This window comes from Pseudomonas sp. NFX71 (assembly GCF_048079215.1).
Taxonomy (GTDB): domain Bacteria; phylum Pseudomonadota; class Gammaproteobacteria; order Pseudomonadales; family Pseudomonadaceae; genus Aquipseudomonas; species Aquipseudomonas fluorescens_B.
The window spans coordinates 877393-935063 of record NZ_CP182230.1; the positions used below are offsets into that span (position 1 = coordinate 877393).

General features: G+C 58.9%; 49 protein-coding genes, 2 tRNA genes, 3 rRNA genes and 2 pseudogenes (2 of these 56 only partly in view). 23 read left to right on the top strand and 33 right to left on the bottom strand.

All coding sequences use genetic code 11. The annotated features are described in order from the left end of the window. Positions 1–1004, bottom strand: partial view of a D-alanine--D-alanine ligase gene (ddlA, locus tag ACM1ZW_RS04030; RefSeq protein WP_416740200.1) — the 5' portion only. 91 nt of this gene lie to the left of the window's left edge; only the first 1004 of its 1095 coding nucleotides appear in the window; it begins with the start codon at positions 1002–1004; its stop codon lies beyond the left edge, outside the window. 10 nt (positions 1005–1014) lie between these two features. After that, complete coding sequence (locus ACM1ZW_RS04035; RefSeq protein ID WP_416740201.1) at positions 1015–1656, bottom strand: LysE family translocator; 642 nt, start codon at positions 1654–1656, stop codon at positions 1015–1017. Between the two features lie 154 nt (positions 1657–1810). On the opposite strand from ACM1ZW_RS04035, the gene ACM1ZW_RS04040 reads away from it, so the two are divergent. Then, entirely contained in the window at positions 1811–2620 is an 810-nt protein-coding gene (locus ACM1ZW_RS04040) for an AraC family transcriptional regulator (RefSeq protein ID WP_031319120.1), read from the top strand. Positions 2621–2696: 76 nt separating this feature from the next. Next, a complete protein-coding gene (locus ACM1ZW_RS04045) occupies positions 2697–3065 on the top strand; it encodes a cupin domain-containing protein (RefSeq protein ID WP_017340768.1) in 369 nt (122 codons plus the stop codon). Between the two features lie 4 nt (positions 3066–3069). On the opposite strand, the gene ACM1ZW_RS04050 is transcribed toward ACM1ZW_RS04045, so the two are convergent. The 4 genes and pseudogenes from ACM1ZW_RS04050 to ACM1ZW_RS04065 form a co-directional block, all read right to left on the bottom strand. Continuing rightward, on the bottom strand, positions 3070–3669 hold the full coding sequence (locus ACM1ZW_RS04050) for a flavin reductase family protein (RefSeq protein ID WP_416740202.1): 600 nt from the start codon (positions 3667–3669) through the stop codon (positions 3070–3072). Positions 3670–3824: 155 nt separating this feature from the next. Further along, on the bottom strand, positions 3825–4433 hold the full coding sequence (locus tag ACM1ZW_RS04055; protein ID WP_416740799.1) for a methyl-accepting chemotaxis protein: 609 nt from the start codon (positions 4431–4433) through the stop codon (positions 3825–3827). Beyond that, positions 4419–5177: pseudogene (locus ACM1ZW_RS04060) on the bottom strand (PAS domain-containing protein); the annotation flags it as partial. The pseudogene ACM1ZW_RS04060 and the gene ACM1ZW_RS04055, both read right to left, overlap by 15 nt. A gap of 93 nt (positions 5178–5270) precedes the next feature. Further along, positions 5271–6584: an MFS transporter gene (locus ACM1ZW_RS04065; RefSeq protein WP_416740203.1), complete on the bottom strand. Its 1314-nt coding sequence runs from the start codon at positions 6582–6584 to the stop codon at positions 5271–5273. Between the two features lie 200 nt (positions 6585–6784). Between ACM1ZW_RS04065 and ACM1ZW_RS04070 the strand changes: the two genes are divergently transcribed. Beyond that, entirely contained in the window at positions 6785–8203 is a 1419-nt protein-coding gene (locus ACM1ZW_RS04070) for a short-chain fatty acid transporter (RefSeq protein WP_008037184.1), read from the top strand. Between the two features lie 91 nt (positions 8204–8294). Here ACM1ZW_RS04070 and ACM1ZW_RS04075 read toward each other — a convergent pair. Continuing rightward, positions 8295–8621 (bottom strand): annotated as a pseudogene (locus tag ACM1ZW_RS04075) (nucleotidyltransferase family protein). A 143-nt stretch (positions 8622–8764) separates the two neighbouring features. Here ACM1ZW_RS04075 and ACM1ZW_RS04080 point away from each other — a divergent pair. Further along, complete coding sequence (locus tag ACM1ZW_RS04080) at positions 8765–9937, top strand: hypothetical protein (RefSeq protein WP_017340773.1); 1173 nt, start codon at positions 8765–8767, stop codon at positions 9935–9937. A 181-nt stretch (positions 9938–10118) separates the two neighbouring features. Further along, positions 10119–10631 (top strand): lysine methyltransferase, encoded by a 513-nt coding sequence (locus ACM1ZW_RS04085; protein ID WP_416740204.1) that lies wholly within the window; start codon positions 10119–10121, stop codon positions 10629–10631. 18 nt (positions 10632–10649) lie between these two features. On the opposite strand, the gene can is transcribed toward ACM1ZW_RS04085, so the two are convergent. Further along, positions 10650–11294, bottom strand: a complete 645-nt coding sequence (gene can, locus ACM1ZW_RS04090; RefSeq protein ID WP_017340775.1) for a carbonate dehydratase — start codon at positions 11292–11294, stop codon at positions 10650–10652. A 168-nt stretch (positions 11295–11462) separates the two neighbouring features. On the opposite strand from can, the gene ACM1ZW_RS04095 reads away from it, so the two are divergent. Further along, positions 11463–11867 carry a serine kinase/phosphatase gene (locus tag ACM1ZW_RS04095; protein WP_416740205.1) on the top strand — a complete coding sequence of 135 codons (405 nt, stop codon included), beginning with the start codon at positions 11463–11465 and terminating at the stop codon, positions 11865–11867. 140 nt (positions 11868–12007) lie between these two features. Here the strand turns inward: ACM1ZW_RS04095 and rimI are convergent, their stop codons facing one another. Both rimI and ACM1ZW_RS04105 read right to left on the bottom strand, forming a co-directional pair. Beyond that, positions 12008–12460 (bottom strand): ribosomal protein S18-alanine N-acetyltransferase, encoded by a 453-nt coding sequence (gene rimI / locus ACM1ZW_RS04100; RefSeq protein WP_017340778.1) that lies wholly within the window; start codon positions 12458–12460, stop codon positions 12008–12010. Next, positions 12453–13193, bottom strand: a complete 741-nt coding sequence (locus tag ACM1ZW_RS04105) for a hypothetical protein (RefSeq protein ID WP_031319121.1) — start codon at positions 13191–13193, stop codon at positions 12453–12455. The genes rimI and ACM1ZW_RS04105 overlap by 8 nt, the downstream gene beginning before the upstream one ends. A gap of 206 nt (positions 13194–13399) precedes the next feature. Here ACM1ZW_RS04105 and mksB point away from each other — a divergent pair, with 206 nt between their 5' ends. Genes mksB through mksF form a run of 3 tightly spaced genes read left to right on the top strand, consistent with a single transcriptional unit; the run spans position 13400 to position 18205 of the window. Continuing rightward, positions 13400–14677, top strand: a complete 1278-nt coding sequence (gene mksB / locus ACM1ZW_RS04110) for an Mks condensin complex protein MksB (protein ID WP_178118345.1) — start codon at positions 13400–13402, stop codon at positions 14675–14677. Next, on the top strand, positions 14667–15368 hold the full coding sequence (gene mksE, locus ACM1ZW_RS04115; RefSeq protein ID WP_017340781.1) for an Mks condensin complex protein MksE: 702 nt from the start codon (positions 14667–14669) through the stop codon (positions 15366–15368). Before mksB ends, mksE begins: the two co-directional genes overlap by 11 nt. Then, the gene (gene mksF, locus ACM1ZW_RS04120; RefSeq protein ID WP_414880514.1) at positions 15365–18205 is read left to right on the top strand and encodes an Mks condensin complex protein MksF; all 2841 of its coding nucleotides are present in this window, start codon (positions 15365–15367) and stop codon (positions 18203–18205) included. Before mksE ends, mksF begins: the two co-directional genes overlap by 4 nt. Positions 18206–18348: 143 nt before the next feature. Here mksF and ACM1ZW_RS04125 read toward each other — a convergent pair whose 3' ends face one another. The 14 genes from ACM1ZW_RS04125 to ACM1ZW_RS04190 form a co-directional block, all read right to left on the bottom strand. Next, entirely contained in the window at positions 18349–20652 is a 2304-nt protein-coding gene (locus ACM1ZW_RS04125; RefSeq protein ID WP_017340783.1) for an intermembrane transport protein PqiB, read from the bottom strand. Next, the gene (locus ACM1ZW_RS04130) at positions 20645–21268 is read right to left on the bottom strand and encodes a paraquat-inducible protein A (RefSeq protein ID WP_017340784.1); all 624 of its coding nucleotides are present in this window, start codon (positions 21266–21268) and stop codon (positions 20645–20647) included. The genes ACM1ZW_RS04125 and ACM1ZW_RS04130 overlap by 8 nt, the downstream gene beginning before the upstream one ends. Further along, positions 21255–21914 carry a paraquat-inducible protein A gene (locus tag ACM1ZW_RS04135; RefSeq protein ID WP_017340785.1) on the bottom strand — a complete coding sequence of 220 codons (660 nt, stop codon included), beginning with the start codon at positions 21912–21914 and terminating at the stop codon, positions 21255–21257. Before ACM1ZW_RS04135 ends, ACM1ZW_RS04130 begins: the two co-directional genes overlap by 14 nt. A 146-nt stretch (positions 21915–22060) precedes the next feature. Beyond that, a 5S ribosomal RNA gene (gene rrf, locus ACM1ZW_RS04140) occupies positions 22061–22176 on the bottom strand. A 156-nt stretch (positions 22177–22332) separates the two neighbouring features. Beyond that, positions 22333–25226 (bottom strand): 23S ribosomal RNA (locus ACM1ZW_RS04145). A 236-nt stretch (positions 25227–25462) separates the two neighbouring features. After that, positions 25463–25538: transfer RNA gene (locus tag ACM1ZW_RS04150), tRNA-Ala, on the bottom strand. A gap of 28 nt (positions 25539–25566) precedes the next feature. Further along, a tRNA-Ile gene (locus ACM1ZW_RS04155) sits at positions 25567–25643 on the bottom strand. 82 nt (positions 25644–25725) lie between these two features. Then, a 16S ribosomal RNA gene (locus tag ACM1ZW_RS04160) occupies positions 25726–27262 on the bottom strand. The 16S, 23S and 5S rRNA genes sit together here with 2 tRNA genes alongside, the layout of an rRNA operon. Before the next feature lie 544 nt (positions 27263–27806). Further along, complete coding sequence (gene msrQ / locus ACM1ZW_RS04165; protein WP_414878286.1) at positions 27807–28427, bottom strand: protein-methionine-sulfoxide reductase heme-binding subunit MsrQ; 621 nt, start codon at positions 28425–28427, stop codon at positions 27807–27809. Next, positions 28427–29440: a protein-methionine-sulfoxide reductase catalytic subunit MsrP gene (gene msrP / locus ACM1ZW_RS04170; RefSeq protein ID WP_017340787.1), complete on the bottom strand. Its 1014-nt coding sequence runs from the start codon at positions 29438–29440 to the stop codon at positions 28427–28429. Before msrP ends, msrQ begins: the two co-directional genes overlap by 1 nt. A gap of 58 nt (positions 29441–29498) precedes the next feature. Beyond that, complete coding sequence (gene pssA / locus ACM1ZW_RS04175) at positions 29499–30353, bottom strand: CDP-diacylglycerol--serine O-phosphatidyltransferase (RefSeq protein ID WP_017340788.1); 855 nt, start codon at positions 30351–30353, stop codon at positions 29499–29501. A gap of 144 nt (positions 30354–30497) precedes the next feature. Further along, a complete protein-coding gene (ilvC, locus tag ACM1ZW_RS04180) occupies positions 30498–31514 on the bottom strand; it encodes a ketol-acid reductoisomerase (RefSeq protein ID WP_007948647.1) in 1017 nt (338 codons plus the stop codon). Positions 31515–31562: 48 nt separating this feature from the next. After that, complete coding sequence (ilvN, locus tag ACM1ZW_RS04185; protein ID WP_003176102.1) at positions 31563–32054, bottom strand: acetolactate synthase small subunit; 492 nt, start codon at positions 32052–32054, stop codon at positions 31563–31565. A gap of 2 nt (positions 32055–32056) precedes the next feature. After that, on the bottom strand, positions 32057–33781 hold the full coding sequence (locus ACM1ZW_RS04190; protein ID WP_031319122.1) for an acetolactate synthase 3 large subunit: 1725 nt from the start codon (positions 33779–33781) through the stop codon (positions 32057–32059). 401 nt (positions 33782–34182) lie between these two features. On the opposite strand from ACM1ZW_RS04190, the gene ACM1ZW_RS04195 reads away from it, so the two are divergent. Continuing rightward, positions 34183–34605 (top strand): DUF4124 domain-containing protein, encoded by a 423-nt coding sequence (locus ACM1ZW_RS04195; protein ID WP_416740206.1) that lies wholly within the window; start codon positions 34183–34185, stop codon positions 34603–34605. A gap of 39 nt (positions 34606–34644) precedes the next feature. On the opposite strand, the gene ACM1ZW_RS04200 is transcribed toward ACM1ZW_RS04195, so the two are convergent. The 3 genes from ACM1ZW_RS04200 to mrcB are packed head-to-tail and all read right to left on the bottom strand — an operon-like array spanning position 34645 to position 38055. Beyond that, positions 34645–34980, bottom strand: a complete 336-nt coding sequence (locus ACM1ZW_RS04200; protein WP_017340791.1) for a YqcC family protein — start codon at positions 34978–34980, stop codon at positions 34645–34647. Then, positions 34980–35714: a tetratricopeptide repeat protein gene (locus ACM1ZW_RS04205; protein WP_017340792.1), complete on the bottom strand. Its 735-nt coding sequence runs from the start codon at positions 35712–35714 to the stop codon at positions 34980–34982. Before ACM1ZW_RS04205 ends, ACM1ZW_RS04200 begins: the two co-directional genes overlap by 1 nt. Before the next feature lie 16 nt (positions 35715–35730). Continuing rightward, positions 35731–38055: a penicillin-binding protein 1B gene (gene mrcB / locus ACM1ZW_RS04210; protein ID WP_414878290.1), complete on the bottom strand. Its 2325-nt coding sequence runs from the start codon at positions 38053–38055 to the stop codon at positions 35731–35733. Positions 38056–38172: 117 nt separating this feature from the next. Between mrcB and ACM1ZW_RS04215 the strand changes: the two genes are divergently transcribed. The 3 genes from ACM1ZW_RS04215 (at position 38173) to ACM1ZW_RS04225 (ending at position 40682) form a co-directional block, all read left to right on the top strand. Beyond that, the gene (locus ACM1ZW_RS04215) at positions 38173–39729 is read left to right on the top strand and encodes an AAA family ATPase (protein ID WP_414878291.1); all 1557 of its coding nucleotides are present in this window, start codon (positions 38173–38175) and stop codon (positions 39727–39729) included. A 91-nt stretch (positions 39730–39820) separates the two neighbouring features. Continuing rightward, a complete protein-coding gene (locus tag ACM1ZW_RS04220) occupies positions 39821–40165 on the top strand; it encodes a pentapeptide repeat-containing protein (protein WP_414878292.1) in 345 nt (114 codons plus the stop codon). A 244-nt stretch (positions 40166–40409) separates the two neighbouring features. After that, positions 40410–40682 carry a TfoX/Sxy family protein gene (locus tag ACM1ZW_RS04225; protein WP_007971093.1) on the top strand — a complete coding sequence of 91 codons (273 nt, stop codon included), beginning with the start codon at positions 40410–40412 and terminating at the stop codon, positions 40680–40682. A 287-nt stretch (positions 40683–40969) separates the two neighbouring features. Here the strand turns inward: ACM1ZW_RS04225 and ACM1ZW_RS04230 are convergent, their stop codons facing one another. From ACM1ZW_RS04230 to ACM1ZW_RS04245, 4 genes are read right to left on the bottom strand one after another with little or no spacing between them, the layout of a single operon-like run. Continuing rightward, complete coding sequence (locus tag ACM1ZW_RS04230; RefSeq protein WP_414878293.1) at positions 40970–41821, bottom strand: ChaN family lipoprotein; 852 nt, start codon at positions 41819–41821, stop codon at positions 40970–40972. A gap of 20 nt (positions 41822–41841) precedes the next feature. Further along, positions 41842–42609, bottom strand: a complete 768-nt coding sequence (locus ACM1ZW_RS04235) for a heme ABC transporter ATP-binding protein (RefSeq protein WP_416740207.1) — start codon at positions 42607–42609, stop codon at positions 41842–41844. Then, positions 42609–43592, bottom strand: coding sequence for a FecCD family ABC transporter permease (locus tag ACM1ZW_RS04240; protein ID WP_416740800.1), 984 nt, complete (start codon positions 43590–43592; stop codon positions 42609–42611). The genes ACM1ZW_RS04235 and ACM1ZW_RS04240 overlap by 1 nt, the downstream gene beginning before the upstream one ends. A 50-nt stretch (positions 43593–43642) precedes the next feature. Next, positions 43643–44515, bottom strand: coding sequence for a heme/hemin ABC transporter substrate-binding protein (locus ACM1ZW_RS04245; RefSeq protein WP_416740208.1), 873 nt, complete (start codon positions 44513–44515; stop codon positions 43643–43645). Positions 44516–44680: 165 nt separating this feature from the next. On the opposite strand from ACM1ZW_RS04245, the gene ACM1ZW_RS04250 reads away from it, so the two are divergent. Beyond that, positions 44681–44998 (top strand): Rieske (2Fe-2S) protein, encoded by a 318-nt coding sequence (locus ACM1ZW_RS04250; RefSeq protein WP_017340800.1) that lies wholly within the window; start codon positions 44681–44683, stop codon positions 44996–44998. On the opposite strand, the gene sfsA is transcribed toward ACM1ZW_RS04250, so the two are convergent. Next, positions 44995–45708, bottom strand: coding sequence for a DNA/RNA nuclease SfsA (gene sfsA / locus ACM1ZW_RS04255; protein ID WP_017340801.1), 714 nt, complete (start codon positions 45706–45708; stop codon positions 44995–44997). The two genes, ACM1ZW_RS04250 and sfsA, sit on opposite strands and share 4 nt — an antisense overlap. Next, positions 45708–46880, bottom strand: a complete 1173-nt coding sequence (locus ACM1ZW_RS04260; protein WP_416740209.1) for a pyridoxal phosphate-dependent aminotransferase — start codon at positions 46878–46880, stop codon at positions 45708–45710. Before ACM1ZW_RS04260 ends, sfsA begins: the two co-directional genes overlap by 1 nt. 334 nt (positions 46881–47214) lie before the next feature. Here ACM1ZW_RS04260 and dksA point away from each other — a divergent pair, with 334 nt between their 5' ends. The 9 genes from dksA to panC form a co-directional block, all read left to right on the top strand. Further along, positions 47215–47655, top strand: a complete 441-nt coding sequence (gene dksA, locus ACM1ZW_RS04265) for an RNA polymerase-binding protein DksA (protein WP_007902025.1) — start codon at positions 47215–47217, stop codon at positions 47653–47655. A gap of 271 nt (positions 47656–47926) precedes the next feature. Further along, positions 47927–48814, top strand: coding sequence for a tRNA glutamyl-Q(34) synthetase GluQRS (gluQRS, locus tag ACM1ZW_RS04270; RefSeq protein WP_416740210.1), 888 nt, complete (start codon positions 47927–47929; stop codon positions 48812–48814). Between the two features lie 77 nt (positions 48815–48891). Then, positions 48892–49068, top strand: a complete 177-nt coding sequence (locus ACM1ZW_RS04275) for a hypothetical protein (protein ID WP_003176118.1) — start codon at positions 48892–48894, stop codon at positions 49066–49068. Beyond that, positions 49052–52006 carry a sensor histidine kinase gene (locus ACM1ZW_RS04280; RefSeq protein ID WP_031319123.1) on the top strand — a complete coding sequence of 985 codons (2955 nt, stop codon included), beginning with the start codon at positions 49052–49054 and terminating at the stop codon, positions 52004–52006. Before ACM1ZW_RS04275 ends, ACM1ZW_RS04280 begins: the two co-directional genes overlap by 17 nt. Before the next feature lie 22 nt (positions 52007–52028). Beyond that, positions 52029–53465: a sigma-54-dependent transcriptional regulator gene (locus ACM1ZW_RS04285; protein WP_017340804.1), complete on the top strand. Its 1437-nt coding sequence runs from the start codon at positions 52029–52031 to the stop codon at positions 53463–53465. Between the two features lie 691 nt (positions 53466–54156). Continuing rightward, positions 54157–55560, top strand: a complete 1404-nt coding sequence (locus ACM1ZW_RS04290; protein ID WP_017340805.1) for a polynucleotide adenylyltransferase PcnB — start codon at positions 54157–54159, stop codon at positions 55558–55560. A gap of 2 nt (positions 55561–55562) precedes the next feature. Next, positions 55563–56048 (top strand): 2-amino-4-hydroxy-6-hydroxymethyldihydropteridine diphosphokinase, encoded by a 486-nt coding sequence (gene folK, locus ACM1ZW_RS04295; protein WP_017340806.1) that lies wholly within the window; start codon positions 55563–55565, stop codon positions 56046–56048. A 354-nt stretch (positions 56049–56402) separates the two neighbouring features. Next, on the top strand, positions 56403–57203 hold the full coding sequence (gene panB / locus ACM1ZW_RS04300) for a 3-methyl-2-oxobutanoate hydroxymethyltransferase (RefSeq protein WP_017340807.1): 801 nt from the start codon (positions 56403–56405) through the stop codon (positions 57201–57203). After that, a protein-coding gene (gene panC / locus ACM1ZW_RS04305; protein ID WP_416740211.1) for a pantoate--beta-alanine ligase crosses the window boundary here: on the top strand, positions 57200–57671 show its 5' portion. Its footprint extends 389 nt past the window's final position; 472 of the gene's 861 nt are visible here — the first part of the coding sequence; the start codon lies at positions 57200–57202; its stop codon lies off the right edge, out of view. Before panB ends, panC begins: the two co-directional genes overlap by 4 nt.

A 57671-nucleotide genomic window follows, 5' to 3' on the forward strand; every position in this document is an offset into this window, starting at 1 on the left:
GCGGCCTGCCACAGCTTGGGGTACATGCTGATGCGGGTGAAACCGGGGAGCGAGTTGATCTCGTTGATCAGCACTTCGCCGCTGTCGGTCAGGAACACATCGACCCGCGCCAGACCGGAACAGCCCAACACCTGAAACGCCTCGACGGCCAGGGCTCGAATGCGCTCGCTGGCTTCGCGGCTGATGTCGGCCGGGACCACCACTTCAGCGGCCTGTGCGTCGATGTACTTGCTGTCGTAGGAATAGAACCCGCTGCGCACGACGATTTCGCCGCAACCGCTGGCGATGGCGTCTTCGTTGCCGAGCACCGCGCATTCGATTTCGCGGCCGCTGACGGCCGACTCGACCAGCACTTTCTCATCGAAACCCAGGGCCAGTTCGACTGCTGCCGTGTACTCGGCTTCGTCGTTGACCTTGCTCACGCCCACCGAAGAGCCCTGGTTCGCCGGTTTGACGAACAGCGGCAGGCCGAGCTTGCCCTGGACCTCGGCGAACCCGGTGCGCCTCGCTGTGGCGCGGGTCAAGGTCACGAACGGCGTGACGGCCAACCCGGCATCACGCAGCAGGCGTTTGCTGATGTCCTTGTCCATGCACACCGCCGACCCGAGCACATCGGAGCCGACAAACGGCAGATCGGCCATGCGCAGCAACCCTTGCAGGCAACCGTCTTCACCCAGGGTGCCGTGGACGATCGGGAAGATCACGTCGACGTGGCCCAGCAGCTCCTGACTTGAGGTTTCCAGCAGTTGCTGACTGGCCTTGCCCGGCACCACGGCAAGTTCGCGGTTGGACTGGTTGAGGGCGATCAGCGCCGGGTTTTCCTGGTTGAGCAGGAAGTTCGACGGATCATTGAGGTGCCAGTGGCCCTGCTTGTCGATGCCGATCAGCACCGGTTCGAAGCGCGACCGGTCCAGCGCGTCGACGATGTTTTTCGCCGATTGCAGCGACACCTCGTGCTCCGCCGAACGGCCGCCAAAAATAATGCCTACCCGCAGTTTGCTCATTCAGGATTCCTCAACGATTGGCCACCAGATGCGCACCGAACAGCAAGTAGCAACTGCCGGCAAAGCGATCCAGCCATTTACGCGAACGGTCGTAAGCCCCCGCCATCCGACGACTGGAAAACAGCAGCGCAACGCCGCTGTACCAACTGAAGGACAAGGTCGCCATGGTCAGCACGGCCAGCGCCAGTAACATCGGCGGCACGGACGCGGGCATGGCCGTCGCAAAGATGGTCGCGACGAACAAGGCAGATTTTGGGTTGGTCATGTTGCCCAGAAAACCTTGGCCATACACCGACAGTAACGTGCGCCCCGCTCCGTCAATCGAACCGGACTTGCCCGCCACCACGGGCGGTTTACGCCTGAACTGCTTCAAGCCCAGATAGATCAGATAACAGCCACCGGCAATCTTGAAGCTCAGGTAGAGCGTCGGCGCGGCACTGAACAACGACTTGATGCCCAGCCCGCCCGCCAGCCCCCACAACACTGTGCCAGTGGCCACGCCCAGTGCGGCCACCACCCCGTGCCGTTTGGATTGGCTGGCGGCCAGTTGCGCGATGTTGAAAAAATTCGGCCCCGGCGTCACCACTGCAACCGTCCACAACAGCGCCAGCGACAACAACGGAGCGGCATAGCTCAGGTGGGACATTTCCATGATGTGGGTCGCCTGCTTGGCTAAAGAGGATGAGCCACACAGTGCAACATTTGCCTTCGATTTTCTACTCGTGCGCGGGCTTACATCGGCCAGAAGACAGACAACCGCTCACTGGGTTAACGTGACCGGCATTGAGTTCCAGGCAACGATCAGCATGACCAGGCACCCACCGCACAATGACTGGTTCCACCGCGCGCCCGATGTGGCGGGGCTGCAGCGCTTCGAGGCGTTTTTTGCCGGACATGGCTACGACCTGCACCGTCATGACACTTACGCCATCGGTCACACCCTCGCCGGCGTGCAGCGCTTTCAGTACCGCGGCGGTTGGCGCCACAGCCTGCCCGGTGGGACGATCGTGCTGCACCCGGACGAAATCCACGATGGCGAAGCCGGGACCGAGCTCGGATTCCAGTACCGGATGATGTACATAGAACCGGCACTTATCCAGCAGATGCTCGGCGGTCAGCCACTGCCGTTCATCAAGAACGGTTTGTCGACCGATCCATGCCTGTTCGCCGCCACCGAGGTTCTGCTGCGCAGCCTCGATACCCCCCTCGAACCGCTGGAAGCGCAAGACGCACTGTTCGATCTGGCGCAAGCCTTGAACAGCGCTGGCGGAGTCACTGCCAGGCATGCAAGCTTCGACTACAGGGCTGCGGAACGCGCGCGGGAATACATGCACAGCGCACTGGATCGCACCGTGACGCTGGAAGAACTGGCGCACCACAGCGGCCGGGATCGCTGGAGCCTGTCGCGGGATTTTCGCCTGTTGTTCGGCACCAGCCCTTACCGTTACTTGACCATGCGCCGCCTCGACCTGGTTCGTTCGCTGCTGATTCAGGGCCAGTCGCTGGTCAGCGCCGCGCTGATCGCCGGCTTCACCGATCAAAGCCACATGACCCGCCAGTTCAGCAAAACCTACGGTTTGTCGCCAGCGCGCTGGATGAAAATGCACCGCCGCTGAGCCACGCACAATCGTACAAGAAGCACGCTGCTGCGGTGGCTATCGTGGTTTCACGATCAACCACGAGAGCTGCTCCATGAAAGCCTACGAAAGCCTGAATTTCGCTGCAAAAATCTCCCGGATCGACGCCCACTGGACACCGCGGGTCATCGCCGAAATGAACGACTACCAGTTCAAGGTGGTGAAGCTGCTGGGGGATTTCATCTGGCATGACCACCTTGATACCGACGAAGCCTTCATCGTTCTCGAAGGCCAGTTGCGCATCGATTTTCGCGATGGCCACGTGCTGGTGAATGCCGGCGAAATGTATGTGGTGCCCAAGGGGGTCGAGCACAAACCGTTCGCCGGGCAGGAGGTGAAACTCCTGCTGATCGAACCCCGGGGCGTGCTGAACACCGGCAGCAATGGCGGCGAGCGCACGGCTGAAAATGACGTTTGGGTGTGACGTCTTACGGCTGTAGGGTTTTGCCGTCCACCGGATCACCGATTGTCAGGAAATGCCCGCCTGCCACGTGGTGCAAGGTGCGCAACGCATCGTACCCCTCGAAATGCCAGCGACCATCGCTGAATACGCGGTCGTCCGCCTGAGCGGCAATCACTTCGGCCAGGAACAGATCGTACTGTTGGTGATTGCCGGGCTCCGGCAGCAGCCGGCATTCCAGCCAGGCCACGCAACCTTCGAGCATCGGCGCATCAATCAGTTCGCCGCTGAAGGTCTGCAAGCCATAGGTCTGGAATTTGTCCCGGCCCTGGCCCTGAGTCAGCTCCAGGCCAGACGTCGAGCCAACGGTTTGCACGATATCGGCCTGGGCGGCGCAGGGTACGTTCAGCACGAATGTGCCCGACGCTTCCAGCAGTTGCCGGGTCCAGGTGGACTTGTCCAGCACCACGGCAATTTTCGGCGGTTCGAAATCCAGGGGCATGGCCCAGGCCGCCGCCATGATGTTGCGCCGCCCGTCATGGGCCGCGCTGACCAATACGGTCGGCCCATGATTGAGCAGGCGATAAGCCTTGGACAAGGGAACCGGGCGGCGGTGGGAAGCGCTCATGGCATCTGCTCCTGGGAAAAGAGCCGATTGTAGCGAACTCCCGAGATAGGGAGTTCGAGCAGTCGAAAAGATCGCACCCTGCGCCAGCTCCTGCAGGGCGTACGTCATTCCAATGTTGGAGCAGCCGCAGGCTGCGATCTTTTAAAGGCTAACCATCAACTCGACAGCTGATTGGCGAACTGTCCGACCGCATTCACCACCTTCTGCGCGCCGTCCTGAATCTCGACAATGACCGTCCCCGCCTCTGCCGCCAGCGCCAGGCCTTGTTCGGCCTGGAGTTTGCCGTCGGTCATCAGGGACACGGCGTTACGCGCCATGTCCTGGTTCTGACGGACCACCAGGACAATTTCATCGGTGGCCTGGCTGGTGCGCGAAGCCAGTTGCCGGACCTCGTCCGCCACCACGGCAAAACCGCGGCCCTGTTCACCGGCCCGGGCGGCTTCGATGGCCGCGTTGAGCGCCAGCAGATTGGTCTGTTCGGCAATGCCACTGATGGTTTTGACGATGGTGCCGATCACCAGCGATTGCTCGTTTAAGGCCTCGATGCCTTCGCCGGCGGTTTGCATGTGCTTGGCCAGGTCGCGCATCACGTTCACCGCTTGCGTCACCACGGCGGTGCCGCGCTGGGCGCTTTGATCGGTATGCTGCGAGGTGCCGTAGGCAATGTTCGCCGCTTCAGCGACGGCCAGTTCCTGATTGACCTGATCGGTAATCACCGTGGCGAACTTCACCACTTTGTAGAGCTTGTTGTTGGCGTCGACCACCGGGTTGTAGGACGCCTCCAGCCAGACCGTACGCCCGTGGCTATCCACGCGCTTGAAGCGGCCGGCGACATATTCGCCGGCATTCAGGCGTCGCCAGAAGTCCTGATACTCGGCGCTGTTGTATTCCTGCGCATCACAGAAGGTACGGTGATGTTTGCCCTTGATCTGCGCCAGGCTGTAACCCATGCCGTTGAGGAACCGTTCATTGGCTGTGAGCACATTGCCCGCGAGGTCGAATTCGATCACCGCCGTCGAGCGCACCAACGCACCGATCAGGTTTTCGTGCTCACGGGAGGCCTCGATGGTGCGGGTCAGGTCACTGGAAAAAATCGAGAAATGCTTGACCCGCCCGTCCGAGGAACGCACCGGCTGCAGGATCGAGCGCAACCAGGCCTCCTGGCCATCGCCACGCAGCAGGCGCACCGCACCGGCGAAATGCTCGCCACGGGTCAGCGCAGCCTTGAAACGGTGGTGGAATTCATCGGACTTCACGTGGGGAGGCACAATGTCTTCGATCGGACGATCGATCAGGTCATGGCTCTTGTAGAGCATCTCGCTGAGAAAGTTCTGATTCACCGATTGAATTCGCCCATCGGGATCAAGGGTCAGGACCAGCATCTCGCTTTCCAGACTTTCCTTCACTTGCTGAAGGCTGGAGAGTTCTTCGCGAAGAGCCGACAACTCTTGCTTCAAGCGTTTGTTGAACATGGGAAAGCACCGATGGGCAGAGATAGAAAGCGGCATGCAGCCTAGCCATCGGCCTTGGGAATATTTTCTGAAGAGTGTTTCAGGCTTGTCCTACAAAAATAGTTGTCATATCCGCCGCGCCACTTTCGATCAGATGGCGCCCGCCGCCGGGCAACTGCCTGTACTGGGCATGCGCGCACCGAAATACAACGCGCTGCTCACGCCCACCGCGCCCATCACGGCGCAGAAAATCACGCAGATCCAAGGGCTCCAAGGCATCAGGCCAATCAGCAACAGCGGTGTGATACTCGCCCACGCGGCGTAGGCAATGTTGTACGTGAAGGAAATCCCTGAAACGCGAATCCGCGCCGGAAACAGGCTGACCATGACCGACGGCACCGCACCGACCACGCCGCAACCGAGGCCGGCAATCGCGTACGCCAGACCGATCCAGTTGCTGCCAATGATCAGGCTGGTATAGAGCACGCCAATGCCCAGTGGCAGCAACAGGCTGTATAGCATCACGGTGCGCCAGGCGCCGATGCGGTCGACCAGCAACCCGGCGAGCACGCAGCCGACGTTAAGGAACACGATGCCCAACGCACTCAGGGCGAAGGTGTGGCTGGCGGTCATGCCGAAGGTTTTCTGCATCATGGTCGGGGTGATGACCACGAACACCACCACCGCCGAGGTCAGCACGCAGGTAAGAATCATCGCCGGTAAAATGGCCAGGCGATGCTCACGCAGAACCGTGCGCAATGGCAGTTCGACGGCGGCATCACGCTTGGCCTGCATCGCCATGAACACCGGGGTTTCGCTGAGCCAGCGGCGAAGCCAGACGCCTATCACGCCAAATACGCCACCCAGCAGGAACGGGTAACGCCATGCGTAATCGAGGATTTCCGCCGGGGTGAACGCCTGTGCCAGAAAGGTCGCCGTCAGCGCGCCGATCAAGTAACCAAAGGTCAGTCCCGCCTGCAGGAAACCGAGTGCATAACCACGGTGCGCGACCGGTGCGTGTTCGGCGACGAAGACCCAGGCACTCGGCACTTCACCGCCCACCGCCGCGCCTTGCAGAATGCGCAGGGCCAACAGCAGCAGCGGCGCGAAATAGCCGATCTGAGCGTAGGTCGGCATGATGCCGATCAGCAGGCACGGCAGCGCCATCATCAGAATGCTCAGGCTGAAGACTTTCTTGCGCCCCAGCCGGTCAGCGAAATGCGCCATCAGGATCCCGCCCAACGGCCGCGCCAGATAACCGGTCACGAAAATCCCGAAACTTTGCAGCAGGCGCAGCCATTCGGGCATTTCCGGCGGAAAGAACAGCTGGCTGAGGGTCAGGGCGAAAAACACGAAAATGATGAAATCGTAGATTTCCAGCGCACCACCGAGGGCCGCGAGGCCGAGGGTCTTGTAGTCCGAGCGGCTGAACGGTGCCGGGCGCGAATCGTTATGGGCTGTCATCAAAAAAACTCTGGTGTAGGCAAAAAACCAAGGCGCCCATGGTCTACGCAAACGCGCCAGTGGACAACCCGTTAGACCAAAGTCTCAGCCAGGTAAAACTTCGTCACAAAACATGACCGTTTGATTTACTGTTGGCACCTGTCCAGACGGGCCTCTGCGGCCTGGAAGACCACAACAAACATAAAAATAGAGGTACTCCCGTGGCTGCTGATATCGAAGATACCCGCTCTGCCCGCTTTGCCCTGCGCTGTTCAAGTTTTGCCGAACGCTGGTTTCCCGATTCCTGGGTGTTCGCCGCGCTGGCGGTGATTATCGTCGCCGTCGCCACCCTGTTCATGGGCGCCAAGCCCACCGACGCGGCGATGGCGTTCGGTGACGGGTTCTGGAGCCTGATCCCGTTCACCATGCAAATGGCGTTCGTGGTGATCGGCGGCTATGTGGTCGCCAGCTCGCCGCCTGCCGTGAAGCTGATCGACCGTCTGGCGCGAATCCCGAAGAACGGTCGTTCCGCCGTGGCGTGGGTGGCGCTGATTTCCATGGTCGCGTCGCTGCTGAACTGGGGTTTGTCGCTGGTGTTCGGCGGCTTGCTGGTGCGCGCCCTCGCCCGCCGTGTCGATCTGAAAATGGATTACCGCGCGGCCGGCGCCGCAGCGTATTTGGGCCTTGGCGCCGTGTGGGCCTTGGGCCTGTCGTCGTCCGCCGCCCAATTGCAGGCCAACCCGGCCAGCCTGCCGCCGTCGATTCTGTCGATCACCGGGGTGATTCCTTTCACACAGACGATCTTTCTCTGGCAGTCCGGCGTGATGTTGCTGGCGCTGATCGTGATTTCGCTGATCATTGCCTACGCCACCGCCCCCGGCCCGAACTCGGCCCGTGATGCCAAAGCCTGCGGCATCGATCCAAGCTTCAACCTGCCGCCACTGCAACCGCGCACTCGTCCCGGCGAATGGCTGGAACACAGCCCGTTGCTGACGATTCTGCTGGTGTTGCTGGCAGCCGGGTGGCTGTTCCACGAGTTCTCGACCAAACCGGCGATCAGCGCGATTTCCGGGCTGAACACCTACAACTTCCTGTTCATCATGCTCGGCGCCCTGCTGCACTGGCGCCCGCGCAGTTTCCTCGACGCGGTGTCCCGCGCGGTTCCGACCACCACCGGCGTACTGATCCAGTTCCCGTTGTACGGCTCGATCGCCGCGCTGATGACCACGGTCAAAGGCACTGACGCGCAAACCCTGGCTCACCACATCTCGACCTTTTTCGTACAAATTGCCTCCCACGACACTTACGCGCTGCTGATGGGCGTGTACTCGGCGATCCTCGGATTCTTCATTCCGTCGGGCGGCGGCAAGTGGATCATCGAAGCGCCGTACGTGATGCAAGTGGCCACCGACCTGAACTACCACCTGGGCTGGGCCGTGCAGATCTACAACGCCGCCGAAGCCCTGCCGAACCTGATCAACCCGTTCTACATGCTGCCATTGCTGGGCGTGCTGGGGTTGAAGGCGCGGGACTTGATCGGGTTTTCGTTCGTGCAACTGCTGGTGCACACGCCGCTGGTGCTGTTTCTGCTGTGGGCGTTGGGGACGACGCTGACGTATACGGCGCCGGTGATGCCGTAAACGGAGTTGATTGCACCTGTTGTGAGGCAGGTGCAATCAGCCTTGATCGGTGGGTAACACCTTCAGAAGTTCAAGCAAAGCGGCTTGGACTTTATTCCACACCACTAGTAGCCGTGAGCAATGCGATTGCGCATGGACGAGCCTGCTCAAGCACTTGCTGGCGAAACTTCACTGGAAGATCGCCGGGCGTCAGCAGATCTACACTACCCCCCAACAAATCCTCGAGTTCGACCTGAAGACCGCCAAGATCAAAAAGCGTGGCGCCTGGCAGTGCATCTACCAGCAAATCAAGGTCACTCCGCTCTTTATCCGTTCAGAGCAGTGCTGAACCAAACACGCGAGGATTGGCTGTACGAAAGCGGCCTACAACCTCGCGAACGGCTGCTCGTTGCAGATCAAGAGCGGTGGAGGGCTTCATTTTTCACCTTTACCCAGTGCAGTATTGCGCCAGTCCAGCAGTGCTTGAGAGAGGTAAACACTGCGCCACTTGTAACCTGACCTGTCACATCCCACTGTACCCGCCTCCGCTTCAGAGGCCCACACGCTGAAAAGGATCTGAGCATGTTCAAACTCGCAGGACTCACTCTCGCCGCCCTCACCCTGAGTGCCGCCGCCCATGCGGACGCCGATCTGAAGCTGGGCAGCACCGAGCGCGTCACCCGGCTGTTTGCTTACCCCAACAACTGCAACGTGATCTGCTTTCGCAACTGGACGCTGGAGCAAACCGTCGAGCATTACCTGACGCAAAGCGTGCAGCGCGATGGTTACAGTGATGCGAAGGTGCAGGTCAAAACCGATAACGATCAACTCTATGCCGCCATCACCGGGGTGCCCCGGGGCTATGAAAAGCCGTTGGCGGCGCTGCTCGATGCAGGCGACCTGGCCTACACCGGCGCCAGCAAGCTGAATGCCGACGGCAAATGGGCTTACAGCTGGTATTTGTTCCTGCCGCTGGGCATGGCGCTGGAGAACCGCAGAAGCGTCGAGTTGCTGCACTTCCCGCCGGATTACTCTCTGACCCAGGCGCAGGATTACCTGAAGTCGGCCACCACTGATCGGTGGGCCACGTTGCTGACGGTCAACGGGATCGCTGCCGATCAGACGCCGGCATTCCAGACCATCATCGACATCGCCCCGATTGCCGCGCCCTCCAACGCCGGCAAGGATCTGGAAGGCGTCTACGACTACTTCAAGGACTACCAGACCACCATGGTCAAGGAAGTCAGCCAGAACGCCAGCGGTACCACGCTGCCGATGGTCGCGTTCGGTGCGCCGGTACGCAACTGGATCAAGCAGCAATATGGGCCGACCGTAAACGTGCTGGGCCTGGCAACCATCAGTCCGAAGGACGGGGTAAAAGTGCCGGTGCTGGGTTCCAACCACCCGAGCTACATCTGGTACGCCGCCGACCCGGACAGCTATTCCGGTAAGGATGCCCAGGCCCAGGCCGACGCGGCGGGCCTGAAAGTCATGGGCCAGGATTTGAGTGCCGCGTGCTGGCAGGCCGCCATGGGCCGAGACCCGGACAGCAATCCAGACATTGAACTGAGAAGTTGCACCCAGACCTGGCAGGTGGCCCAGGCCGATAAAACCTGCGAGCTGTTCTACACCTCGATCCGCAACCTGACGCCAGGACAAGCCACGGCCAAATGCTCGACGGCGCCGATCAAGACTCAGCTCAAACAGCTCAAGGTCCCGGCGCCTGCGACCGCGGTACCTGCTCCACATTTGTAAAAAGCTGAACCACGTTCCTGCGTGAGCCTTGGCTGACGTGGGAACGCGCGTTTTTCCTCTGTCAGTTATGACAGTAGACCGGTTGTTTCTTTTGCGAGAGTCTTGGGAGGTCCCCATTCGCTGCAGGGCTGACAGGATGTCAGCTGACGGAAGTCGCAGCGCCCCGCCGACAAGGATTGTTATGAAAGCCCACGCTGAACAAGCATTACCCCCACCGCCGTCCAAAGGCATCTACCCGTTTGTTGAGCTGCCGTTGAGCCTTGGATTCCCCTCCCTGGAAGATTTTCAGATCGTCTATAGCCCTCAGGCAAAGGCAAAAGCCGTCTGCGCTCTGCGGGAGTTTCCACGCCTGAGTCGAGTCTGCCGGGTTTCCGGACATCTATTGCCGTATCGCTGTCGACATACCCGGCAAATGGCGCCGGGCATCCACGTGTACGACCCACGGTTCTGTGGATTGCTCAGCCACGCCTGCGACCCCAACACCTTTCTCGACATGAGCGAGCTATGGTTATGGGCGCTGAAAGACATCAGGAAAGGCGATCGGCTGACGATTGATTTAGCCATGACCGAAGACAAGCTGCAGCGGCAATTCGCCTGCCGCTGCGCCTGTCCTTGCTGCCGAGGCTGGATCACTGGCTACGACGAAACACCGAATGTCGATGGCCAGTCGTTCTTCCAGCATTGGCGTCGATGAAGCCTTTGCTGATGTTATTTACAGCGGCTCGAACGGACGCAGGCGGTACTGTGGCGGCAACTGCTCAAAACCACTGATGGTTGCGTTCAGGCTCTTCCACCGACCGTCCTTGATGCCATAGATGCAGCCGTGAATCGACAGTTTCTGCCCGCGGTGCCAGGCATTTTGAACAATGCTGGTGTGCCCGACGTTGGCCACTTGCTGGATCACGTTGAGTTCGCAGAGGCGATCAACCTGCTCCTCCTCGGTAGGCAGTTTGGAGAGTTCTTCACGCTTTTCGTAATAAAGATCGCGAATAGAACGCAGCCAGCCGTCGATCAAGCCAAATTGGCGATCCTGCATCGAGGCGCGCACCCCCCCGCAGCCATAATGGCCGGTAACAAGGATGTGTTTGACCTTGAGCACGTCAACCGCGTACTGAATTACCGACAGGCAATTGAGGTCGGTGTGCAGCACCACGTTGGCTACGTTGCGGTGGACGAACAGGTCGCCGGGCAGCATGCCGACAATCTCGTTCGCCGGCACGCGGGCGTCGGAGCAGCCGATCCAGAGGAACTCCGGTGTTTGCTGACGAGCCAGTTTGGCGAAGAAGTCAGGATCTTCTTTAGTGATCGCGTCAGCCCAGCGCTCGTTGTTATCAATCAGATCTTGTAATTCGTTCATGCAATGAAGCCTCGATAATGATGCGCAGCTTTGACAGACAACCGTCCGTCGGGGTCACGCGCGAGATGCAGATTGCCGCTGATGCATATTACCTGAATGCCATGGCGGTTGAATTCTGAGGGACCCTGTGGGTCCACCGTAGTAAGGCCCACAGTATGAGGAATTGCCATGACTGATTCACGACGTCCGTTCGATGCGGTGCAACCCGAGCCCATCGACGACAACGAAGACCGCATGGGCTCGATGCATGAGCTGGATTTCGATGAGGAAGAACCTAGTGCCAAAATCGGCGATGAACTGCCGGAAAACGAGCGCGAGCAACTCATGCCGCGCGAGCGCGTGCGCGAAGCCGGCATGACTGGCGCCTCGACCGCCGACCATGAGTCTACCGATGATGACATGAGCCCGGAAACACTGATCCGTGAAGACGGTGCGCGGGATGCCCATGAGGCGGGTGAAGGAGGCCAGGCCGATTGGGATTTGAGCATTGTCGATGAAGATGACATCGGCGGGGGTAATGGTCTGGATGAGGAGGAATTGGCGAAGCGGGAACCGATGGATGGGAATCGGTGAGTCTGTAATTCTTTGACTCTGTGGCGAGGGAGCTTGCTCCCGTTCGGTTGCGAAGCAGTCGCATAGATTATGACCTGCTCACGATCAGGCCCGCTTCGCGGCCCAGCGGGAGCAAGCTCCCTCGCCACAATGATTATGCGTCAGTCAACCAGGGTGCAGGCCATGACCACCGCGTCTTCGCGCCCGCCCACCGCCGGATAATAATCCCGACGCCGGCCAATCTCGTTAAACCCATACCGCTCATACAGCCGAAACGCCGGCCGATTGCTGTCGCGCACTTCCAGAAAACATTCCCGCGCCTCAGCCTTGCAGGCAATCGCCATCAGGTGCTCCAGCAGCGTCAAACCCAGCCCACGCCCCTGACTTTCCGGTTTGACGGTGATGTTCAGCAGGTGCGCTTCATCAAGAATGATCTGCACCACGCCGTGCCCGACCTGTTGCGAACCTTCAAACATAAGCCAGATCTGGTACTTGCCCAGCCCATCGAGAAAAATCCCGCGGGTCCACGGATGGCTGTACGCCGCGTATTCGATTTTCAGCACAGCGTCCAGGTCCGCCTCGGTCATCGGGCGAAACGATACAGCGTCACTCATTCGATTCTTTCCAGCGCGCCATCAGCCGACGCATGGCTTGCCAGACATCAGCCTTACGCTGTGGCTCTTCCATTAATAATTCCAGACCCGGCAGGGCCCAGACCGTACCCAGGCCGTCGACCTGGAGTTCACGGTTGAAGGATTCGGCATTTGCCTCTGCGGCGAAACGTACCGCCGGCAGGCCGATCAGCCACACACAGACGCAGGGTGCGTCTTCCAGGCGGGCCGAGAGAAAACCTTGCACAAAATCACGAGCGGCTTCCGGGCCTTGATCCATCGTACCTCGGGCCAGCAGCGGCCAGCGCACCGGTTCGCCGACGATCTGCGGGCTGTCCGGCAGACCGGCGGCGCGCAGCATGTCCTTGAGCAGCAGATACGCGGGGTCGCGGGTCTGGAAGGTTTCGCCTGTGGGTAACTCCACCAGCAGCAGGCAGCGACCGGCGCGCAATAATTGCAGGGCGAATCGCGGCGGTGGCACGACGGGCGCCTTGACCGCGACCGGTGCCTCCTCTTCTTCAACCTTGGCGTTGTCACGCGTGCTGGCCAATGATGGCCGCGGCACCTCTATTTTTACCCGTTCGGCCGGTTTGACCACCGGTTCCGCGGGCGCATCGACCACTGGCGCCAGCGCCACCGGTGCGACGACCAATGGCTCGGGCATCTCCAGTAGCTCTGGCCGCGAAGGCGCGGCAAAGGGCAATTCGGTGCGCGGCAGCCAGTTGACCACCTGCATGGCGGTCAAATAAGCGCGACGACGGGACTCGATTAGCAAAGGTCGGCCACTTGTGGATAACTAAAGTGCGCTGATTCTACCGCCCTTCGCTCAAGATCGCCCGCGCTGTTGGTCGATAGACTTCACCGACAGTCTTTCCACCTAATCGCATCGCCCCCGATGCAGTACAATCGCGGCTTTTAATCGCCAACCAGCCGGCCATTCCGATGATCGAACCCAAGCGCGTCTTGCGCGCCCTCGCTGAACACTGGGCACTTCTGGAGCCACTGTGCGAGCACTTCGACCAAGGCACACTGAGCCTCAACGAACTGCGCACGCAATTGGCCGCCCAGCAACTCGACAGTACGCCGCAGGACATCACCAGTCTGCTGGACGTGTGGATCCGCCTCGACATTCTGGTTCCCGTGGCGAAAAGCCCGAACCGTTTCGAGCTCAACGCGCAAATCCACGACTTCCTCGCTTACCTGCGCCGAGAGCACCGTCTGGGCCTGTGCCTGGAAATCGAAGCCTATTTGCGCCACCTCGAACGCCTGGCCGGTTACATCCAGGACGCCTTCGACATCCGCGACGGCCACGACCTGGCGCGTCAGTTGCGCCTGCTCGACATGCGCGTGCGAGACGTATTGAAGAAACTCGCCAACGACGAACAGGCCCTGGTGGCGGTTGCCGAACGCGCCAAGACCAGTGACCGGCAGATTCCGCTGCGTCAGCGTTACGCTGAAGTGCTGGCGACCTGGGACGAATACGTCGAACCGATGATTCAGTTGGTGAATGCCGATGGCGCCTTCGAGCAAGGCGTGCGCAAGGTCGAAAATGTCCTGCTGAAGATGCTCACCGAGCAGCAGCGCCTCGGCCATCTGGTCGATGACGACATGCTGCTGCGCACCCACGCGCGCATCCTCGAGATGCAGACCAGCGCCCAATTGACCCTGCGTCATGCCCGCGAACTGCTGCTGCCGCTGCGTGAAGAAGCCCGTCGGCACAACGCCGTGACCCGGGGCGCGGCGCTGGCCTTGTCGGCCATTCGTCGCAAAGGCATCGATGCGGTACCACAAGCGGCAATGCCGATGTTCACCCGGCCGCAAAGCACCTTCCTCGGCAGCGCCAGTCAGGTCGAAGCCTACGTTTACGCATTGGCCCGTTTCGAGCCAAAGCCGGCACGCTTCCCCAAGGCCCACAAGACCCAGAAAGGCGAAGCACCGCGTGCGCCACGCACCGTTCGGGAAATGCTCGAACGCTGCGAAGATGCCCTGCCGATGCCGGACCTGATGACCTGGTTGCTGGAGCAGGAGCCGGACGGCGCCACCGACGAACTGCTTTATTGGTTCTCTCGCCTGTCACGGGAAAAACGTTTCAAACGCGAGCGTCTGGAACGCCGCGATTACCACACTCACGAGCACCAGGTCAGCCTGCGCTCCTTCGCCCTGCTCTCGGCCCGCGATACCGCCGCCGAGGATTCTGCGAGCATCCCACATGCATCTTGATCTATCCGAACTGTCCCAGCTGGCGCCGATCTTTCGCGAGCTGTTCAAGGGCTACCACGTCAGCCGCCGCGATCCGGAGCTGTACGCACAACTGTCGAACTTCCAGGATCAGTACCGCACGCTGTTCAAGGCGTTGGGTTTTGAACTGGTCTGCGATACAAGGGGTTTCTACTACTTCGTGCCGGACCTCGCCGCCGCTGCGGTGAACAAGACTGCACAACGTCTGGCGCTGTTCACCTTCATCCTCGTCGAGCATCTGGCCGATCAGGGCCGTGACCCGATTGCCGTGCTCGACGGTGGCAGCCTCGGTCGCGACGAACTGCCGTCGTTGCTGGAAAAGTACCGAGACCTGTTCATTCAGGCTGAAGTGCAGACTGTCGAAGAACTCGAAGAAAAAATCATGCGCCGCATGACGCAGCTCGGTTTCGCCGGCGAAGAAAACGGCGTTTACCGTTTCCTGCCGCCGATGCACCGTTTCCTCGATGTTTGCCTGTCGGTCCAGCAGGACCGTGACCTGGCCGCCAGCCTGCACAGCGTATTGCCGCTGCCGGTTCCGGTGCTGATCGACGACGACAGCGACGAAAAACTGTTGCAGACCGATGATCCGCTGGACCTCAGCGATTTCGCTGAAGAAAGCGAAGAAGACGCCATGGCCCGCGCCATTGCCGAAGAACAGGAGACCGACGCATGAGCAAGGAACGCTACGGCATCCGCCGCTTTGCCCTTTTGAACACCGCCGGTTACAGCCTCGGTCTGTTCCCGCTGGAAGAACCGCTGTCGGTCTACGGCGCGAACAACCTCGGTAAATCCGCCTCGATCAACGCGCTGCAATTCCCGATTCTGGCGCGCATGTCGGACATGAGTTTCGGCAAGTACAGCCTGGAACAATCCCGGCGCTTCTACTTCGCCTCGGACACCAGTTACATCCTCGTTGAAGTCTCGCTGCCCCACGGTCCGCACGTGATCGGTGTGGTCGGTCGCGGCCCGGGCGGTGGTTTCGGCCATCAGTTCTTTGCCTACGCCGGCAAACTGGATCTGGCGCATTATCAGAAAAACGACACCTGCCTGCGTCAGAAAGAGCTGTTTACCAACCTTGAACGCGAGGGCCTGAAGGCCTACGAACTCAAGCCGGATGAACTGCGTCGCTTGCTGGTCGGCGGCCACACGTCGATCCCGCTGGATTTGACCCTGATCCCGCTGCGCTCCACCAGCGAACAGAGCCTGAAGACCTTCCGCGCTCTGTTCATCAACCTGCTGCACATGCGCGAAATCACCGCTGCCAAGCTCAAGCAGCTGTTCCTCGATGCCTTCGAACACAGCCTGCGTTCCGGCAGCGTCGATTACATCGCCGCGTGCGAAGAAGCGTTCCGCGATGTACGACGCATGGAGCAGGACTACAACTCCCTGGTCACTGCTGGTCCATTGGTTGAAGCCCTCGCGGCAGGCGTGACCCAGCGCAATATCCTGCGCGGCAAACTGCACCGGATCTCGCCGCTGCTCGATTCGTTGCTCGGCACCTGGTCGGACTACGCCAGTGCGCGCAAGGAAGAGCTGACGATTCAGGCCGAGCATTACCGTAACGAGCAGGACGCACTGCAAAACGATCAGCGTGGCGGCACTCAGGAGCTGATGCGCCTGGAGCGGGAAATCACCGGCATCCAGCGTTGGCTCGGCGAACTCTCGGCGCTGAAGAATCGCTTCGCACTGGTCGATGACGTGAAAGTGCTGGAACAGCAGTTGCTCGCGGCCAAGGACGCTCACGATGAACTGGCCGGCGCATTGGCGCAGTCGCGGCAATTCTCTGCCGAAGACCTGGAAGAACGTCTGCGGGATCTGGAAAAACGCCTGAAGTCGGTCAAGCAGCAACTCGATCATGCCGACAACAACAGCTACGCCCGCCTGCGCGAAGAGTTCTCGCAACAGGATGTCGAGCGCCTGATGCGCCTGTTCAACAGCGCATTGTTCAGCCTGCCGCTGGGCGAGCACGGTATCGCGCTGGACGAAGACGGTCAGTGGGTCAAATCCATGGAGCTGATCCTCGACGGTTTCAAAGGCGAACGCTTCGAAGTGCCGGGCCTGTCCATCGACCTCTCGCACATCGAACCTCCGGCGTTGCAGGCGCTGGCTGACCGTGCAGCATTGCGCGATCAGAAAGAGCGTCTGGACAAAGAACTCAAGCAACTGAAAACCCAGCAAGCCGTGGCCGCCGACCGCGCCGCGAGCAAGACCCAGACCGAAGCGCTGTACCAGCAAGTGCTGGACGCGCAAAAAGCCCTGGAAGATTTCCGTCGCGCGCAAACCCTGAGCGCCGAAGAAGGCGACAAGCTTGAGCAACTGGCACAGATGGAAGCGGCACAGGACGAGTTGAAGCGTTCCAGCGACGCCTTCACCGAACGCGTCCAGCAACTGTCGGCCAAGCTGCAACTGGTCGGCCGACAGATCGGCGACATGGAAGCCAAGCAGCGCACCCTCGACGACGCCCTGCGCCGCCGCCAACTGCTGCCGGCAGACCTGCCGTTCGGCACGCCGTTCATGGACCCGATCGACGATTCCATGGACAACCTGCTGCCGCTGCTCAACGACTATCAGGACAGCTGGCAGGGTTTGCTGCGCAGCGATGGCCAGATCGACGCGCTATACGCTCAGGTGCGCCTCAAGGGCGTGGCCAAGTTCGACAGCGAAGACGATATGGAGCGTCGCCTGCAACTGCTGATCAACGCCTATGCGCATCGCACGGACGAAGCCCTGACCCTCGGCAAGGCACGTCGCGCGGCGGTCACCGACATCGCCCGGACCCTGCGCAATATCCGCAGCGACTACGACAGCCTCGAGCATCAACTGGCGCTGTTCAACCGCGAGATCAACAAGCGTCAGGTCTCCAACCTGCAGAGCTTCCGTATCGTCCTCGCGCCGAACAAGGAAGCGTTGAAGCACATCGACCAGATCATCCACAGCGCCGGCCAGTACGAAGAAGGCGAAACCCTCTCCGTGTTCGACCTGAGCCAGAGCGCCGATCAGGACAACAAGAACGAAGAAGCCAAGGAATACCTGGCGCGCCTGGTGGCCGCGAACCACAACCAGCTCGGTCTCAAGGACTTGTTCGAACTGGCGTTCGAGATCACCAAGGTCAACGGTCAGCCGGTGATTCATACCGACATCGATGGCGCCGCGTCCAACGGCACCACGATGACCATCAAGGCGTTGACCAACATGTACTTGTTGCTGCACTTGATGGACCGCGACCAGGCCGGCCGCGTGCGCCTGCCGTACTACCTCGACGAGGCAGCGGACATCGACGAGAAGAACCAGGCAGCGCTGCTGGAAACCAGTCTGCAACTGGGCTTCGTGCCGATTCTGGCGAGCGTGAAACCTCAGGTCTGTGCCAGTGTTGCGATTGACCTGGAAGGCGGGAGCGGGCCGAACGGCATCTACATTGATGAGGCGGACTGGAAGTACATTCGTCGTCACGATGAGGTGAAGGCTGCCGTTAACGTTGAAGCAGACGAGCCGGAGCTGGATGCGGTCTGATTTGGGTTAATTGAAGTCAATAAAAAGGCCGCGATCCAAATGGATCGCGGCCTTTTTATTGCGTGGGATTTTTAGTGAACTTTAGGGCCGCATCGCGGGCAAGCCCGTGAAAGCGTCCTCACAAACGCCCACTCAGGTACTTGCTATTTGCCGAGGGAAATCTTCGGCGCCCAGGTCAGCCATTCATCTTCAAACTTGTCGAACAACGGGAACGTCTGCTCAGGCCGTGCCGGGCTGCCCATGCGATCACCGTCCGGGGTGGCGAAGGCAATGCCGCCCTGAATCAACGTCTCCAGCGACTCGGTGCGCACCGTCGCCCCCTTGAACAAACCGTAGTCGAAACCAAAACCGCTGGTGTTCCAGAAACGTGTGCCGCTGCGCACCAACGGTGCGTATTTCGGTTCGATCAGAATGTGCACCAGAACACGGTCAGCGGTCTGGCCGAGTTCATAACCCGTCACCTTGCCCACCGTGACCTCGCGATAGGTCACCGGCACACCGGTTTTCAACGAGCCACGGCGAGCGGCGCTCAGGACCAGGCTTAAACCGGGTTCCTGTTTGGCGGTTTCCGGTGCATTCGCCAGGGCGACGAAGTTTTTCTGTGGGCCAAGGTTCTTCGCTGCAGGCTGCACTTCGATGTACTGGCCAGTCACCAGGGTTTCCAGGTTCGAGGTCTTGATCAGACCCAGCTCGGGTTTGACCACCCAGAACTGACTGCCGACGCGGGCAATGCGCTCCGGCACTTCGGTGATCCGCGCGGTCAGCAGCACCGATTGCAAATCATCACTGAGGTCGACGTCTTCAATCTTGCCCACATCCAGGCCTTTGAATCTCACAGGAGTGCCGCTGCGCAAACCATCGGCACGATCGACCTTGATCGTAACCACGGTGCCTTTCTGGTTGGCTTCGTCATGGCTGGCGAACAGACGGAAACGTGGAATGCGTTTTTGCAATGGCGCTTTGGCTTGCGGTGTTTCGAAGGCGATACCGCCGGCCATCAGGCTTTGCAGCGACTCACTTTTGACCTGGATTCCTCCGGTCAATCCACCCGTGAGCGTAATACCGCTGGCGTTCCAGAAACGCGTTGAGGCGTTAACCAGCCCTTCGTATTCCTTCTCGATGTGCACGCCAATCACCAACTGTTTCTTGGTGCGCGAGAACTGATAGCTCTGGACCGAACCGACCTTGACCTGCTTGTAGAGAATCGGGCTGCCGACTTCCAGTGAGCCGAGGTTCTCGGTGAACAGCACCAGGTGCAGGCCCGGTGCACGCAAGTCGAGCGGCGGCGCTTTCGGCCTCGCCACGAATTCGCGCTGCGGAGCTGCCCCCTTGTCCCCTGGGCGCACGGCAATGTAGTTACCTTTGACCAGCGCTTCGAGACCGGTAATGCCCGCGAGGGAGATCGAGGGTTTGACCACCCAGAACTGGGTGCCATCAACGAGGTAATCCTCAGCCAGCGGATCAAGGGTCAATTCCGCGGTGGCACTGGACAGATCAGGATCGATCTTGAGCGCTTTGAGCGTGCCGACCTGAATGCCTTTGTACATCACCGGCGTCCGGCCAGCCTGCATGCCTTCGAAGTCACTGAGTTTGACCTTGACCCGGATACCGGCTGCGGCGGCATCGAAATCTTCGTAGAGACGAAATGGCAGGCTCGGATCGGTGGGCGGGCTGTCCTTGCGGTTCTCCGGCGTGGCGAAGGCGATACCGCCGGCGACGATGCTCGCCAGGGATTCGCTGCGCACTTTCACACCGGACAGGTTAGCGTCGATGCTGATGCCGCTGGCATTCCAGAAACGCGTGTGTTTGCGCACCAGCTTGGCGTAGGTGGGCTCGATGAACACCTTGAGCTCAACGGTACTTTGGTCTTCGGACAACAGGTAGCTTTTGATCTGGCCGACCCTGATCTGCTTGTAGAACACCGGGCTGCCACGGTTCAGCGAGCCAAGGCGATCAGCCTTGATGGTCAGGTGCAGACCGGGTTGGGCGTCAGACAGCGGCGGCTCTTCGGCCAGCGCCTTGAACTTGCGCGTAGGTTCCCCTTCGCCCGGACTGATCGCCACATAGTTACCGGAGACCAGGGTTTCCAGCCCTGTGATACCGGCCAGGGTCACGCTCGGCTTGACGAGCCAGAAGCGTGTACTGGTGCGCAGGTATGGCTCCACGTCCTTGTTCATCTCGACGGTGGCGATCACCCCTTTTGAGGCGCCTTCATCGTCGAGCGTGAGGGTTTTCACCTTGCCGACCGACATGCCTTTGTAAACGACTTCAGTCTTGTTGGCCTGAATGCCTTCACCACTTTCGAAACGCACCTGAATCTCAATGCCGGTTTCGCTGTAGGCACGCCAGCCGAGCCAACCGCCAATGATCAGAGCGATCAGGGGCAACACCCAAATGGCGGACCAGTTCGAGGCCGGTCGGGTTTTCGCTGTAGGCAAATCAGTCATGGTCGTCGTCCGACTCCGTGTTATCCCAAATCAGTCGGGGATCGAAAGTTACTGCGGCAAGCATCGTCAAAATCACCACACTGGCGAAAGCGATGGCGCCAAGATTGGCTTCGACACTGGCAAGCCGTCCAAAATTCACGACGGCCACCAGGATAGCGATCACAAAAATATCGAGCATCGACCAGCGGCCGATGAACTCGATAAAGCGGTACATCCAGATGCGTTGGCGTGCAGAAAGTGGCTGGCGGCGCTGCACGGAAAACAGCAGCAAGGCGATGCCCACCAGTTTGAACGTCGGTACCAGAATACTGGCGATGAAAACCACGGCGGCGATGGGAATCATGCCGTGCTGAACCAGTTGGATCACACCGGACATGATGGTGCTCGGATCGCCCTGACCCAGAGAGCTGACCGTCATGATCGGAAGCACGTTGGCTGGGATGTAGAGCACCGCGGCCGTCACCAGCAGCGCCCATGTGCGCATCACACTGTTCGGGCGACGCGCGTGAACCAGCGCACCACAACGTGTGCAGACCTGCTCGTCGGTGTCAGCGTCCTGCTTGTTCAACTCATGGCATTCGGTACAAATCAGAATGCCTGCATCAATCGCCCGCATGGGCATCCTCTCCTGATAAAGCCTGCCAGATCTGATGAGGCGACATCACAACTTCCAGCCAAACCTGAACCAACAACAAACCGATAAAGCACGCCAGGCCAAGACCGACAGTGATTGCTGCCATATCTGCCAGTTTGACGATCGCCACCAGAACGCCCATGAGGTAAACCTCGAGCATCCCCCAGTCTCGTAAATGGTGATAAATCCGATAGAGCAGCAAACCGTAACTACGGCCGACATCAAAACGAATACTCAGCAGCACGGCCAGTTGGCAGAGCAGCTTGAGTAGCGGAATTCCCATGCTGCACAGAAACACGATGACCGACACACCTTGCATCCCGGTATCGAACAGACCGACAACGCCGGTCCAGACAGTGTCTTGTGACGACTGCCCGAGTAGATTGAGCTGCATGATGGGTAAAAAGTTCGCAGGGATGTACAACAACAGTGCGGCGAGGACCAAGGCGAGACTGCGTTGCACAACATTGTGCCGATGGGCGTAGAGCTCGTAGCCGCAGCGCGGACACAGGGCTTTCTCGCCATGGGCGAGCTCGGGCTTGCGCATCAGCAAGTCGCACTCATGACACGCCACCAAGTCGTCCAGCGGTAATTCTGACAGCCCGGAGGCGTCAACCGGATCTGGCATAAAGGCTATGACTCCGAAAAAGTTGGATCTATTCTAGTGTCATGAGTCGAAAATAACTGTGCAAATTTGTGCAGGTCCGAATCGTGCTTTTATTCCGGGCAAAACAAAACCCCAACTGCTTTCGCAATTGGGGTTTCGGAATTTAATCTTGACGATGACCTACTCTCACATGGGGAAACCCCACACTACCATCGGCGATGCATCGTTTCACTGCTGAGTTCGGGATGGGATCAGGTGGTTCCAATGCTCTATGGTCGTCAAGAAATTCGGTAGCCAGGTCGTGGGCCTTTACAGGTTCACGCTCCAGCGAATGGGTATGCGATAGTTTGTGTGTTTGTTTCTCGAACTTTCGGTTCGTTTCGTCTTCACACACCGCAATCTGGTGCTCTTTCGAGTCAGCAAATTGCTTGGGTGTTATATGGTCAAGCCTCACGGGCAATTAGTATTGGTTAGCTCAACGCCTCACAGCGCTTACACACCCAACCTATCAACGTCGTAGTCTTCGACGGCCCTTCAGGGGACTCAAGGTCCCAGTGAGATCTCATCTTGAGGCTAGTTTCCCGCTTAGATGCTTTCAGCGGTTATCTATTCCGAACATAGCTACCCGGCAATGCCACTGGCGTGACAACCGGAACACCAGAGGTTCGTCCACTCCGGTCCTCTCGTACTAGGAGCAGCCCCTCTCAAATCTCAAACGTCCACGGCAGATAGGGACCGAACTGTCTCACGACGTTCTAAACCCAGCTCGCGTACCACTTTAAATGGCGAACAGCCATACCCTTGGGACCGGCTTCAGCCCCAGGATGTGATGAGCCGACATCGAGGTGCCAAACACCGCCGTCGATATGAACTCTTGGGCGGTATCAGCCTGTTATCCCCGGAGTACCTTTTATCCGTTGAGCGATGGCCCTTCCATACAGAACCACCGGATCACTAAGACCTACTTTCGTACCTGCTCGACGTGTCTGTCTCGCAGTCAAGCGCGCTTTTGCCTTTATACTCTACGACCGATTTCCGACCGGTCTGAGCGCACCTTCGTACTCCTCCGTTACTCTTTAGGAGGAGACCGCCCCAGTCAAACTACCCACCATACACTGTCCTCGATCCGGATAACGGACCTGAGTTAGAACCTCAAAGTTGCCAGGGTGGTATTTCAAGGTTGGCTCCACGCGAACTGGCGTCCACGCTTCAAAGCCTCCCACCTATCCTACACAAGCAAATTCAAAGTCCAGTGCAAAGCTATAGTAAAGGTTCACGGGGTCTTTCCGTCTAGCCGCGGATACACTGCATCTTCACAGCGATTTCAATTTCACTGAGTCTCGGGTGGAGACAGCGCCGCCATCGTTACGCCATTCGTGCAGGTCGGAACTTACCCGACAAGGAATTTCGCTACCTTAGGACCGTTATAGTTACGGCCGCCGTTTACCGGGGCTTCGATCAAGAGCTTCGCGTTAGCTAACCCCATCAATTAACCTTCCGGCACCGGGCAGGCGTCACACCCTATACGTCCACTTTCGTGTTTGCAGAGTGCTGTGTTTTTAATAAACAGTCGCAGCGGCCTGGTATCTTCGACCGGCATGGGCTTACGGAGCAAGTCCTTCACCCTCACCGGCGCACCTTCTCCCGAAGTTACGGTGCCATTTTGCCTAGTTCCTTCACCCGAGTTCTCTCAAGCGCCTTGGTATTCTCTACCCAACCACCTGTGTCGGTTTGGGGTACGGTTCCTGGTTACCTGAAGCTTAGAAGCTTTTCTTGGAAGCATGGCATCAACCACTTCGTGTTCTAAAAGAACACTCGTCATCAGCTCTCGGCCTTAGAATCCCGGATTTACCTAAGATTCCAGCCTACCACCTTAAACTTGGACAACCAACGCCAAGCTGGCCTAGCCTTCTCCGTCCCTCCATCGCAATAACCAGAAGTACAGGAATATTAACCTGTTTTCCATCGACTACGCTTTTCAGCCTCGCCTTAGGGACCGACTAACCCTGCGTCGATTAACGTTGCGCAGGAAACCTTGGTCTTTCGGCGTGGGTGTTTTTCACACCCATTGTCGTTACTCATGTCAGCATTCGCACTTCTGATACCTCCAGCAAGCTTCTCAACTCACCTTCACAGGCTTACAGAACGCTCCTCTACCGCATCATCCTAAGATGATACCCGTAGCTTCGGTGTATGGTTTGAGCCCCGTTACATCTTCCGCGCAGGCCGACTCGACTAGTGAGCTATTACGCTTTCTTTAAAGGGTGGCTGCTTCTAAGCCAACCTCCTAGCTGTCTAAGCCTTCCCACATCGTTTCCCACTTAACCATAACTTTGGGACCTTAGCTGACGGTCTGGGTTGTTTCCCTTTTCACGACGGACGTTAGCACCCGCCGTGTGTCTCCCATGCTCGGCACTTGTAGGTATTCGGAGTTTGCATCGGTTTGGTAAGTCGGGATGACCCCCTAGCCGAAACAGTGCTCTACCCCCTACAGTGATACATGAGGCGCTACCTAAATAGCTTTCGAGGAGAACCAGCTATCTCCGAGCTTGATTAGCCTTTCACTCCGATCCACAGGTCATCCGCTAACTTTTCAACGGTAGTCGGTTCGGTCCTCCAGTTAGTGTTACCCAACCTTCAACCTGCCCATGGATAGATCGCCCGGTTTCGGGTCTATTCCCAGCGACTAGACGCCCTATTAAGACTCGCTTTCGCTACGCCTCCCCTATTCGGTTAAGCTCGCCACTGAAAATAAGTCGCTGACCCATTATACAAAAGGTACGCAGTCACCCAACAAAGTGGGCTCCCACTGCTTGTACGCATACGGTTTCAGGATCTATTTCACTCCCCTCTCCGGGGTTCTTTTCGCCTTTCCCTCACGGTACTAGTTCACTATCGGTCAGTCAGTAGTATTTAGCCTTGGAGGATGGTCCCCCCATATTCAGACAAAGTTTCTCGTGCTCCGTCCTACTCGATTTCATGACTAAGAGATTTTCGCGTACAGGGCTATCACCCACTATGGCCGCACTTTCCAGAGCGTTCCGCTAATCTCAAAGCCACTTAAGGGCTAGTCCCCGTTCGCTCGCCACTACTAAGGGAATCTCGGTTGATTTCTTTTCCTCAGGGTACTTAGATGTTTCAGTTCCCCTGGTTCGCTTCTTAAGCCTATGTATTCAGCTTAAGATACCTAACTTATGTTAGGTGGGTTCCCCCATTCAGACATCTCCGGATCAAAGTCTGTTTGCCGACTCCCCGAAGCTTTTCGCAGGCTACCACGTCTTTCATCGCCTCTGACTGCCAAGGCATCCACCGTATGCGCTTCTTCACTTGACCATATAACCCCAAGCAATCTGGTTATACTGTGAAGACGACATTCGCCGAAAATTCGCGATTAAACTCACAAATTTTACCTTAGCCTGATCCGTTACCAGTGAAAGTAACGTTCAGTCTATCTTTCTATCACATACCCAAATTTTTAAAGAACGATCTAGCCAAAGACTAGAAATCAACATTCACCACCATCACGATGGAATGCTCATTTCTAAGCTTTATACAATCAGAAGCAGTAGTGGTGGAGCCAAACGGGATCGAACCGTTGACCTCCTGCGTGCAAGGCAGGCGCTCTCCCAGCTGAGCTATGGCCCCGTATTGCTACAGGATCCCACACAAAAATTGGTGGGTCTGGGCAGATTCGAACTGCCGACCTCACCCTTATCAGGGGTGCGCTCTAACCAACTGAGCTACAGACCCAATTTCGGGCTGCTTCTTATCGTCTTCTTCAATGAATCAAGCAATTCGTGTGGGAACTTATGGAGCAGCTGATGTCGTCGATTAAGGAGGTGATCCAGCCGCAGGTTCCCCTACGGCTACCTTGTTACGACTTCACCCCAGTCATGAATCACACCGTGGTAACCGTCCTCCCGAAGGTTAGACTAGCTACTTCTGGTGCAACCCACTCCCATGGTGTGACGGGCGGTGTGTACAAGGCCCGGGAACGTATTCACCGCGACATTCTGATTCGCGATTACTAGCGATTCCGACTTCACGCAGTCGAGTTGCAGACTGCGATCCGGACTACGATCGGTTTTATGGGATTAGCTCCACCTCGCGGCTTGGCAACCCTCTGTACCGACCATTGTAGCACGTGTGTAGCCCAGGCCGTAAGGGCCATGATGACTTGACGTCATCCCCACCTTCCTCCGGTTTGTCACCGGCAGTCTCCTTAGAGTGCCCACCATAACGTGCTGGTAACTAAGGACAAGGGTTGCGCTCGTTACGGGACTTAACCCAACATCTCACGACACGAGCTGACGACAGCCATGCAGCACCTGTCTCAATGTTCCCGAAGGCACCAATCCATCTCTGGAAAGTTCATTGGATGTCAAGGCCTGGTAAGGTTCTTCGCGTTGCTTCGAATTAAACCACATGCTCCACCGCTTGTGCGGGCCCCCGTCAATTCATTTGAGTTTTAACCTTGCGGCCGTACTCCCCAGGCGGTCAACTTAATGCGTTAGCTGCGCCACTAAGAGCTCAAGGCTCCCAACGGCTAGTTGACATCGTTTACGGCGTGGACTACCAGGGTATCTAATCCTGTTTGCTCCCCACGCTTTCGCACCTCAGTGTCAGTATCAGTCCAGGTGGTCGCCTTCGCCACTGGTGTTCCTTCCTATATCTACGCATTTCACCGCTACACAGGAAATTCCACCACCCTCTACCATACTCTAGCTCGTCAGTTTTGAATGCAGTTCCCAGGTTGAGCCCGGGGATTTCACATCCAACTTAACGAACCACCTACGCGCGCTTTACGCCCAGTAATTCCGATTAACGCTTGCACCCTCTGTATTACCGCGGCTGCTGGCACAGAGTTAGCCGGTGCTTATTCTGTCGGTAACGTCAAGACACCAACGTATTAGGTTAATGCCCTTCCTCCCAACTTAAAGTGCTTTACAATCCGAAGACCTTCTTCACACACGCGGCATGGCTGGATCAGGCTTTCGCCCATTGTCCAATATTCCCCACTGCTGCCTCCCGTAGGAGTCTGGACCGTGTCTCAGTTCCAGTGTGACTGATCATCCTCTCAGACCAGTTACGGATCGTCGCCTTGGTGAGCCATTACCTCACCAACTAGCTAATCCGACCTAGGCTCATCTGATAGCGCAAGGCCCGAAGGTCCCCTGCTTTCTCCCGTAGGACGTATGCGGTATTAGCGTCCGTTTCCGAGCGTTATCCCCCACTACCAGGCAGATTCCTAGGCATTACTCACCCGTCCGCCGCTCTCAAGAGAAGCAAGCTTCTCTCTACCGCTCGACTTGCATGTGTTAGGCCTGCCGCCAGCGTTCAATCTGAGCCATGATCAAACTCTTCAGTTCAAACATCTTTGGGTTTTTAAGAAACCCTAAACTTGGCTCAGCAATCGTTGGTTACATCTTTGATTTCTCGCGGAGTAACTTGTGATGCTGATAATCTTGTTGACTATCAGTCTGACTCCACAAGCACCCACACGAATTGCTTGATTCAGTTGTTAAAGAGCGGTTGGTTAAGATCTTTCGTCTCAACCGAGGCGCGCATTCTACAGCGTCCTCTGTATCTGTCAAGCGGTTATTTTCAGAAGTTTTCAAAGTTTCCTTTGCAACTTCAACCACTTGCGCTTCCGATCTCTCGTTAGCGGGAGGCGAATTCTACAGCGTTGTCCGCTGCTGTCAACACCTCTTTTTCTCCGCTTTCGACCGAGAAGATCGAACCGTCAATCAAGCGACAACACACTGCCTGACCAACTCCTTCTGGGCTTCGATGAAATGAAGCAACTCGCTGTCGAAAACTGCATAACTCTTTGTTTACCAAGGAGTTTTCCGTTTCGACTGCGCCGGAAGTGGGGCGAATTATAGACTTCCAGAATCTGCCGTCAACTCTTAATTACGCTTTTCTTGCAGAAGATGGCTTTTTAGCGATTAGACGTGGAATTCGGCGGGTTACCGGGGGCAGGCGCAGAACTAACAGCAACCCCCCTATTGAGGCATAAACCGCCCACTCCTTTAGATCGGCACGCACAATCCACAACATATGCAGCAATCCGAGTCCGAGAACCACATAAACCAGCCGATGCAACTTCTTCCAGCGAGATCCCAAACGCCGCTGACTGTAGCGATTAGAGGTCAACGCCAACGCCAACAAACAAAGGAAGCCAAGCGCCCCGACAATAATGTAGGGACGTTTGCGCAATTCGACACCCATCTGGGACCAATCGAAACCGAGAATGAACGCCGTGTAACCGCTCAAATGCAGAACCACATAAGCGAAACACCACAAACCCAGTTGCCGACGGACAGCAATCCACCCCGCCCAACCGCTAAGTTTCTGCAAAGGCGTCATGCTCAACGTAATAAGCAGTAGCACAAGCGCCCCCAGCCCTAACCGATCAACCAGCACCTTACCCGGATCAGGCCCCAGCACATCCGCCCAGGCCTGGTAAAGCCAAAGCAACGGCCATATCGCCGCCGCGATGAAGACCGCCACTCGCCATAACGGATATCGCATCAGTAATTCTTCCGCAGATCGAGCCCTGCATATAAAGAAGCGACTTCATCCGAGTAGCCGTTGAACATTTGCGTGTCGCGCACGTTGGGCTTGAACAGACCACTCGGCAAACGCCGCTCCCGGGCCTGGGTCCAGCGCGGATGATCGACAGTCGGGTTCACGTTCGCATAAAAGCCATACTCATCTGCGGCAATGCTTTGCCAGGTGGTTTTCGGCTGTTCGCTGACGAGGCTGATCCGCACGATGGATTTGATGCTCTTGAAGCCGTATTTCCATGGCACCACCAGGCGCAAAGGCGCGCCATTCTGGTTAGGCAACTCGCGCCCATACATGCCCACCGCAAGAATCGCCAACGGGTTCATTGCCTCATCCAGACGCAGCCCTTCTACATAGGGCCAGTCGATCAAGGCAAAACCAGAGCGCTGACCCGGCATGGTCTTCGGATCCTGCAGGGTTTCGAAGCGTATGAATCTGGCTTTGGAGGTCGGCTCCACTTCCTTGAGCAGAGCCGATAGGGGAAAACCGATCCACGGGATAACCATCGACCAGGCCTCCACGCAACGAAGACGATAAATGCGCTCCTCCAGCTGGTACGGCTTCATGAAGTCTTCCAGCGCATATCGACCCGGCTTGCCGACCTCCCCATCCACCACAACGCTCCAGGGTTCGGTTTTCAGCGCGCCCGCGTTCGTCGCCGGATCACCTTTATCGGTGCCGAACTCATAGAAATTGTTGTAGTGGGTTGCATCCTTGAATGGCGTGATCGCTTCATCCTTGACGTTGACCGCCCCCCACCGGGTAGAAGGAAGTTTCTCGGCAAACCAGGAAGGCGCCTTGCCAGGCTCGACATCCGGATAGCGCACGGCATCGTCCGCGCTGACCCAGCTCGGCAAGCTGCTCACTGCCAAACCGGCGACGGCAGCACCCAGCACATTTCGACGAGATAGATAGAGGGATTCAGGCGTAACGTCCGACTCGTGGCAGTCGGACGTCTTTGGGACTTTGATCAGCATGGCAACTCCGCAGAATTGGAGAACAGATACACCAATAGACTGCGGAGTATGAGGGAAATTACGTGTTTTTGTGCCGACGAAGACGTAACAGATATTGAACCGGACCCGATGCTGCGTAGGCGAGGAAAACCAGCAGCAGGATGCGCGGCGGATCACTGAATACGACGGCGAACACCAGCACGACCGCAAGGATCGCCACAAAAGGTACGCGCCCTTTCAGGTCCAGCTCCTTGAAGCTGTTGTACTTGATGTTACTGACCATCAACATGCCGGCGGCGGCGACCATTAGCGCCACCAGGAAAGACATCTTCGAGCCCTGAATGCCGTAATCGCTGAACGCCCAGACAATCCCTGCAACCACACCCGCGGCAGCCGGACTGGCCAGGCCGATGAAGTAGCGTTTGTCCGCAGTGCCCACTTGGGTATTGAAACGCGCCAGACGCAGTGCGGCGCCAGCGACATAAATGAAGGCGACCATCCAGCCGACCTTGCCCATATCGCCCAAGGCCCAGCCAAAGGCCAGCAATGCCGGTGCGACACCGAAGGCGACCATATCGGAGAGCGAGTCGTACTCGGCACCGAAGGCACTCTGGGTATTGGTCATACGGGCAACGCGACCGTCGAGACCGTCGAGCACCATGGCGACAAAAATGGCGATCGCGGCAAACGCAAAATACTTGCTCGCACCGATTGCATCACCGGCACTCAACGCGCTCTGGGCACTCATCGAGCTGATGATGGAGTAGAACCCTGCGAACAGGTTCGCAGTGGTAAACAGATTCGGCAGAAGATAGATACCACGATGCCGGACTTTACGACCTTCAGCGTCATGCCCTTCTTCGATGTGTTCATCGATGGGCAGCAGGCTTTCGGCGTCAGAAGCCTGGTTTGGCTCTTCGGGACGTTCGCTCATGGACATTACCTTGCAACGGGGTGGAAAGTTTCGACAGGTGTCTGGGACGAGGGTTCGGCCGCAAACGATGCAGCTTTATACCAGAACAGGCCGCGCAAACGAAAAAACGCGGCCTAGGCCGCGTTTTCCGTACAAGTGCGCGACTTAGTTTTTGGCTTTGTCGACGATCTTGTTGGCACCGATCCACGGCATCATGGAGCGCAGTTGCTCGCCGATGATTTCGATACCGTGAGCGGCGTTGTTACGACGCTTGGCGGTCATCGAAGGATAGCCGGTTGCGCCTTCGCTGATGAACATCTTGGCGTATTCGCCGTCCTGAATACGTTTCAGGGCGTTGCGCATGGCCTGACGGGATTCGGCGTTGATCACTTCCGGGCCGGTCACGTATTCGCCGTATTCAGCGTTGTTGGAGATCGAGTAGTTCATGTTGGCGATACCGCCTTCGTACATGAGGTCAACGATCAGTTTCAGTTCGTGCAGGCACTCGAAGTAGGCCATTTCCGGCGCGTAGCCAGCTTCAACCAGGGTTTCGAAACCGGCCTTGACCAGTTCAACGGTACCGCCGCACAGAACGGCTTGCTCGCCGAACAGGTCGGTTTCGGTCTCGTCTTTGAAGGTAGTTTCGATGATGCCGGTGCGACCACCACCCACGCCAGCAGCGTAGGACAGTGCAACGTTTTTGGCGTTGCCGGAAGCATCCTGGTAGATAGCGATCAGGTCAGGAATACCGCCGCCTTTGACGAACTCGGAACGCACGGTGTGACCCGGTGCCTTCGGCGCGATCATGATCACGTCGAGGTCAGCGCGCGGCACAACCTGGTTGTAGTGGATCGCGAAACCGTGGGAGAAGGCCAGGGTGGCGCCTTTCTTGATGTTCGGCTCGATTTCGTTCTTGTACAGGGCAGACTGGAACTCGTCCGGGGTCAGAATCATGACCAGGTCGGCAGCTGCAACTGCGGAAGCAACGTCGGTCACTTTCAGGCCGTGGGCTTCTGCCTTGGCAACAGTCGCCGAGCCTTTACGCAGGCCGACAGTGACGTCAACGCCGGAGTCTTTCAGGTTGCACGCTTGAGCGTGGCCTTGGGAACCGTAACCGATGATGGCAACTTTCTTGCCCTGGATGATCGACAGGTCGCAGTCTTTTTCGTAATAAACTTTCATGAAATTCCCCTATATATCCAGGCCGTTCAGGCCGTTCGCTAATTTGGTTTAGATGCTGAGTACTTTGTCGCCGCGAGCAATACCGGTTACGCCGCTGCGGACGGTTTCCAGAATCGACGCGGTGCCGATGGACTGAATGAAGCTGTCGAGCTTGTCGCTGGTACCGGTCAATTGAACGGTATACACGCTAGCGCTGACATCGACGATCTGCCCACGGTAAATATCGGTGGTGCGCTTGATCTCGGCGCGCTGGGCGCCGGTGGCCTTGACCTTGACCAGCATCAGTTCGCGCTCGATGTGAGCACTTTCCGACAGGTCGACCAGTTTGACCACTTCAATCAGCTTGTTCAGGTTCTTGGTGATCTGCTCGATGACCTCATCGTGGCCCACCGTGGTCAGCGTCAGACGCGACAGAGTCGGGTCTTCGGTTGGCGCCACAGTCAGGCTTTCGATGTTGTAGTTGCGCTGCGAGAACAGGCCGACTACACGAGACAAAGCGCCGGGTTCGTTTTCCAGAAGCAAGGAAATAATATGCCGCATGATTAAGTACGCTCCGTCTTGCTCAGCCACATATCGCGCATGGAGCCGTCTTTGATCTGCATCGGGTAGACGTGCTCGCTGGTATCGACCGAAATATCGAGCACCACCAGGCGATCCTTCATGGCGAACGCTTCTTCCATCTTCGACTTCAAATCTTTCGATTCGGTGATGCGCACGCCGACGTGACCATAAGCCTCGGCCAGCTTGACGAAATCAGGTAGCGATTCCATATAGGAGTGCGAGTGACGGCTGCCGTAACTCATGTCTTGCCATTGGCGAACCATACCCAGAACACCGTTGTTCAGGATGACGATCTTGACCGGCAAACCGTACTGCAGGCAGGTCGACAACTCCTGAATGTTCATCTGGATACTGCCCTCGCCTGTCACGCAGACGACGTCGGCATCCGGGAAGCTCAACTTGATACCCATGGCCGCCGGAAAACCGAAGCCCATGGTGCCCAGGCCACCGGAGTTGATCCAGCGGTTCGGCTTGTTGAACTTGTAATACTGCGCCGCGAACATTTGGTGCTGACCCACGTCGGAGGCCACAAAGGCATCCCCCTTGGTCACTTCGCACAGGGTTTCGATCACAGTCTGCGGCTTGATGATGCTGCCGTCGCCCTTGTCGTAAGGGAACAGGCCGCGATCACCGCGCCATTCATCAACCTGCTTCCACCAGCTCGCAACGGACTCCTTGTTCGGGGTCTCGCCGATTTCCTTGAGGATCGCGACCATTTCGGTCAGGACGCTCTCGACCGGACCGACGATAGGTACGTCGGCCTTGATGGTCTTGGAGATCGAAGCCGGATCGATGTCGATGTGAATGATCTTGGCGTTCGGACAGAACTTCGACGCGCCGTTGATCACGCGATCGTCGAAACGTGCGCCGACTGCGAGGATCACGTCAGCATGGTGCATCGCCAGGTTAGCGGTGTAGCTGCCGTGCATGCCGAGCATGCCGATGAACTGACGGTCGGTGCCAGGGTAGGCACCCAGCCCCATCAGGGTATTGGTCACTGGCAGGTTGAGCATCTTCGCCAATTCGGTCAGCGGCGCGGAGCCACCACCGAGAATCACGCCACCGCCGGCGTACATCACCGGACGCTTGGCCGCCAGGAGCATTTCGGCTGCCTTGCGGATTTGCCCGGAGTGACCGCGAACGGCCGGGCTGTAGGAACGCAGCTTGGCTTTTTTCGGGAAGATGTATTCGTACTTCTCGGCCGGGTTGGTCATGTCTTTCGGGATATCGACAACGACCGGACCAGGACGACCGGATTGCGCCAGGTAGAACGCCTTCTTCATGACTTCCGGGATTTCCGAGGCGTGCTTGATCATGAAGCTGTGCTTCACGATCGGCCGGGAGATACCGATCATGTCGGTTTCCTGGAACGCATCGGTGCCTACCATGGTGCTAGGCACCTGGCCGGAAATGACCACCATCGGAATGGAGTCCATGTACGCGGTGGCAATACCGGTGATGGCGTTTGTTGCGCCCGGGCCGGAGGTCACCAGTACCACGCCGGCTTTACCGGTGGCACGGGCATAGCCGTCAGCCATATGGGTCGCAGCCTGCTCGTGACGAACCAGGATGTGTGTCACTTCCGGTTCTTTGAACAGGGCATCGTAGACATGAAGAAGAGCACCACCCGGGTACCCGTAGATATATTTGACGCCTTCGTCACGCAAAAAGCGGACGAGCATCTCACCGCCAGATAAAAGCTCCACGTTGTTCACCTCTAAAACGCCAGAATACCGTCCACATCAAAGGCGGACGGGTCTTAATAGGTTTACTTCTCGGCAGAGCATGAGCGACGGTGGTCGCCGACTACGTCAGCACTGACTGAGCAAGTATTGGGATCGTCCCAAGTGTTGCGGGCCTTTCCCACCCAGCGCGAGGTAACGCGTTGCGGGTGTAACAGGTCGGCGCGGGTGTGCGCCTCATGATCTGCCGAGTGGGTCTGCTTCTGGCAGTCCCTCTACAGCGGACTTTGGATTCTTCTGTTTCGTCCCCTGCAAGTCAAGTCGTCAATGTGCTTTATTGAACTAAGCACATGAGAAAGCAAGAAAAAACCGCGAAACAGCAACTGTGTTAGCTTCGATTGCGCAACTCAATACAAGGAAATGGCATGCGAACGTTTTTCCTGGCCGCCAGCCTGCTGATCGGCATCTGCCCTGTGTCCATGGCCGCCCAGATATACAAATGGGTCGATGAGCAGGGCGTTACCCACTTCGATGCGCAACCGCCCCAGGGCCGGGAAGCCGCGACCGTGGTCACGCCCTCATCCTCTGCGGGCAAGCCGGCTACGCTGCCACGCAGTAACGCCATCGGTGATCAACAAGCCATCGACAAGACAGTGAAAAAACAGGTCGCCGAGCAGCAAGCCCAACTGAAGGTGTTCTGTGAGCAGGCTCGTACGAACCTGGCGCAACTGCAGAACAATCCGCGACTGCGGGAGGATGTCGACGGTGAGATGCGCCGCCTGACTGACGAACAACGTCAGGAGCGCACCGCAGAAGCGCAGAGACAGATCGCCGAGAACTGCCAGTAACGCCTGTAGGAGCAGAAGCTCGTCCCTACAAAGAACGGGTCAGCGAGAGGCGGTAATCAACAGGTCGAACTCTTTGAGCAGTACCTGCAACTGCCGATCCCTGCCCTGAACATTGCGCGCGGCGAAGACCATTTCGGCCATCTCCTGAATGCCAGAAGCATTGGGCAGCGGTAAATCCTGCTCCAGGATTGTTTTCATGCGAGGCAGGAAAATCCATTGCAGCCACTGCTCGAAATCCAACGTATCGACCGAGAACGGCTCGACGCTGGACAGCGCCTCAGCGGAAGGCGAGACATCGCCCCACCACCCCTGAACGCGCAGCTCGCGCTCGATCAATAGCAACTGCTCGGCAATCTTGGGAAAGCGTGCGTCCATCACGACGAAACCTTGGCCTTTTGACGGGCCAGTGATGCGCCTGCGGAATCACCCTGTTTCTCACGAGCCTGCGCAATCAGTTCCCACAGGCTGGCCTGAAGCGCCGGACGACCATTGGCGAACGTCAGACCGCGACGGGCGAACTGTTCGGCTTGTGCCGCATCGCCTTGCGCCATGCGGACCTGAGCCAGACGATAAAGCACTTGCGGCTCACGCGGCGCGACACGCTGGGCGCGTTCGAGACTGGAAGAGGCACCGTTGAGGTCGCCACCGGCCTGTTGCTGCTGAGCGGTGGTCAGCAATGCCAGCACCGGGCCATCCAGCTGTTCGTCGGCAGACAGGCCACCGGCGCTCGACGAAGGAATCCCGCTCGGTGTCGACGGCATGCTGTAGCTGCCCTGATTGATCGGCGCCGACTGAACCGGCGAGGTGTCGATCGGACCCGAGGTCATCGGGCCAGGCGTAATCGGTGAGGTGCTGATCGGTGCCGACGCCACTGCTCCGCCACCCGGCACCATGACCACGACGCCAGTGTCGCCTTGCGGAATCGCTTGCGTCTGGGCTTGCACAGGACGCTTGGTCGTCGTCTGACGAAATCCGCCATTTGCCGAAACCCGTTCACTGTTGGAAACGGCGCTGCCGGCATCCACAACCGGAATCGAACCGCGCTGTACGCTTGAGCAACCGCTGAGCAAAGCCACGGCGGTCACCGCTGGAATCAACCACTTGTTCACTTGAAACCCTCTTTGCTTAATTCATCCAGCCCTTGACCCAATCCATCACCGTTTCACCGTTAACAGGGCTTTCGCCACCGCACGCGGCGCCGGGAGGCGGTTCGCTGCCGCGAATATACGGCATCTGCACGGCGCCTGGGCAGTTGGCATCAGAGCCTTGCCCGGTATGTGAATCGACCCAGGCCTGAACCACATTATCCGGCTGCGGCATATCCAGCGGCAACGGATCGGCCTTGCGCATGAAACTGGTCCAGACCTGCAACGCACCGGTGGCACCGGTAAACGGTGTCTTGCCGTTGTCGTCGCGACCCAGCCACACCACCGCCAGCAAGTCCTGACTGAAACCGGCGAACCAGCTGTCTCGCGAATCGTTACTGGTACCGGTCTTGCCGGCCAGCGTCAGGGTTTTCGGCAACACGTTGTAAACCGAACTGCCGGTGCCTTCACGCATGACCCGCTGCATGGCGCTCTGGATCAGGTATATAGAAGCCGGATCGAAACGCTGCTGAATCTGGAACGGATACCGCTTGAGCGGCTCGCCTTCGGCCGTCAGTACGCTACGGATCCCGCGCATCGGCGTATTGAACCCACCGTTGGCGAGGGTTTGGTACATGGTCGCCACTTCGATCGGCGTCATGCCGCCAGCGCCCAGCAGCATCGACGGAAATGCCGGAAACTCGCGACTCACACCCAGGCGAGCCACCGTCTTCAAGACATTCGGCACGCCCACCGCCAACCCCAGACGCGCGGTAGACAAGTTGTAGGAATGTGCCAGGCCTTGATAAAGGAAAACCGTGCCATGGGAGCGGCGGTCATAGTTCTGCGGTTTCCAGACCTGACCGTCCGCGCCTTTGACCGAGAAGGATTCGTCCGACAGCCAGCTGGTCAACGTGTACTGGGTCGGTTTCTCAAGGGCTGTCAGATAGACCGCCGGCTTGATCAGCGAGCCGATCGGTCGGACAGCATCCAGCGCCCGGTTGAAACCGGCGAAGCTCGCCTGACGACTGCCGATCATGGCCTGGACTTCGCCGGTCTCCGGGTTGGTCACGACCATCGCCGCTTCAACGTCATCGGAGCCTTTACGCCCGGACAAGCGCTTGAACGTATCGTTGACCGACGCTTCGGCTTTCATCTGCAAAATAGGATCGAAACTGGTGAAGATCCGCAGGCCTTCTTCGGTCAAGTCTTCATCGCGATAGTCTTCGCGCAGCTGACGTTTAACCAGATCGATAAAACCGGGGAACGAACTGTCGGCCAGTTTGCCGCGTGTCGTCACGCCCAACGGCATTTTCTTCGCCGCAGCGACCTGTTCGGCGGTGGCGACGCCTTGCTGCTCAAGTACGTCGAGCACCAGGTTGCGCCGCTCGAGCGCCCGCTCCGGATTGCGACGCGGGTTGTAATAGGACGGCCCCTTGACCATGCCTACCAGCATCGCAACTTGATGCAGTTTCAACTCGGACAACGGCTGCCCGAAGAAGAACTGGCTGGCCAGACCGAAACCGTGCACCGCGCGCTGACCATCCTGACCGACGAACACTTCATTGAGGTAAGCCTCAAGAATTTCCCGTTTGTCGTAATGCAGCTCAAGCAGCATTGCCATCATGGCTTCGGTGAGTTTGCGGGTCAGGCTGCGTTCGCTGGTCAGGTAGAAGTTCTTGACCAACTGTTGCGTCAGGGTACTGCCGCCCTGGGTCATCTTGCCGCCCGAGGTGTTGACCCAGATGGCGCGGGCAATTGACTTCGGCGACACGCCCCAATGGCTATAGAAGTCCCGATCCTCCACGGCAATCAGGGTTTCCAGCAAATACGGCGGCACCTGATCGATCTTGATCAGAATGCGGTCTTCGAGATTCTTCGGGTAAATCCCGCCGATCAGCAGCGGTTCCAGCCGCACGACAGAAAGCTTCGAACCGTTGGTCGCCGAGAGTTCGGCCACGTAGTCGCCGGAGAATCGCACGCGCACGGGCTGCGCTTTCTCCAGACCTTCATAGAACTGGAAACCACGGGTATTCAAGTCGACGGTGTTGCCGTTGACTGACGCAGCGCCGGGGCCGTTGCTCACACTTTCGCGGCGATAGCCCAAGGCGTCGAGTTCGGTGAGGAAGTCTTCCTTGCTCAGCTTCTGGCCGGTGAACAGCTCAAGCGGGCGCGCATACACCTTGGCCGGGATGGTCCAGCGCTTGCCGGAGAACTTCTCCTGGACAATAGCGTCGAGGTAAACCGCGAATCCGGCGAGCACCACGAGGCCGACCAGACTGAGTTTAAGGGCCCAGCCCAGCCAAGGGCTCAGGCCCCTGGAAGGTGGTTTTTTGGGGGTGCGGGGGGATCGAGTACGAGTCATGGCGCCGGATTATACGCACTTTATTCATACTCAACAGGAGCCCTCCGAGGTTTGCGTCGGGCGGACTTGCGGCCATAATGGCGACCGTGAATTTTCCCAGACTCTGAAGGAACACCTGTGAGCCAGTCCCTGATCGCCGCCCTGCAAAACCCGGCCCTTTACCCGCATCCGGTAGACGGGTTCCAGGTCATCGAAACCCACATCTCCTGGGTAATTCTCACAGGCCCGTTTGCCTATAAAGTGAAGAAGCCGGTCAATTTCGGCTTCCTCGACTTCACCAGCCTTGAGGCTCGCGAGCATTTCTGCGGCGAAGAGCTGCGTCTGAATCAGCGTCTGACCAATGATTTGTACCTCGAAGTGTTGCCGATTACCGGCAGTGCCGAAGCACCACAACTGGGCGGCGAAGGCCCGGTCATCGAATATGCGCTGAAGATGCGTCAGTTCCCACAGAGCCAACTGCTCAGCACCCTGCAAGCCAATGGCGAATTGACCACCGCGCACATCGACGAGATGGCCGCACAGATTGCGCAATTCCACCTCACCGCACCAAAAGTACCTGCGGAACACGAAGCCGGCACGCCAGACAGCGTCATGGCGCCGGTGCGGCAGAACTTCGAACAGATCCGCCCGTTCCTGAGCGACAAGGCCGACCTGCTGCAACTCGACGCCCTGCAAGCCTGGGCCGAAAGCAGCTTCGAACGCCTCAAGCCGCTGTTCGCCCAACGCAAGGCCGAAGGTTTCATCCGCGAGTGCCACGGCGACATCCACCTGGGTAACGCCACCGTGATCGATGGCAAGGTCGTGATCTTCGACTGCATCGAATTCAACGAACCGTTCCGTTTCACCGACGTCTATGCCGACACCGGTTTCCTGGCGATGGACCTTGAAGACCGCGGCCTGAAAAGCCTGGCCCGTCGCTTCATCAGCCAATACCTGGAGCTGACCGGCGATTACCAGGGCCTGGAGCTGCTGAACTTCTATAAAGCCTACCGCGCACTGGTTCGCGCCAAGGTCAGCCTGTTCAGCATGCCGGCCGAAGCCGACCCGGTGCAGCGCGCCACCACCCTGCGCCAGTACCGCAATTACGCCAACCTGGCGGAAAGCTACAGCACCATTCCTTCGCGCTTCATGGCCATTACGCACGGCGTTTCGGCTGTCGGCAAAAGCCATGTGGCCATGCGACTGGTGGAAGCGCTGGGCGCGATCCGCCTGCGCTCCGATGTAGAACGCAAACGCCTGTTCGGCGAGCAAACCGTCGCGAACGATCCGCAGGCCGGCATTTATAGCGCAGACGCCAGCGCCGCGACCTACACCCGTCTGCATGAAATCGCCGCCGTGATCCTGCGAGCCGGCTTCCCGGTGGTGGTCGATGCCACTTACCTCAAGCGCGATCAGCGTGATGGCGCGGCCAGAATTGCCGAAGCCACCGGGGCGCCGTTCCTGATCCTTGACTGCAACGCGCCACAGGCGGTGATCGAAAGCTGGCTGGCCCTGCGTCAGGCAGACAAAAAGGATCCGTCCGACGCCAACCTGGCTGTGATCGCAGCCCAGCAAGCCAGTCGTGAAGCCCTGACGCCAGAAGAAATCCTCTGCAGCAAGCGCGTTCAGACCAATGAAGCCGGAACCCTCGACACCGTCGTTGCGCAAATTCGCCAACGCTTGCCAGGGCTGTAAGAAAGTATTTCAGCCGTGGAGCCTTCGCCGGCTTCACGGCTGTCAAATAGTGGCACTATACTGGCGTCATAAAACCAACAGGTGATGTGACATGAACCAGCCCAAACTTCTCGACACCCCGCTTTATGCCTTGCTGCACAAAGACGACATCACAGGTTTCAACAACGAACGTCCAAAAGACGGGCCTATCGACATGGTCGGTGGTGATTTCCGAGGCCTGGACCTGCGAGAGCTGAACGCCGACGGCATCGACTTTACCGATGCCTATTTCCGCTCCGCCGACTTGCGCGGCATCGACTTCACTCACTCCAAGCTGGAAGGGGCCAGCCTGGCCCATGCACAGATTTCCGGCGCCTACTTTCCGCCAGAACTGAGTGCCGACGAAATCCTGATGTCGATGAATTTCGGCACTCGCCTGCGTTATCGCACCCGTTAAAAACGACCGATAACTGACATGTCCAGCGCCCCCGCCTTGCGCTGGACTGTGGGCATTTTCGGCTTGAGAACCTGACACCCTCCTGCCTGTTCCTATCGTGTTCGCGTACTTTTACGCCGCTCATCAATCTTGCCTCTTAGAAGCATTTGCTCCGAAACCGACCAAACAATCACGCTTTTCCTACTGATGGCTACACTCCTCAGAAGCTTGCCCACGCACCGTTCGGCCGTCGCAAGGAGGCTTGATGAATGATGAACTGCAGCACCTGAAGAATCTTGGCAAGACGTCGGCGCAATGGCTGCATGCCGTGGGCATCCACAGCGCCTCGGACTTGCGTCGCCTGGGAGCGGTGGACGCTTATCGGGCCGTGCGCACACGCGGGTTTCGGGCATCCAAGGTGTTGTTGTATGCGATCGAAGGCGCTTTGATGGACGTGCACTGGAACGACATTCCCGCCGAGCGCAAGGAAGCCTTGAATAAACAGCTGGAAGCTATCTCGTCACGCCACAAGAATTGAACGGGCGCAGCGTGTGCTTGCGGAACAAGCAAGTTACGCAGCCAGGCACACCCTGAAACCCAATGTTTACGGGGCTTTTCGGCGACCGAAAGGTGAATTTCAGATAAATGAAGAATCAGCGGTTGACTTGGTAATGAGAATCGCTATGATTATCACAACTGGTCGCGAGACTGGTCGATATTTGAAAAGCCCTTGGTTCGGACTCTCAGATATCTCCTCATCAGGCTAATCACGGTTATTTGACCCGGCTCTTGCCGGGTCTTTTTTTTCCTGTGGAAAAGTGCCTGTTACTTGCCGAACTGCTTGCGCATGTCTGCACAGTAATCCGGTGCCGGCGTGGCAGGTGTGTACCAGACGTAATCGGCCATCGCCGCCGTGACCTCACTGCCCTGTTGCGCCAGCATCAATACCGTTGGCGCTTCGGGCGCGCCCAGATCAAGCGTGTGAATCGGGACACCCACGTCTTTGCGCGCGTGATAAGCGCCGGCAAACAGCAGCGCGGGGGTGGGTGCCGCCAGCAGCCGCTCAGCCATGCGTCGATCACGTTGTTGCTGGACCGCGAGCATCGCCGGCATCTGCGAGGTGGGCAGCAAGCCACAATGAGACTCGCTGATCTGGGCCAATAACTCAGCCTTCACCGGTGCGGCATGGGAGCGAGCGCCACTCAATATCGGCGGATGGGCGTAGAAAGCACGCACCTCGACGATGTCCAGATTGGCGGCCAGCAGTGGGTACGGTTGGGTCAGGGCGAAACGGACGATCGGGCCGTAGAGATTCCAGTCCCAGCCAGGTTGCCAGGCCAATGCAGCTGGCAAATCGGTGGGCAGCGTCGAGGCATGACGAGCATCATCGACGCGCGGCTGTTGGTCCGGCGTGAGCATTTCCAACAGCAGACTGCCTTGCGGGCGCTGCTCTCCAAGCACCTGCAATAACCAGCGCTGCAACTCGTGGTGATCGCGATTGTCATGCTGTTCACCCACGATCAATCGCGAAGGCTCGGCCAGTCGCAGCACCAGCTCCTGTGCCGTCAGCGCCTGGCCGGTGCGCAGGTCGCGGATTTCGCCGACGACCGGTGGCGGCGTCGAAACATGCTGGCAAGCACTGAGTACCAACACAACCAGAATCACCATGACGCGCATGCACTCACTCCCATCCTGTATCAGCGGGCGATGATCAGCGGATGCCCGCGCTCCGGGTGCTGTTGCACCAGCACTTCCAGCCCGAACACCGCCTTGAGCGGCTCAGGGCGCAACACCTGCTCGGGAGTATCAAGTGCCACCGGGCGTCCGCCTTCCAGCAGTAACAGGCGATCACAATAGCGCGCCGCCAGGTTCAGATCATGCAGGATCACCAGCACCGCCGCACCGCGATCAGCGAACTCGCGCACCGCTTGCAGCGTAGTGTGCTGATGCAGCGGATCAAGCATCGAAGTCGGTTCATCGAGCAACAGCGTTTGCCCCGCTTCACCCGGCCAGAGTTGCGCCAGCACCCGAGCCAGATGCACCCGCTGACGTTCGCCGCCGGACAATGCCAGATAGCTGCGACCACTCAGATGCCCGGCATCGGCGGCCTGCAACGCAGCGGCGACGATTTCGTCGTCCCGGACCCGGCCGCTCTGATGCGGCAAACGCCCCATACCGACGACCTCCTCGACGCTAAAAGCGAAGTCCAGGGTCGAGACTTGCGGCAACACCGCCAGACGCTGGGCTCGCTGGGTGCCGGTCCAGTCACGCAACTCGCGTTCATCGAGCCATACGCTGCCCTGATTCGCCGGCAACTCACCACACAAGGCACCCAGCAGCGTACTTTTGCCGGCACCGTTAGGCCCCAGTACGCCGAGGACTTCCCCCGGATTGAGTTCAAGTGTGATGTCCGTCAGGACGATCTTGCGTCCCCGGAGGATTTGCAGATCTTGCGTTCGCAACATCAGGCACGCCCTCGGAGCAGTAAATAGAGGAAGAACGGAGCGCCGATGAACGCGGTGACAATGCCGATCGGAAGTTCGGCGGGGGCCAGCGCCAGTCGCGCCAGCAGATCGGCGAACAACAGGAGACTGGCGCCCGCCAGCACCGAGGCCGGCAACAACACCCGATGATCGGGACCGGCCAGCAGGCGCACCAAATGCGGCACCACCAACCCGACAAACCCGATCATCCCCGCTGCCGCCACCGCCGCCCCGACACCCAGCGCCGTGCAGAACACCAATTCGCGCTTGAGCCTTTCGACGTCGATCCCCAGGTGACCGGCCTCCGACTCTCCCAGCAACAACGCATTCAGGGCCTTGGCCCGACGCGGCAACCACAGCGCCACGCCGACACTGATCAGCAATAATGGCCAAAGTCGCGAATAGCTGGCGCCATTGAGACTGCCCAGGTTCCAGAAGGTCAGCGTGCGCAGGGTCGCGTCGTCGGCCAGATAGGTGAACAGTCCCACTGCCGAGCCCGCCAGCGCCGTCAGTGCGATACCCGCCAGGAGCATCGTCGCGACATTGGTTTGCCCGTTACGCCGGCCCAGTCGATACACCAACGCGGTCACCCCAAGGCCACCCAGAAACGCGCATAGCGATAACAGATAAGGTCCGAGGGATTCCGGCAAACCGCCAAAAACGGAACCGCCGACAATCGCAATCGCCGCGCCCAATGCCGCACCACTGGAAACACCCACCAGGCCCGGATCGGCCAGCGGATTGCGAAACAACCCCTGCATCGCCCCCCCCGACAGCGCCAGCACACCGCCTACCGCCAGCCCCAGCAAGGTACGCGGCAGGCGAATTTGCCCGAGGATCAGTTCGGCCTGCTCCAGCCCGTCGGGCGCAATGGGCAAGCCGATCATGCGCAACGCCGCACGCAAGGTATCGAGCAGCGGCAGGCTCACCGGCCCTAACGCCAATGACAGCCAGATCGCCAGCAAACACAGCAGGCTCAGGCCAATGAACAGCGTTCGGGGTTTTACCAGAACGGTCATTGGGCTGCCGTGCCCGGATAGAAACCGTCACTGACCTTTTTCAACGCATCGGGCAACCGCGGGCCGAGCCCACCCACCAGCAGCGTCGGATCAAGCTCCATGACGCGCCCGTCCCGGGCGGCGCGGGTCGAGGACAGAATCGGGTTTTCCTTGAACAACGCTGCACGCGCTGCGTCGCCGCTCAGTGCGCGGTCGGCAAATACCAGCACCTCAGGGTCCAGACTGATCAAGGATTCATTGGAAAAAGGTTTGTAACCGGTGTGCGTCGCCAGATTGTGCCCGCCGGCCTTCTGGATCAACCAATCGGCAGCGGTGTCCTTGCCGGCGATCAGCGGTTTGCCGCCCGCGTGACCGAGCAGCACCAGTACGCCAGGTGAAGGTTGTGTCAACTGCGCGTGGGTGACCCGAATCCTTTGCTGATCGAGTTGCTGTTGATAAGCCTCGAACAATTGCGCAGCCTTGTCTTCTGCACCGAGCAACTTGCCCAACTGCCGCAAGTTACCCTGCAACGTCGGCAGATCCGGCCGGGCCGAGAACAGTTCGACCTGCACGCCCGCCGTGCGAATCTGCGACAGCACCGGCGGTGGGCCCATTTCTTCGGTGCCGACCAGAATTTGCGGGCATAAGCTCAGGATGCCTTCTGCGGACAACTGCCGCTGATAGCCGATGCTGGGCAACGCCTTGAGGGATTCCGGATGCTGGCTGGTGGTATCGACACCCACCAGTTTCGATTCGCCGCCCAGCGCACTGACCCACTCCGACAAGGCCCCGCCGGCGCTGACCCAGCGTTGTGGCAACTCGGCCGCCGCGGCATGGTGACTGACGAGGAGTCCGACACACAGCGCGGCAACGCGGGTACTCAGGCGCATAAACAGCTTCCTTTAAAGGTTTTCCCGGGCATTGAAGTGACAGGCCAAGTATCCTCGGCATCCGCACCTGCGCCCGATGGGCAAGGCGGCCATTTGATAATTGTTTGCATTTGAACGTCAAGCTCGGACATATCCGGTCACGAGCCGACGGAGTTGAGGATAGACATGAAGTTTCTTTGCGCAGGCTCTGAGCTGGCCGAGTCCGGCAGCCGCGGTTTCGACCTAGACGGCCAGAAACTCTTTGCCGTGCGCCGGGCCGGTCAGGTCTACGTCTACATCAACCGCTGCCCACACCGTGGCGTCGGGCTGGAATGGATACCCGACCAGTTTCTTGACCCCAGCAACAGCCTGATCCAGTGCGCCACTCACGGCGCACTGTTCTTGATCGAAGACGGCGAGTGCGTCTCCGGCCCGTGTGCCGGGAAATCCCTGACCACCATTGCAAGCCGCGAAGACGATCAAGGCGTCTGGATCAATCTTTAACCGCCGAACACCACCTCCAGACGCCGGTCGACCACCATTTCTTCGTGGGTCAGGCGCACGCCGTAAGCCAACACCTCGACCCCGCACGACACCGCTTCCCGCAAAGCGGCCGCGTAGGCCGAATCGATTTCGTCTGCAGGACGCACGGCATCGATGCCGGTGAGGTTCACGCAATACAACTGCACCGCGCGAATCCCGTCCCGGGCCAAATGGGCCAACTCCCGTAAATGCTTGGCGCCACGCTGGGTGACCGCATCGGGAAACGCCGCGACCGATGAGCCATCGAACCCCAGCGTGACGCTTTTGACTTCCACATACGCCGGCCCGCACGGGTAATCGAGTCGAAAGTCGATGCGACTGCTTTCCTGACCGTAGGCCACTTCACGCTTCAGTTCGGTGAAACCGTTAAGTTCGGTAATGACGCCAGCCCTGAGCGCCTCTTCGATCAAACCGTTGGCTCGTCCGGTGTTCACGCAAAACAGCCGCCCCTGAGGGGTTTCGCCGACTTCCCAGGTGCCCGGCAATTTGCGCTTGGGGTCATTGGAACGACTGAACCACACCTGCCCGCCCTCGACCTGGCAATTGAGCATCGAGCCGGTGTTCGGGCAGTGAATGGTCAACAACTCGCCGTGAACGGTTTCGATATCGGCGAGAAAACGCTTGTAACGTCGAATCAGCCGGCCTTCTTCGAGAGGAGGATGAAAGCGCATCAGCCTTGCCAGCTCTTCAAGCCGCGAGCGATGCGTTCAACCGCTTCCTGCAAGCGCGGGAGACTTTGGGTGTAGGCAAACCGAACGTGATGACCGGCCTGATAACGCCCGAAGTCGAGCCCCGGCGTGATCGCCACGTGCTCCGTTTCGAGAAAATGTCGGCAGAAGGCGAAGGCATCGCCACCGAACTGGCTGATATCGGCGTACAAATAGAACGCCCCTTCCGGCTCGACGGCGATACCGAAACCCAGCTCCCGCAAGGCGGGCAAAAGGAAATCACGGCGACGGCCGAATTCGGCGCGGCGTTCTTCCAGAATGGCGATGGTCGCGGGTTCAAAGCAGGCCAGCGCCGCGTGCTGGGCCATGCTTGGGGCACTGATGTAAAGGTTCTGCGCAAGCTTTTCCAGCTCACCGACCGCCGCTTCGGGCGCCACCAGCCAGCCGAGCCGCCAGCCGGTCATGCCGAAATACTTTGAAAAACTATTGAGCACGAAGGCGTTGTCGTCGACTTCCAGCACACTGGCCGCGTCGGTGCCGTAAGTCAGGCCGTGATAGATCTCGTCCACCACCAGATGGCCGTGGCGTGCCTTGATCGCGGCCGACAGCCCCGCCAGTTCGTCGCGGGTCAGAATTGTCCCGGTCGGGTTAGCCGGCGACGCCACCAAAGCGCCAACGCTGTCGTGATCCCAATGACGATCGATCAAGTCCGGTGTCAGTTGATAGCGCACGTCCGGCCCCACAGGCACCAGCTGCGCAGCGCCTTCCACCAACCGCAGGAAATGCCGGTTGCACGGGTAACCCGGGTCCGCCAGCAGCCAGTGTTTGCCCGGATCCACCAGCAAGGCGCTGGCCAGCAGCAACGCGCCGGAACCGCCGGGCGTGATGAGGATTCGCTGTGGGTCGATGTTCAAACCGTAACGCTGTTGATAAAAGCCTGAAATCGCTTCACGCAGCTCGGGGATGCCGCGGGCGGCGGTGTAACGGGTCTTCCCCGCAGTCAGTGCAGCCTGGCCGGCCTGGATGATCGGCTCGGCGGTGGTGAAGTCCGGCTCGCCGATTTCCAGGTGGATCACGTCGTGACCGGCGGCTTGCAGCTCATTGGCCCGCGCCAGCAGCGCCATGACATGGAACGGTTCGATTGCGCGACTGCGGGCACTGTAGGACTGAGCCATTAGCCTTCCTTCAACGGGGAAAAAAAACGATTCTACCCAAGCGCAGGAACGAGCGAGAACCTAAAGCGGTCAGACGCGTTAAGACCCTGGCCACAAACGACTCATGCGAGTGCGCAAGGTTTGACTAAAATCATTAATTGATCAGGTCTCCAGCACCACCAGTCAAGGCTTTGCAATCTTTTGCAAGCCCTTCGGGCCACTACCTCGACATCCGGGAGTAGCGCGGCCCGATTTGATCTGGTAAGTTCGCCCGCTTGCAGCCGCAGGGCCGGCAGGTGTCGGTGATGGAGCAATCCTGCGCAGATGGATTACAAGAGTAGAGGCGGTCCATTTCATGCCCACCCAAGCAAAGCAGCAAAATCAGTCGATCAGCGGCTTCGAACCCTACAAAGAAGTAAAGGGCGAGGAGTACATGGGCAAACCCATGCGCGCTCACTTCACCAAGATCCTGAACAAGTGGAAACAGGACTTGATGCAGGAAGTCGACCGCACGGTTGATCACATGAAAGACGAAGCGGCGAACTTCCCCGACCCGGCAGATCGTGCCAGCCAGGAAGAAGAATTCAGCCTTGAATTGCGCGCCCGCGACCGTGAGCGCAAGTTGATCAAGAAGATCGACAAGACGCTGCAATTGATCGAAGACGAAGAATATGGCTGGTGCGAGTCCTGCGGCGTCGAAATCGGCGTCAAGCGACTGGAAGCCCGCCCTACCGCCGACATGTGCGTTGACTGCAAGACCCTGGCGGAAATCAAGGAAAAGCAAGTCGGCAAGTAATCTCGACTTGAACGAAGAACGGAGCGTGCGAACGCTCCGTTTTTGTTTCTGATATTTGCCCCGACAGAACACTGTGGGAGCGAGCCTTTGTGGCGAGGGGATTATCCCCGTTCGGCTGCGGAGCAGTCGCAAACCCGGTTGATGCGTTCTATCTGACGCATCGCGATGACAGAGTTTGGGGGCGCTACGCGACCCGACGGGGATAAATCCCCTCGCCACAAAGGCTCTCCCACAGGGACTTGCGTACGACCGGACAACATAGATCGCCCTTATGACTGCCACCCCCTACATCGGTCGCTTCGCCCCCACGCCAAGCGGCCACCTGCATTTCGGCTCGCTGGTCGCTGCGCTGGCTTCGTACCTCGACGCGCGCTCGGTGGGTGGGCGCTGGTTGATGCGCATGGAAGACCTCGATCCGCCAAGGGAAGAACCCGGCGCGCAAGCGGCCATCCTCAAGGCGTTGGAAAGCTACGGTTTCGAGTGGGACGGCGAACTGGTCCGACAGAGCGACCGGCACGACGCCTACGCCGAAGTGCTCAATCGCCTGTTCAATCATGGCCTGGCCTACGCCTGCACCTGTTCGCGAAAACAGCTTGAGCCCTATCACGGCATTTATCCGGGCCTGTGCCGCAATGCCGGCCACGGCACCGAAGACGCCGCGATTCGCCTGCGTGTGCCCGAGCTCGAATACCACTTCATCGACCGCGTGCAAGGCGAATACCGCCAGCATCTGGGCCGGGATGTCGGTGATTTCGTGATCCGCCGCCGCGACGGGCTCTACGCCTACCAACTGGCCGTGGTCCTCGATGACGCCTGGCAAGGCGTCACCGACATCGTCCGTGGCGCGGACCTGCTCGACTCCACGCCACGTCAGCTCTATCTGCAAGAACTGCTGGGTTTCTCGCAACCACGCTATCTGCACATCCCGCTGATTACCCAGCCTGACGGCAACAAGCTCGGCAAGTCCTACCGTTCGCCGCCGCTGACCGAAGATCAGGCCACGCCTTTATTACTGCGTGCATTGCGTGCGCTCGGGCAGAATCCGGGCGCCGAACTGGCGTATGCCACCCCACGCGAAGTGCTGAACTGGGGAATCGTCCACTGGGATGCGCTGAAGATCCCGCGCACACTCACCTTGCCCGAAGCGCAACTACAGTGATCACACTTGCAGTGGCGCGCCCATCCGTTACCATCGCCGCACGTTTTCGGGCACGCGCATAAAAAAGAGAGGCCGGGATGTACATCTATCGCTTGGTCCTGCTCCTGGTAGTGGGGATTTATCTGTTCTCCCCGGCCATCATGGATTGGTGGATCGACGCCACTGGCGCCTGGTATCGCCCTTATCTGCTCTGGCTGATTCTGATCGTCGTGACCTTCATCCTGCAGAGCCAAAAAGATGCCGATGAGCTTTAGCCTGACCCAGATGATCCTGATCAGCGCCGCGTACCTGGCGGTGCTGTTCGGCGTGGCCTGGATCAGCGAACGGGGCATGATTCCCCGGGCGATCATTCGCCACCCGCTGACGTACACCCTGTCGCTGGGTGTCTACGCCAGTGCCTGGGCGTTCTACGGCACCGTGGGCCTGGCCTATCAGTACGGCTACGGCTTTCTCTCCAGCTATCTGGGCGTTTCCGGCGCTTTTCTGCTGGCGCCGGTGTTGCTGTATCCGATCCTCAAAATTACTCGCACCTATCAGCTGTCGTCGCTGGCCGACCTGTTTGCGTTCCGTTTCCGCAGTACCTGGGCCGGCGCACTGACCACGATCTTCATGCTGATCGGCGTGCTGCCGTTGCTGGCGTTGCAGATTCAAGCGGTTGCCGACTCCATCGGTATCCTCACCCGCGAACCGGTGCAGCATCGCGTGGCCCTGAGCTTCTGTGCGCTGATTACGCTGTTCACGATTTTCTTTGGCTCGCGCCATATCGCCACCCGCGAGAAACACGAAGGGCTGGTGTTCGCGATTGCCTTTGAGTCGGTGATCAAGCTGATTGCGATTGGCGGTGTTGGCCTGTATGCGTTGTATGGCGTGTTCGATGGCCCGCAACAGCTGGAACTGTGGCTGCTGCAAAACCAGACCGCCCTCGCCGCGTTGCACACGCCGTTGCAGGAAGGCCCGTGGCGCACGCTGCTGCTGGTGTTCTTCGCGTCGGCGATCGTGATGCCGCACATGTACCACATGACGTTTACCGAGAATCTCAACCCGCGTTCGCTGGTCAGTGCGAGCTGGGGTCTGCCGTTGTTCCTGCTGCTGATGAGCCTGGCCGTACCGCTCATTCTCTGGGCCGGGCTGAAACTCGGCGCCACCACCAATCCTGAATACTTCACGCTGGGCATCGGCATCGCCGCCAACAGCAAAGCCTTGGCGTTGCTGGCGTATGTCGGCGGGCTGTCGGCAGCGAGCGGACTGATCATCGTCACCACCCTGGCGCTGTCCGGGATGGCGCTGAACCATCTGGTGCTGCCGCTTTATCAGCCACCGGCCGAAGGCAACATCTATCGCTGGCTGAAATGGACCCGTCGGGCCTTGATCGTCGCGATCATCATGGCCGGTTACGGTTTTTACCTGTTGCTGGGTGCCGAGCAGGACCTGGCCAACCTCGGCATCGTCGCGTTTGTGGCGACCTTGCAGTTCCTGCCGGGCGTGCTGTCCGTCCTTTACTGGCCGACCGCCAACCGTCGCGGGTTCATCGCCGGTTTGCTGGCGGGGATTCTGGTGTGGCTGGTGACCATGCTGCTGCCGCTGGTCGGCAATCTGCAAGGGTTCTACATTCCGCTGCTGAACATGATCTATGTGCTGGACGACACCAGTTGGCACATGGCCGCAATTGCCTCGCTGGCCGCCAACGTGCTGATGTTCACCCTGATTTCACTGTTCACCAACGCCAGTCCCGAGGAGGCCAGCGCTGCCGAAGCCTGCGCCGTGGACAACGTGCGCCGCCCGCAACGCCGTGAACTGCACGCGGCCTCGCCCCAGGAGTTCGCCACGCAACTGGCCAAACCCTTGGGCGCCAAGGCTGCGCAAAAGGAAGTCGAGCAGGCGCTGCGCGATCTCTATCTGCCGTTCGACGAGCGCCGGCCTTACGCCTTGCGCCGCTTGCGTGACCGGATCGAAGCCAACCTCTCGGGCCTGATGGGGCCGAGCGTCGCGCAGGACATGGTCGAAACGTTCCTGCCTTACAAGGCCGGCGGCGAAAACTATGTCACCGAGGACATCCACTTCATCGAAAGCCGCCTCGAGGACTACCACTCGCGCCTCACCGGTCTTGCCGCCGAACTCGATGCCCTGCGCCGCTATCACCGTCAGACCTTGCAGGAATTGCCGATGGGCGTTTGCTCGCTGGCCAAGGATCAGGAAATCCTCATGTGGAACAAAGCCATGGAGGAGCTGACCGGAATTGCCGCGCAGCGTGTGGTCGGCTCACGACTGAGCACCATCGCCGATCCGTGGAAAGAACTGCTGCAAGGCTTCATCAACCTGCCCGACGAACATTTGCATAAGCAACATCTGGCGCTCGATGGCCAGACCCGCTGGCTGAACCTGCACAAAGCGGCGATCGACGAACCGCTCGCGCCGGGCAACAGTGGCCTGGTACTGCTGGTGGAAGACCTGACCGAAACCCAGATGCTCGAAGACAAGCTGGTGCACTCCGAGCGTCTGGCCAGCATCGGGCGACTCGCGGCGGGTGTGGCCCATGAAATCGGCAACCCGATCACCGGCATCGCGTGCCTGGCGCAGAACCTGCGCGAAGAACGTGAAGACGATGGCGAGCTGAAGGAGATCAGCGGGCAGATCCTGGAGCAAACCAAACGCGTGTCGCGCATCGTTCAGTCGCTGATGAGTTTTGCCCACGCCGGCAGTCATCAACACAGCGACGAGCCCGTCTGTCTGGCCGAAGTGGCCCAGGACGCCATCGGTTTGCTGGCCCTGAACCGACGCAATTTCGAAGTGCAGTTCTACAACCTGTGCGACCCCGACCACTGGGTCGAAGGCGATCCGCAGCGACTCGCCCAGGTTTTGATCAACCTGCTCTCAAACGCCCGTGACGCCTCGCCTCCCGGCAGTGCGGTACGGGTGAAAAGCGAAGCCGGCGAACACACGGTCGACCTGATCGTGGAAGACGAAGGCAGCGGTATTCCGAAGAACATCATGGACCGATTGTTCGAACCTTTCTTCACCACCAAGGATCCTGGCGAAGGCACCGGTCTGGGCCTTGCACTGGTCTATTCCATCGTTGAAGAGCATTATGGACAAATCACCATCGACAGCCCGGCTGATGTTCAAAGCCAACGCGGCACCCGTATCCGGGTGACCTTGCCGCGTCATGTCGAAGCGACGTCCGCTGTGAACTGAGACCGTCGAGAGTATCGAATCAATGCCGCACATTTTGATCGTCGAAGACGAAACAATTATCCGCTCCGCCTTGCGCCGCCTGCTGGAACGTAACCAGTACCAGGTCAGCGAAGCCGGTTCAGTGCAGGAAGCACAAGAACGCTTCACCATTCCCACGTTCGACCTGATCGTCAGTGACCTGCGCCTGCCTGGCGCACCGGGCACCGAGTTGATCAAACTCGGCCAGGGCACTCCGGTGCTGATCATGACCAGCTACGCCAGCCTGCGCTCGGCGGTCGACTCAATGAAGATGGGCGCGGTGGATTACATCGCCAAGCCTTTCGACCACGACGAAATGCTCCAGGCCGTCGCGCGCATCTTGCGTGACCGGCAATCGGTGCCGGCCAGCGGTGAACCTGCCGTCGGCAAAGCCGCCAATGGCGCGGCGAAACCGGGCATCGACAACAGCAACGGCGAAATCGGCATCATCGGCTCGTGCCCGCCGATGCAGGATCTGTACAGCAAGATCCGCAAAGTGGCACCGACCGACTCCAATGTCCTGATCCAGGGCGAGTCCGGCACCGGTAAAGAACTGGTGGCGCGCGCCCTGCACAACCTGTCGAAACGCGCCAAGGCACCGATGATTTCGGTGAACTGCGCGGCCATTCCGGAAAGCCTGATCGAGTCCGAACTGTTCGGTCACGAAAAAGGCGCGTTCACCGGCGCCAGCGCCGGACGTGCCGGCCTGGTGGAAGCGGCGGACGGCGGCACCTTGTTCCTCGATGAAATCGGCGAACTGCCATTGGAAGCCCAGGCTCGCCTGCTGCGCGTGTTGCAGGAAGGCGAAATTCGCCGGGTGGGCTCGGTGCAGTCGCAGAAAGTCGATGTGCGTTTGATCGCCGCGACTCACCGCGACCTCAAGAGCCTGGCCAAGATCGGTCAGTTCCGTGAAGATTTGTATTACCGCCTCCACGTGATCGCCCTGAAACTGCCGGCACTGCGCGAGCGTGGCGCCGACGTCAACGAAATCGCCAATGCTTTCCTGGCGCGGCAGAGCGCGCGGGTCAACCGCACCGACCTGAAATTCGCCGCGGACGCCGAGCAGGCGATTCGTCACTACTCCTGGCCGGGCAACGTGCGCGAATTGGAAAACGCGGTCGAGCGTGCGGTCATCCTGTGCGAGAGCCCGGAAATTTCCGCCGAGCTGCTGGGCATCGACATCGAGCTGAGCGGCCTGGAAGACGACGAGTTCATCGGCCTGCCCCCGCAACAGGGCAACGGCGCCGGCAACAACAATCATGAGCCGACCGAAGACCTGTCGCTGGAAGACTACTTCCAGCACTTCGTTCTCGAGCATCAGGACCACATGACCGAAACCGAGCTGGCACGCAAACTCGGGGTCAGCCGTAAATGTCTGTGGGAACGTCGCCAGCGCCTGGGTATCCCGCGTCGCAAGACCGGGGTGGCCAGCGAGAGCTGAGCGAGTAACACATGACTTTGTGAAAAAACTGTTACCTCAGCTTTTTCACGTAACAGAAGCCGGGGCTTACGGTAACGAAGCCCCGGTTTTTTTGGGCCTCGAAAAACCTGCTCAGGTGACGTAACCCCTTGTTTTGCTGGGCCTCACAAAAGTTGGCACGCACCCTGCTATATGTTTGGTACAACAACAATAACAAGCAATGCACAAGACAATAAAAATAAGACGAATCGACTCACGCACAATAAAAACAAGACGGCGAGAGGCGCAGCTAACTGATTCTTTTGGAGAGGCGTTGTATTTGGGGCTTGCCCCACGACCAGGCCGAGAACAACAAAAACTGTCCTGAGACAGAGCCTGAACTGGTTGGATCGCAAGATCACTGCAGCACAGCGACCAAAGCAATCCGTTTGCTCTTGGCTCCCGATTGGGAGGGTCATGAAGGAAAACTTCATGACGCGGGCACTCAACAAAAACAAGAAGCCCGAAACCAATAACAAAAATAGAACATGCAACTACTTCTTGGGGAGCTTCGGCTCCCCTTGTAGTTTCTGCTGTTTACCCCCCGTGCCAGGCATGCCCTTCAAGCGCTTGCGCAGCTTCCTACACCATCCCCCGACTAAATGCTAGAATCCCCGCCCATCATGCGGTCATTCTTCGTTATGGCCGAACATTCCTTCAAACAGTGCATCCCATGCTGAAGAAGCTGTTCCAGTCATTCCGTTCTCCCAAGCGTCATACGCAACACATCCGCAGCACGCCTGAAGTGCTTAACAGCGGCCAACATTCGCTGCAAAAGGCGCAATTCAGCCGTTATGCGGTGAATATCGTCGAACGCCTGCAGAACGCCGGTTACCAGGCTTATCTGGTCGGCGGCTGTGTGCGTGACATGATGCTCGGCATCACGCCAAAAGATTTCGACGTTGCCACCAGCGCTACCCCTGAACAGGTTCGCGCCGAATTCCGCAATGCGCGGATCATCGGTCGTCGCTTCAAACTGGTGCATATCCACTTTGGTCGCGAAATCATCGAAGTCGCGACCTTCCGCGCCAATCACCCGCAAAACGACGAAGAGGAAGACAGCAACCAGTCTTCCCGCAACGAGAGCGGGCGCATCCTGCGCGACAACGTCTACGGCACGCTGGAAGAAGACGCGCAACGCCGCGACTTCACCATCAACGCCCTGTATTACGATCCGGTCAGCGAACGTATTCTCGACTACGCCAACGGCGTACACGACATCCGCAATCACCTGATCCGCCTGATCGGTGACCCGAAGCAACGCTACCAGGAAGACCCGGTACGGATGCTGCGGGCCGTGCGTTTCGCCGCGAAACTGAATTTCGGTATCGAAAAACACAGCGCCCTGCCGATCCGCGATCTGGCGCCGATGCTGCGCGAGATCCCGTCGGCCCGCCTGTTCGAAGAAGTGCTCAAGCTGTTCCTCTCCGGCCACGCCGCGGACACCTTCGAGATGCTGGTCGACTTGCAGTTGTTCGATCCGCTGTTCCCGGCCAGTGCCGAGGCGCTGGAATACAACCCGACGTACACCCACACCCTGATCAGCGAAGCGCTGATCAACACCGACCTGCGGATCAAGCAGAACAAACCGGTGACCCCGGCGTTCCTGTTTGCAGCCCTGCTCTGGCCTGCCCTGCCGGCTCGCGTGTTGCGCTTGCAGGAACGTGGCATGCCGCCGATCCCGGCGATGCAGGAAGCGGCGCATGAGTTGATTGCCGAACAGTGCCAGCGGATCGCGATTCCAAAACGCTTCACCATGCCGATCCGCGAAATCTGGGACATGCAGGAACGCCTGCCACGCCGCAGCGGCAAACGCGCCGATCTGTTGCTGGACAATCCGCGATTCCGCGCCGGTTACGACTTCCTGCTGCTGCGTGAAAGCGCCGGCGAGCAGACCGATGGCCTGGGCGAATGGTGGACCGATTATCAGGACGCCAACGACAGTGAGCGTCGCGACATGATCCGCGACCTCAGCGGCAAGGACGACGGCGCCAGCGGTGCGCCGCGCAAACGTCGCCGCAGCGGCGGTGCCAAGCGCAAACGCGCGGCTGGCGCTCCGAGCGCTACGGGCGAGTAAGCATGGAACGCATCTACATCGGCATGGGCAGCAACCTGGCTGACCCCGCCGAACAATTGCGCAGCGCCGTCGAGGCGCTGGCGCAATTGCCGCAGACCGAACTGGTCGGGGTTTCAGCGTTTTATCAGAGCGACTCGCTGCTACCCGGCCAACCGCGTTACACCAACGCGGTCGCCGCGCTCGATAGCACGCTCGCACCGCTGGACCTGCTCGACGCGCTGCAAGCCATCGAAAACGGACAGGGCCGCGAACGCCTGGAACGCTGGGGGCCGCGCACGCTGGATCTCGATATTCTGCTGTTCGGCGATCGACTGATCGATGAACCGCGCCTCAAGGTGCCTCACTACCATATGCAGGAACGCGCGTTCGTTCTGTATCCGCTGGCCGAATTGGCGCCGGCGGATTTGCGTTTGGCGGATGGGCGCAGCCTGAGTGAATTGCTCGCAGCCTGCCCGTTCGTCGGGCTGGAACGCCTCCCTCAAAGTTGACACAAAACCACTGTGGGAGCGGGCTTGCTCGCGACGACGGTGTGTCATTCAGTATTGATGCCGACTGATCCACCGCCTTCGCGAGCAAGCCCGCTTGTGTCGTGCATAAGATCTGCGGCTGCTGAATCGCATCAGTTACTCCGGTAACACCCCACGCGTAACAACGCGGTAACACACGCAATTGACTTCCCGAGTTCTCCTCACGACTATAGGCGTCCCGCTGCCGCCAACGCGGCATTGAAGGGCGCAATCCAGGCCTTAAAAGCACGACAACAGACCGTGCGCCTGTATTTAACGAAGAATCACGCGCGTTACTCGCAGTAGTTTCCACAGCGCCTGAATGAGGAACTTTTCATGCCAGCCATCACCCTGACCACTCTGCAAGGTCTCAAGCAAAAAGGTGAAAAAATCACCATGCTGACCTGCTATGACGCGACCTTCGCCCACGCCTGCAATGAGGCTGGCGTCGAAGTGCTGCTGGTGGGCGACTCCCTCGGCATGGTGCTCCAGGGTCACGACAGCACCCTGCCGGTGACCACCGCCGAGATGGCTTACCACGTCGCCGCCGTCAAACGCGGTAACACTGACGCGTTGATCCTCGCCGACCTGCCCTTCATGGCCTATGCCACCCTCGAACAAACCATGACCAACAGCGCCCTGTTGATGCAGGCCGGTGCGCACATGGTCAAGGTCGAAGGCGCGCTGTGGCTGGCAGACTCGATCCGTCTGCTGGCCGAGCGCGGTATCCCGGTGTGCGCACACATGGGGCTGACACCGCAGTCGGTGAACATTCTGGGCGGTTACAAAGTCCAGGGCCGTAACGAGAACCAGGCACGGCAGATGCGCGCCGACGCCATCGCCCTGGAACAGGCCGGTGCCGCCATGCTGCTGCTCGAATGCGTACCGAGCGAACTGGCTCAGGAAATTACCCAGGCAGTGGGGATACCGGTGATCGGCATCGGCGCCGGCAGCGGTACCGACGGCCAGGTCCTGGTGCTGCACGACATGCTCGGTCTGTCGATTACGGGCCGAGTGCCGAAATTCGTGAAAAACTTCATGAACGGCCAACCCAGCATTCAAGCGGCCCTGAACGCTTACGTCACTGACGTCAAAGCGGCGACTTTCCCTGGTATCGAACACGGATTCTCTGCATGAACACCGTTAAAACCGTACGCGAACTGCGGGCCGCCGTGGCCCGCGCCCGCAGCGAAGGCAAGCGCATTGCCTTCGTGCCGACCATGGGCAACCTGCACAGCGGTCATATCGCACTGATTACCAAAGCCAGCCAACGGGCGGATTTCGTGGTCGCGAGCATTTTCGTCAACCCACTGCAGTTCGGTGCAGGCGAAGATCTCGACAAGTACCCCCGCACCCTCGCGGCAGACCAGGAAAAGTTGCTCCAGGCCGGTTGCCACTTGCTGTTCGCGCCGACAGTCGAAGAAATGTACCCCGATGGCATGGCTGGCCAGACTCGCGTCAGTGTTCCGCAACTGTCCGAAGGCTTGTGCGGCGCCAGCCGTCCGGGGCATTTCGAAGGTGTGGCGACGGTGGTCAGCAAGTTGTTCAACATGGTTCAACCGGACCTGGCGATCTTCGGTCAGAAAGACTTCCAGCAACTGGCGG

Bases quoted from the DNA above. Each gene is read 5' to 3' on its own strand.
- ACM1ZW_RS04220 (WP_414878292.1), top strand. From the start codon at position 39,821: ATGAACCAGCCCAAACTTCTCGACACCCCGCTTTATGCCTTGCTGCAC.
- ACM1ZW_RS04125 (WP_017340783.1), bottom strand. From the start codon at position 20,652: ATGACTGATTTGCCTACAGCGAAAACCCGACCGGCCTCGAACTGGTCC.
- mksE (WP_017340781.1), top strand. From the start codon at position 14,667: ATGCATCTTGATCTATCCGAACTGTCCCAGCTGGCGCCGATCTTTCGC.
- ACM1ZW_RS04250 (WP_017340800.1), top strand. From the start codon at position 44,681: ATGAAGTTTCTTTGCGCAGGCTCTGAGCTGGCCGAGTCCGGCAGCCGC.
- ACM1ZW_RS04105 (WP_031319121.1), bottom strand. From the start codon at position 13,193: ATGCAGGTGGTCAACTGGCTGCCGCGCACCGAATTGCCCTTTGCCGCG.
- ACM1ZW_RS04225 (WP_007971093.1), top strand. From the start codon at position 40,410: ATGAATGATGAACTGCAGCACCTGAAGAATCTTGGCAAGACGTCGGCG.
- ACM1ZW_RS04200 (WP_017340791.1), bottom strand. From the start codon at position 34,980: ATGGACGCACGCTTTCCCAAGATTGCCGAGCAGTTGCTATTGATCGAG.
- ACM1ZW_RS04095 (WP_416740205.1), top strand. From the start codon at position 11,463: ATGACTGATTCACGACGTCCGTTCGATGCGGTGCAACCCGAGCCCATC.
- ACM1ZW_RS04065 (WP_416740203.1), bottom strand. From the start codon at position 6,584: ATGACAGCCCATAACGATTCGCGCCCGGCACCGTTCAGCCGCTCGGAC.
- ACM1ZW_RS04275 (WP_003176118.1), top strand. From the start codon at position 48,892: ATGTACATCTATCGCTTGGTCCTGCTCCTGGTAGTGGGGATTTATCTG.
- ACM1ZW_RS04085 (WP_416740204.1), top strand. From the start codon at position 10,119: ATGAAAGCCCACGCTGAACAAGCATTACCCCCACCGCCGTCCAAAGGC.
- folK (WP_017340806.1), top strand. From the start codon at position 55,563: ATGGAACGCATCTACATCGGCATGGGCAGCAACCTGGCTGACCCCGCC.
- can (WP_017340775.1), bottom strand. From the start codon at position 11,294: ATGAACGAATTACAAGATCTGATTGATAACAACGAGCGCTGGGCTGAC.
- mksF (WP_414880514.1), top strand. From the start codon at position 15,365: ATGAGCAAGGAACGCTACGGCATCCGCCGCTTTGCCCTTTTGAACACC.
- sfsA (WP_017340801.1), bottom strand. From the start codon at position 45,708: ATGCGCTTTCATCCTCCTCTCGAAGAAGGCCGGCTGATTCGACGTTAC.
- mrcB (WP_414878290.1), bottom strand. From the start codon at position 38,055: ATGACTCGTACTCGATCCCCCCGCACCCCCAAAAAACCACCTTCCAGG.
- ACM1ZW_RS04245 (WP_416740208.1), bottom strand. From the start codon at position 44,515: ATGCGCCTGAGTACCCGCGTTGCCGCGCTGTGTGTCGGACTCCTCGTC.
- ACM1ZW_RS04280 (WP_031319123.1), top strand. From the start codon at position 49,052: ATGCCGATGAGCTTTAGCCTGACCCAGATGATCCTGATCAGCGCCGCG.
- ACM1ZW_RS04135 (WP_017340785.1), bottom strand. From the start codon at position 21,914: ATGCCAGATCCGGTTGACGCCTCCGGGCTGTCAGAATTACCGCTGGAC.
- ACM1ZW_RS04195 (WP_416740206.1), top strand. From the start codon at position 34,183: ATGCGAACGTTTTTCCTGGCCGCCAGCCTGCTGATCGGCATCTGCCCT.
- ACM1ZW_RS04230 (WP_414878293.1), bottom strand. From the start codon at position 41,821: ATGCGCGTCATGGTGATTCTGGTTGTGTTGGTACTCAGTGCTTGCCAG.
- ilvN (WP_003176102.1), bottom strand. From the start codon at position 32,054: ATGCGGCATATTATTTCCTTGCTTCTGGAAAACGAACCCGGCGCTTTG.
- ACM1ZW_RS04235 (WP_416740207.1), bottom strand. From the start codon at position 42,609: ATGTTGCGAACGCAAGATCTGCAAATCCTCCGGGGACGCAAGATCGTC.
- panB (WP_017340807.1), top strand. From the start codon at position 56,403: ATGCCAGCCATCACCCTGACCACTCTGCAAGGTCTCAAGCAAAAAGGT.
- ACM1ZW_RS04260 (WP_416740209.1), bottom strand. From the start codon at position 46,880: ATGGCTCAGTCCTACAGTGCCCGCAGTCGCGCAATCGAACCGTTCCAT.
- msrP (WP_017340787.1), bottom strand. From the start codon at position 29,440: ATGCTGATCAAAGTCCCAAAGACGTCCGACTGCCACGAGTCGGACGTT.
- ACM1ZW_RS04290 (WP_017340805.1), top strand. From the start codon at position 54,157: ATGCTGAAGAAGCTGTTCCAGTCATTCCGTTCTCCCAAGCGTCATACG.
- ACM1ZW_RS04080 (WP_017340773.1), top strand. From the start codon at position 8,765: ATGTTCAAACTCGCAGGACTCACTCTCGCCGCCCTCACCCTGAGTGCC.
- rimI (WP_017340778.1), bottom strand. From the start codon at position 12,460: ATGAGTGACGCTGTATCGTTTCGCCCGATGACCGAGGCGGACCTGGAC.
- ACM1ZW_RS04285 (WP_017340804.1), top strand. From the start codon at position 52,029: ATGCCGCACATTTTGATCGTCGAAGACGAAACAATTATCCGCTCCGCC.
- dksA (WP_007902025.1), top strand. From the start codon at position 47,215: ATGCCCACCCAAGCAAAGCAGCAAAATCAGTCGATCAGCGGCTTCGAA.
- ACM1ZW_RS04045 (WP_017340768.1), top strand. From the start codon at position 2,697: ATGAAAGCCTACGAAAGCCTGAATTTCGCTGCAAAAATCTCCCGGATC.
- ACM1ZW_RS04130 (WP_017340784.1), bottom strand. From the start codon at position 21,268: ATGCGGGCGATTGATGCAGGCATTCTGATTTGTACCGAATGCCATGAG.
- ACM1ZW_RS04040 (WP_031319120.1), top strand. From the start codon at position 1,811: ATGACCAGGCACCCACCGCACAATGACTGGTTCCACCGCGCGCCCGAT.
- gluQRS (WP_416740210.1), top strand. From the start codon at position 47,927: ATGACTGCCACCCCCTACATCGGTCGCTTCGCCCCCACGCCAAGCGGC.
- ACM1ZW_RS04035 (WP_416740201.1), bottom strand. From the start codon at position 1,656: ATGGAAATGTCCCACCTGAGCTATGCCGCTCCGTTGTTGTCGCTGGCG.
- mksB (WP_178118345.1), top strand. From the start codon at position 13,400: ATGATCGAACCCAAGCGCGTCTTGCGCGCCCTCGCTGAACACTGGGCA.
- msrQ (WP_414878286.1), bottom strand. From the start codon at position 28,427: ATGCGATATCCGTTATGGCGAGTGGCGGTCTTCATCGCGGCGGCGATA.
- ACM1ZW_RS04050 (WP_416740202.1), bottom strand. From the start codon at position 3,669: ATGAGCGCTTCCCACCGCCGCCCGGTTCCCTTGTCCAAGGCTTATCGC.
- ilvC (WP_007948647.1), bottom strand. From the start codon at position 31,514: ATGAAAGTTTATTACGAAAAAGACTGCGACCTGTCGATCATCCAGGGC.
- pssA (WP_017340788.1), bottom strand. From the start codon at position 30,353: ATGAGCGAACGTCCCGAAGAGCCAAACCAGGCTTCTGACGCCGAAAGC.